Below are 57,671 nucleotides of genomic sequence, written 5' to 3' on the forward strand. Positions count from 1 at the left end.
GCTGTGGCATATGAAAGGCACCTCCTTTAATTGATACCTTTATAGTACCGGGAGGTGCTGCGTGTTTATATGCGTTATTTGAATACGGGCTTACGATATACAGGTAAAAACCCGTGTAAACGCCAGCGGCACGTACATTGCCCTTGGAAAGTGAAGTGTAAATATTCACCACGCGGGGAGCGATTATTATTGATTAAAGGCTTTTGGGACAGCCCCTTAAGGTTCTTCTGCGGAATAGAAAAAGCTGTACTATTAGATTCTTTACTTTTTTATCTAAAAAATTTGCGCAAAATAATGGCAAGAGCAGAGCCTAGCAGGGCAAAGATCGTATGTAAAATAGCGATAAACGTCGCACCAAGTAGCAATGTCCCAATATCGGATAAGGAAGTCTTTGCAATGTATAGTGGACTCATCACATTATCGACGATGGCCCAAACAAAGACAGGAATAAAGCTTATGATAAAAACAATCCAGCTATTTTTATAGAACAAATAAGTAAGACATCCAAAAAGTGCATAGGACACAACAAAGCCAAGATGATTTCCAAGAAGTGAAGAATTCAATGCAAACATAAAGGAAAGTACAATGAATATCACATGGAAGAAGGATAATGTCTGTTTAAAAGGGAGTATCGTAGGTTTTGGCAATGGCTGTGCATAAGTGAGCTGTTGACAATGCTCGCAGCAAGCGACATGTTGCTCAATAAAATTTACGGTATCTGCTTGTAGTGCTTGTTTTTTATACAAAGGTAATAAATCTTCTACAATTGAACATTCCTGTGACAAAAGCTTCCCTCCAATCGTTCACTTCTATTATACGACTTTTTTTAGAAAATAAAAAAAGCCTTCCGTGTGTCAATTCATTCGGAAAACTTGTACATGCACATTATTCGTTTGTGTTTAATACTTCATTTGTTAAAGCTTGGATATCGATATGTGTTTTTTCCTTCACCGCATCCTTTAAAATTTCAGTTCGGAAATATTGAACGGTTGCTTTTAGGGGGATAGCTAATAGTTTGGAGAGTGCCGTTTGATACATATAGACAAATTCTAAATCAGTGTTACCTCGTTTTAACTCAGCAAAGGCTTCGTAAAATTGATCTAATTTGTCAGCAAATTCGAGCAACCGTCCTTCTATTGTTTCATCCTTACCTTCCTTCATTCGCTCAGAAAAGATCGCCTGAAACTCTTGAGGAATCTCATTGATAATAAATTTTTCCATCATTTTTTCTTCAACATGTGCAAGCATTTGCTTAAGTTCTGGGCTTGCATGCTTTACCGGTGTCTTAATATCGCCGATAAATACTTCTGCGAAATCATGATTGATGGTTTTTTCATATAATGATTTCCAATTTACCGTAGCTCCATTCATCTCTTCAAGAGTTGCAAAGAACATAGCATATTGAGAAACCTTCCACGAATGGGCTGCCACATTATGTTCTTCAAATTTGAAGCGACCAGGGCAACGGATAATGCGCTCTAGGTCATTGAGACTTGTAAAAAATTGATGAATTCCTATAATAATCACTCCTTTTTGTTCTATAAGTGCATGTTACTATAACATGTTTCGGTATGTCTAGGGATACAACTTTACAAAGGGATTGCGGGCAATTTTTAGAATTGGTTCCCGAAAAAGTGCCCCAAACCTTGAACATTTTAGTAATGACAGTATTAGGTGTATCACCAAGTATTTTTGCAACTACTGTCACTGGTACACCTTGTGCACATAAGATTGTCGCGAATGAGTCTTAATCCATGAGGAATTATTCTTTTAAATATTGCTTTATTATTGTATGCAGTGTTTAAAATGCGGTTCACAAGGTTCCTACCTATACATTCAAGTGTTCTTAAATTGATAAAGACATGGTCGCTTTCTTTATGTTTTATGGCATTTCGTATTTATTGTTCAATGGAGGAAATCGAACAAAACGGTGGAGAAGATGCTTATATTCTTGTTGAAAATAATGTAGCTAATCACGAAAAATTGAATGCTGTAGGTGTACCAAATGAAGCAATTAATAAATATGGTGATGAAAAACATTCTATATTTTAGCTTTAGCATTCAGCGACTTACGGAAAAAATGGAGGCACTAACAGACAGGTAAGCCACCTGTTTTGTTGGTGCTTCTTTTTATATTTGATAAGCGAGAGCAAGGGAAGACGTGTAGGAGTAGTGAAAAAATAAAAGAACAGTAAGAGACATAATTAAAAAGCTAGATTTTATACATTTAAAAAGTATTTTCGAAGATAAGACTAACTATGGGAATAAATAGTAAATTATTATTGGAAATATTTATATGGTTTTGTTATACTTAATTAGATAATAAAGGGAATTAAAGAAAAGAAGTGTTGTAATATTATGTAATATATGGTTATAATATGTAAAGATGTTATGTGAATATGTGTTATAAATTTAAAAATAATGTTGAAATATATTTTTTTAAAAAAGTATTGTAATTTATTGGTTTTTCTTGTTATAATTGGTAACAACAAGTCGGATTAAGAGGTGAATTATGATTGATGATAATTTACGTTTTCTAAAACGTTTAGAGCCGTTACAAATAGGTGATTTTCTGAATAATGGTACTATCGATGCTATTAATGATGTGAAACTATATGATTACCTAGATGATTATTTACTAGTTTTCTTTTTTAGTACGGCATGTAATGGATGTTTACCAGTTATTGAAGAGCTTAAAGATTTTATCGATAAATATCCTAATGCAAACACCCTCGTTTTATTTGATAGTCCTACAGAAAATGTAGAGTTTTTGAAGGAGTATTATAGTAATAAAACTACTGTTTATCAAATGAAGCATAGAGACATGGAAAAAGGTTTTAATGTTTCTGCTACACCTAGTACTTTTTTATTAAATAGGGTAGGGCAAATATTGTTTACTGAAATGGGACATAATGGGAAGACCTTTTACCAGATAGAAAAATTATTAATGAGCATAGTATCTGAAATAGGGGTGTAATTATGAGTATTAAGAGTATAAAGCAAATGTTCATGAACCATAGAGATATACGCGAAGAAATGGACATATTAAAGATAGGTAATGTTTTCCCGCTATTCCTGGAGAATTATGAACTATCTAGAAATACAGTTGTTTGCTTTGCATCTCTATATTGTAAAATTTGTATTGATTTATTACCTGGAATAAGTAAATTTAATCAGGATTTTGTCTTAATAACAGACGGAACGCAATCAGATAATGAAGAAATAATTAAAGAATTTGAATATTCATTCCCGGTGATGTCACTTAATTACGATTCATTTCATGATTTAGTAGCTCTGACACCAAGTCTGATACTCATTGATAGTAATGGGATCATTCAAAAAATCAAAGAGATTGATGAAATCGGAGAGGTAAGTAGTTTTGTAGAAGAAAGTAGGTAATTAATATTGAATTACTTTTCTATGATTATAAGTTTGCTGATTTCAAGTACATTTTTTGCGTCATTTTATATGAAGGTAAAGTCATTTCCTAGTACAAAATGCGAAATTTATTCTTATAAAATTATAAAAAATCGCCAGCTTATTAATATCTCTAGTTATTTTCTTCTATTCACAGAATTATTAATAGCTATATGTTTTGCCTTTAATTTATTTGGTTCTATAAAGATTGTTTTCTGTGGTCTCTTATTAATATTCTTTTGTTTAATTCTTTTAAATAAGAGAAAAAAAGAGAATGATTTAAAAGGGAGAAGCTGCAGTTGCTTTGGAGATATGGAGTTTATGAATAAATATCCTTTATTTAGAAACTTTATTTTGATAGGGCTCTTATTACTTCAGCATTTTTTACCAACTTATCAGTTAGACTTTAAATTGGAAGTCACTTTATTTTTACTTATCGTAATAGTAATTATTTTTTATGATTTAATTTTACAAATTAAAAAGTTGAAGGCTAATTACATATGATTGATAATTTCATAATATTGCTAATATTATTGCTGATGTTATTTCTATTGTTGAGTTTAAAAGGTGTTTATTCTATCAATAAAAAAATACATTCCAACGATATAAAAATACTAAAAAACTTCCTAATAAAAAATAATTTAAAAATAGATGACTCAATTGAGTTCAAACTTGTATTTATCAATTATGAATCGCCAGATTTTAAAAGAATGGATGATTTTCTGAGTTCTAGTGAAGTGAAATGTCATGTATTCTTAAATTCTCCTACTTGGCTATTTAAGACAAAAATAGAGAAATGGAAAAATCATAATTTGATTCATACAGAAGAAATTTTGTTTGAACATAAGTATGAGTTAATAATCTATGATCCTATGAATAGTAGTTTCTCAAAACACTCAAATTTATTAAATACTTTCGAGTGTATAGAGGCTTTAGAAGTGAATAATGAAAACTTGAAGGGAAAGAAAGTATGGATATAAATTGTCAGATATTAGTGGCTGAAAATATTGAATTTGATCCAATTGTTAAACAACATACGATTTTTAATGTATTAAATAGAATGTCAGTTCCTACATTTCCAACAGTGGCTATAACAAATGTCTACTTTAAATACCTTTTTAATGAAGACATTGAATTAGATTCATGTGTCGGTAGTGTAAAGGTTTTAGACCCTTTAGATGAAATAGTATATGAAGCTATGTTACCTGAGTTAAAAAATTTTAGAATTAAAGAAATGTTTCCAGGAATTGATGGGATGGTTGAAATAAGATTTCCTGTTCATATTAGTGGAAATTATAAATATATCATTTATGCAAATAATGAAGAACTTTGCAGATATCCGCTATTTATAGACGAACAATAAACTATATATACCAAAGTCTTTAAAGGAGGTGATAACTATGGCATGTGATAAAAGTGGTATTTCTTATGAAGTAATAATCGGTGCTGCGTTCTGTTCAGGTGCATGTGGAACTAAGCGTTTGATGTGGCAAACAACGAAACACGTTTATACAAATGGTTCTGATTGTACAGATGATGTGTACAAAGGTTGTTGCTAATTTCAAAAAAATCTTCTCTAAATTATTTGGAGAAGATTTTTTTGTTTATGGAACTTTCAGATGAAATGGGAGGAAAGGTATGTTAAAGAAAGTAAAATACAATAGTAAGTTAATAACTTTTGTAACAATAAAGACTATTTCAACTATTTATAAAGTTTCTCCACTATACCTTTTAAGTACCTTATTTATAGTCGTATTAAAAGGAGTCTCACCTTTAATATATATATTTTTGACCGAAAGAACAATCAGTTCTTTGATTAGAGATCTTGAGAATGCATCTATTACTAGTACGCCATTTCTGTTCATTTTATTACAGTTTGGATACTTTGTTTTAATGGAATACATAAATTATATAAGTAAAATTATTGAATTTAGATTAAAACAAAAAATGGAGCATTTTTTTAATAACGAAATTTTCACAATGTGTGCAAGTATCCCGTTAATTTACTACGATGATTTAAATTACTATAATTCATTGCAAAGAGCTACTTTAGATGTTGGAAGGACATCATGTACATATTTAATGCAAGTACTTACCTGTATCCAATCAAGTATAACTTTCATAGGATTTGTTGTTACCCTTTATTTAATCCACTGGTCTATCGCACTTTTACTATTTTTTATAGTCATACTTTTAATTGGTATTCATGTGTATACATCAAAATCAGATTATGATCAATTTTTAAGTCAAATTTTAAAAAATAGAAATATTGAATATTTAGAGGAATTATTCAAATCTAAAGAGGTTGCTAAGGAATTCCGTATATTTAAGCATGCATCATATTTCATTAGAAAATGGAAGGAACTATATTGGATTGTTGGTGACGAACAATATAGTTTGGAGAAAAAAATTAATAAGAAATTGTTATATGTAAGTGTTTTGCAAATTACTTTAAATCTTCTCTTTTTAAGTTTACTAGCGTTCTATGTTTTAACAAAGAAAATTACAATCGCTAAATTTGTGGCGTTATCTCAAGTGCTTTCAAGTTCTTTAAATATTAGCTATCAACTTGCATCATCAACGGGAAGAATTTATAGGGATTCTCTTTCTATAAATGATTATTATGATTTCTTAAGAGAAGTTCCTATTGAGAAATCAAGTATTGAAAATGAAAACAATAATAATGAGTTTAGGAGTCTAAGCGTAGATAATATTTCTTTCTCTTATCCTAATCACGAACATCTTATTTTAAAAAATATCTCATTTGATATAACTCCTGGGAAGAAAGTGGCCATCGTCGGTAGAAATGGTTCCGGTAAAAGTACATTGGTGAAATGTTTAACAGGCCTATATACAACTAATAATGGTAAAGTTCTTTTAAATGGAGGACTTATTTGTAAAGAAGATAGAGAGATATATTTCAGTACTGTTTTCCAAGATTTTTTAAAATATGAGATGTCATTATTGGAGAATATAACGTTAAATAGTGAACTAAACGAAGATATTAAGGATAGATTTAACGAAGTTATTCAAAGGACTGGAACATCCGAATTATTAAGAAAATATGATTTAGGACTAACAGATAATGTTGGAGCCACTTTGCATGGGCGAGAGCTTTCAGGAGGAGAATGGCAAAAAATCGCATTAGGTAGGGCGTTGTTTAAAGATAGTCCAATTATTATACTAGATGAACCAACTGCAGCTTTAGATCCAGTTAGTGAGGCAAAGATTATTGAAGAATTTTTAGATATCTCGATAGGGAAAACTTCAATTTTTGTAACACATCGTTTGGGGAGCTGTATAAACGCTGACGTTATACTAGTAATGAAAGACGGCGAACTCGTTGAACAAGGCACTCATGATGAATTGATACTCCTTAATGGCGAATATAAAGAACTATTTAATATGCAAGCCAAATGGTACAAACAAAAAGAATATGAATTTAACTAATTAATTATGACTATCGAGATTAATACGAAAAATTATTATTGATTTTGATAAAATAATCAATTATACCGGAGGCACTAACAGACAGGTAAACTACCTTTTTGTTGGTGCTTCTTTTTAAAATAATGTGAACACAAGAGGTTCAAAGGTTTTTGAATAACCAGTTCTACAGTTTTCTTAGGTGGTTCAGTATACTATAAGCTATACCCTTTTTGCGCTCATTTCAAACAATTTAACAAAGGCTCACTTTGCGTTTACAAAGGATTCACAATTGTTATTAGAACGTGCTATACCGGATGCTATAATTAGGATGAGTCATTAAAGGGGGAGTATGCACCATGATAACGATTTATTCACTTCTTCTCTATATACATATTTTAAGTGCCATACTTTCGATTGGGCCATTGTTTGTTGTTTTAGCAATTGTCAAAAGAATGCGTAAAGCACAGCAGACAGAAATGCCACCGTATATTGAGACGTTTCAGGCTGCCATTACTATTGTCAAACATGCTGGACATGTGCTAGTTGCATCTGGCATTTTATTGATGTGGCGTGGGGGTTATCCGTGGACTACTTCATGGGTAGTACTTACATTTCTAGTGATGCTGGGTTCCATTGTCTTTTTGGCACGAGCATTTAAACCAACTATTAGAACATTTAATACACCAGCCTACAATCAGCAACAATTTGCTTCACTATTACATCGAAAGGCATGGATGTATATTGTATTATTACTTATTATGCTGTGGTTAATGGTCGCGAAGCCAATACTTTGGTAAAGGTTACGACAGTATAAAAAGAGCCATTATCAACTCATTTGAGAAGATAATGGCTCTTCTAGTTTCAGTAAGAAGTTAAAAAGCGCTGAATAATTAATAAGCTCTCGTTTTAATCAATTTTTTGGTATATGGAAAGTAATAGTCGTTCCTTCATTCGGTATACTTTTAATTTGCAATCTTTGACCATAGATCCTTTTAAGGCGTAGGTCAGTATTACGAAGTCCCACACCGGTACTCGTTGGATTGTTTCCAGATTGCAATTCAGCTAATGTACTTGGTTCAATACCAACACCATCGTCTATCACACTGATTGCTACGTAATCCGAAAAATCTTTAATATGGATGCACACAGTTCCACCACCTTGTTGTTTTAATATACCGTGGCAAATTGCATTTTCTACTAAAGTTTGTAAAGAAATAGGGGGGATTTCAATGTCAATATTCTCGTCAACGTCCCATTCGATTTTTAAAAGTCCCTCAAAGCGCTGTTGATTAATATAAAGATAGGAGCGGACAAGCTCTAGTTCATCTTGAAGTGGAACAACTCGCTGAAGGTTCCTGACATCGAAACTCGCACGGAGATATTCACCAAAGTGATGCATTAAGTCAATCATTCGATCTGTATCAATCGTACTTAGTGATGCAATTGTATTGAGTGTATTAAACAAAAAATGCGGCTGTATTTGGGCTTGAAGCCATGCTGTTTCTAAATGTAAGCGTTGATTAATACTATACTTTAAATTAATTAAAGCTCTTGCACGAACTTTTAATTCCAGTGAATTGATGGGCTTTGTCACATAATCATTTGCCCCATGAGCAAAGCCTGTATAAACATCTTCAGGATAATTCCGTGCTGTTAATAATAAAATGGGTAATTCAAGTACTGAATAATGCTCTCGGATGAACTCAATTAAGGCATAGCCTGATATATACGGTAGCATTGCATCAATAATAATCAAATCCCAATTATGCCGCTGTAGCAATTCCAACGCCTTGTCACTGCTTGTAACAGCAGTGATATCGTATTCTGTAGACTCAAATAAGCTTCGCATAATCCGCAAATTAATGGGATCATCATCGACCATTAAAATATTAAAGTGATTGACTGTAGAAGATACTTCTGGATGCATACTTTCAGATGTTAATGAATCAGCTGCTAGATTAACACACAGAGCCTCATCTGCAACAGTACTTTCTTCAGCAAGTGGTAATGTGAAAGTCACGTCCGATCCCTTGTTTGAGATTGATTGAATTTGTAATGTCCCACCATGCAACTCAATTAGTTGCTTACAGACGAATAAGCCGATACCAATACCCTCATCAGCCACGTTTCCTTGCTCGTAAGGAGAAAATAGACGATTTTGAAAATCACCATCAATGCCTAAACCAGTATCGCTAATAAGAATAACAGCCATATTTTTTTCTATGCGTGCACTAATTTCTATTGAGCCAGCACCCGTATATTTAATAGCATTATGTAAAAGGTTAAATAAAATTTGAATCAGACGGTTTTCATCAGCTACTATATGAGGGAAGGACCTGGAAATAGTCGAAGTCATCTGTATTTGTTTTCCCTCCGTAATAAATCGAAGCATATCAAATACCCCTGAAATGGCCCCTTGAATACTCACATTTTTTTTATGAAGATATAGGTTGCCTTCTTTTAACCGAGTAAAATCAAGAATGTCATTTAGTGTAAAGGACATGCTTCTTCCAATATCAATTAAATACTTCAAATTTTGTTTATCTTCACTAGCAAGGGTATTGTGTGGATTATCATAAATTGATTGTCCGAGAGTAATCATTTTATTCATCGGATTCCACAGTTTTTGTGCGTTACTAGCTAAAAATTCATCTTTTTGTTCATCATCTTTTTGTAAATCAGCGACAAGCTTGTTGATTTGCTGTGTATTTTCATAAAATCGTTTAAACCAATACCCCGTAAATCCAAGAACAATAAATAAATAATCGAACGGATAAAAGGGAATATCTAAAACGTAGGTTGTTTTTATAAGCCCCCATATAATTCCGTTGGTTGTACCAAGAGCTGTGAATGCAATAAAGGCGGAAGTCTTTTGGTTTTCAACGTACTCCCTTAAAGCAAGCACTACAACATATAAAAAAGAAACAATATAAAGAATAAAGAATAGAGAATTGGCGGCGTGCAACCATTGAATAGGTAACAAAATGATTAACAGTGTTCCTAGAGCATATAAAATAGAGAACCATCGGAAGCACTTAGCATGTTGATATTTGACAAGTAAAACACGCATAAATTGTACAAAGAAAAAGGAAGCGCCTAGGTAAACGATATTAGACAGTTTTAAAGACCATACATAATCGAGATTTAACCAATCAAGAATGGAACGATCATAAGTTATTAATTCATCAACTAATGGCAAAAGAAAGCCTACTGTGAACAGTAATACTATCTTTTTACGGTAAATAAATAGAAAAACAAGAATGCTAAAGAGTGCATACATAATGATTATCACCGAGATAGTAGCAAGAGATAGCTTAGTAATAGTTTGGTAATGTGTCATGGCAGATGCAGAAGTAAAGGAAATTCTTTTGTTAATAACAGTATTAACTGGTGTATCGAAATTGGATACCTGTAAAAGTATGTCGATTTCGGACTCCTTTTCCGTAAAGTAGACGGTATAAGGTGCGGCTTGCCCTTTATGTATGTTAGCGTCTGTGGCTACTGTTCCGGATTGCCCTACAAGTTTGCCATTGACGTATAGCTCTGAAGCAGTAGGAATTGCTGGTACCCGGATAGCATATTGATAGTCTGATGAATCATTATCGTCTAGTAAGATTTTTAAGCGGTATGTGCCAAATTGTTGTGTCACTGCTTCGCTATCACGCTGTGGAATAGTTAGGACGCTTTTATCTAATGGGAAAGTGGCCATGCTATGATTGCCATTGATTGTAGCTAATAATAATCCAGGATAATAGAGCCACTCGCCATTTAAATAGAAAACATTGTCGTCTGACAAAATTTGATTTTGCATATCCAAAATGCCACCTTTAGCAGATGGCTGATCATTAGAAGGTAAGAAATATGCTAGCCAAAGTATGCGGAGGGTAGAAAGGACAATAAAAATCAAAACAATAATAAGTAGGTGTCGTGTTGTTGTTTTTTTTAACATAAAAGCCTCCAGAGAATAATTAATAAAAAAGAAAATAAGCATTTTCTTAAAAAATACTCTAAAAATACTATTTTGGCTGATTTACTGTGAGACATTAGTTCTTTTCGATCTAGTTATAATTTGTCGAAAAGCGGTAAATCTATCACTTGTTAAGTTTTTTTTAAGAGCTATAGCGTATGATGTTGTATTGGATATATAAAATTATATATGAGTTGAAACAAGTATAAAGGGTTTCACAAAAAAATCATCTCAATGGGAGAATGGATCTATTGTGTGTAAATTCAAATTTAAATTATCTTTTTTGATCGTTAGTATTGTGATGGTTAGCATACTCGCTACAACTACTATAACTATTTGGAGCAGTTATCAAAGTTTTAATGAAATACTTATAGAAAATAATGGTGACTTGCAAGAGGCGTATAGAAAGGAAATTTCTAGCATAATCAATGATTATGGACAAATGACAATGCAAGATTCTAAGAATGGAATAGAATCAGAGGCGGTGTTTGAACAAGCAGCTAACCATGTACTCGAAGAAAAAGCTGTTCCATTTAATGCCCTTTTTAAAAAAATAATATTTCCTTTAGCGCTAACTTTATTAGTGTTATTTGTATTAACAGTATGGATCGCTGTAAAAATTATTCGACCTCTAAAAGGCCTTGCAACGGGTATAGAGGGAGGGGGGGGGATACAAAATTTAGAGGAAATTGATGGCTGGTATTTGGAAGCGTATCACTTGAAAAATGCTGTATTGAATACGTTAACAGAGTCGAGAAATAGGATAGCTGATTTAACTAAACAATTAAAGCTAGATTCATTAACAGGAATTCCGAATCGCAGGAGTATGGATCAAGTATTAAATGAATTATTTACAAATAAAGTACCACATGCAATTGTTCTGATAGATTTAGATAATTTTAAAAATGTAAACGATACATATGGTCATACAGCGGGTGATGAAGTATTAAAAGCTTTTGCAAAGATCATGCAAGAGAGCGTCAATCAACATGGAATTTGTTTTCGCTATGGTGGAGAAGAGTTTATGATTATTTTACCATCTACTACGATAGAGGAAGCGGTGGAGGTAGCAGAGAATTTACGTGTTAAACAAGCTTTGGCAGAGAATCTTTTTGGGCATCCAGTTACCTTGTCAGCGGGAATTACTGCATTTTCAACAGCCATAAAAACCCCTAAACAGTTGATTGCTATAGCTGATCAGGCTTTATATGAGGCTAAACAATCTGGGAGAAATTGTGTTTGTATAGTTGGGGAATTTTCAGGTACAACTTACTAATTGCAAACCGACAACATTAGAAATAGCTGTCTTTGACTAACGTCTGTTTAAAAGACAGCTACTTTATGTTTTTTACTCTGCCGAAATAGTATTGAATAGCTCGATGGTATCTTGATTAGGGAGGATGTCAAGGTCTGTTAACAAGTTATTTCTAAATGTATTGTATATTCTTATTGCATTTGCGCGATTATCGACTTCTATATAATGGTGAATAAGCTGTTGAATGATTTTATCTGAATAAGGACTATAATCTAAAGATAAAAGTAGGATAAGTTCTCGTCTTTTTAGTGCATGTGTAGCTGTATAATGTTCTACTAAAAAATTTAGTAAAATTGTAAATTGGTTGTTAAAGAAAATCGCTTTACCATTAATCCATGGATAATCTAATGTCGCCATATAATCACCGTGATAATTTTGTATAAATGTCTCTGCTTTTTCTACATCGAGCTCCTCGTTCTCTTCTTTATGTTTCAATAATTGCTCTAAGTCAAGCACATCACATTGAAAATCCTCTAACTGCAAGGTATAGCATCCATTTGCATAATGTAGCACGTTTACATAACCTAAAGCGGACAGAGTGGTCCGTAAATAGGAAACTGTTGTATGCAATTGTACCCGAGCCTTTTTATAATCTGTCTCTGCCCATAGTGCATCGATAATTATATCTCGAGGTACATGACTATAAAGATTAGAAAAAAGAAAGGCAAATAACTCCTTTGTTTTCACAGTTCGCCAGTGAACAATTTTATCATTAAAGGAGACATTAAACCCTCCAAAGCATTGTATTTTAAGTGATGGTTCATTGTGTTTTTGTGCGGGAGTTAATTTTTTTTCGTGCTGGGAGAGTTCTTGAATTCTATTTATTGTTGTCTCTAATCTCGATTTGGAGATGGGCTTTAATAAATAGTCGAGGGATTGAATATCAAATGCTTGAACAGCATAATCACGGTATGCTGTAACAAAAATGATATGAATATTCTTATGCCATTGTTTTAATAATTGGGCTATTTCTAAGCCGTTCATGCCAGGCATTTCAACATCTAAAAATGCTACTTGAATATCCAATGTGGGTCCCTCAGTAAGCAAATCATTTAAGGTTGAAAAGGATTTAACGATTTCAACGGAATCAAATTCTTTTAACCTTTTTTCCATGTTAATAAGAGCTAATGGCTCATCGTCCATTATTATTACTCTAATCACAGACGGGCACCAACTTTCAAATAATATGCATGTTATTACTAAATTTTCATTCAATAAACAGTATTGAAGAAATGGAATTACTTATTTAAAAAGGTAGCATTCATATTTTTCACAACATAGTGTTAAATAGAAACGTCAATAACTGCCCCTTTATAAGGATGTGCAGCAACTTGTGGCTGTGGCATATCTTTTAATAATTCGACAGCAACAGACGTATTTAAATTAAGGGCATTTTGCATAACACTCATTTGTAAGGTTTGTTGTAGCTCTAAAACCTGTGACCCCATCATAGCGTTAATATCCATTCCACATTCCTCCTTTTTCCTATTATCGGTTATAAACTACGAATTTCCAACTGTTAACATGATGATATGTATGGGCATCATGTTAAGATTTTTCCCGAAAATATGTTTAAATTGCTAAAAATATGATTGATATTGTATATTTTTCCGTTTTTATAGTAATAATTTGTAATATCAGGTCCATTGTCCTGTGTTGTTTAGTTGCAATCTGATTGGTTATTTGCATATATGAGCCTAACGCTAATGTGCTAGTAGGAGATTGCAGGAAATAAAAAAATGGAGGTATTACTTAATATGAAGAAACAAGCAATAGCTTTAGCTGTAGCCTTGACACTTAGCGTAAGTATGTTTGCAAGTCCCTCGTCTGCAGAGGGCGTATATAGTGTGAAAACGGGCGACACATTGTGGGGAATCTCGCGGGAATACAATTTGAGTCTAGCTGAGTTGCAACAGCTAGACGAAGTTGATTCGATTTGGATTCATCCGGATCAGGATTTGAATGCAGAGAAAGTCGAGAAAGAAGAAGAATCTACAAAAGATAACCATCTTATTGAATATGGCGATACATTATTTAACCTTGCATTTGTCTACGATGTAACAGTGGAAGAATTAAAAGAGTGGAATAATCTTTCATCAGATTGGATTTACGCAGGCGAATTATTAGCCATCAAAGCATCAGCGGCAAAGCCAAAAACGGCCGTGAGCACATATAAGAAACCTGCCGCGACTTCTGCTGCAACCTCAGCCACTAAACCGGCGAGCGCACCAGCAAATGCTTCAGGGCAAACTTATACAATGCGCGCGACCGCCTATACAGCATATTGTGAAGGATGTTCAGGCATAACAGCAAATGGGACAGATATACGATCAAACCCTGGGTTAAAAGTAATCGCCGTCGACCCACGTGTTATTCCTCTTGGTACGAAGGTTTGGGTAGAAGGTTATGGAGAGGCAGTCGCAGCTGATACTGGTGGAGCGATTAAAGGCAATAAAATTGATGTTTTCATTCCTTCAGATGGACAAGCTCGAAATTGGGGTGTCCGTACAGTAACTGTGAAAATTTTAGATTAATGATTGTGAAAGAGGTATCTCCTAAACAATAGGAGATACCTCAGACTGTAAACAAACTCGAAAATGTTCGAGAGTTTGTCTACAGTCTTTTTACTTTTACAAGAAATATGGATGAATTCGACTTATTGATTTTCACTAGGTAGTCAAGCGGACTGCTCGGGTAGTGAAGGGAATTGCTCGGGTAGTGAAGCGGGCCGCTCGGGAAGTGGAGAGAACCGCTCAGGTAGTGAGGAGAATCGCTCGGGTAATGAAGTGAACCGCTCGGGTAATGAAGAGGAGCGCTCGAGTAGTGAGGAGAACCGCTCGGGTAGAGAAGCGGCCCGCTCGGGTAGTGAAGAGGAGCGCTCGAGTAGTGAGGAGAACCGCTCGGGTAGAGAAGCGACCCGCTCAGGTAATGAAGGGCCCCCCTCGGGACAGAAAAAATCAAAAGTTTTAATAATCCTTAGCATTATGAGACCTTTCTGGCGAGAAAAAATGAGGCTTTTGCTTTGTATGCGCGACAAAATCACTATCTAAATTGCATAACTATATGTTGAGATGGGTACCATCAGAAATAGAGGAGGTATTTATATGAAAAAAATAACTATATTAATCATGTCGTTAACAGTATTTGTCGGTGGCTGTAATTTTTTTGATAAGAGTGAGAAAGAAGTAGCGGTAAATGCCAATTCGCAATCTAATTCGAACTCTAATTCACCATTAACGGCAACCGCAAAAGTCATCGGTTCGAATAATGAAAGCTATGGGAATGCATATTTTCAAGAAGAGGACAATGGTGTCATGATGACGCTAGCATTAACGGGGTTACCATCAGGAACGCACGGTATTCATATTCATACAGTAGGAAAATGTGAACCACCGACTTTTGAATCAGCTGGAGGGCATTTTAATCCAATGAAAAAAGAGCACGGCAAACTGAATCCGAAAGGCTATCATTTAGGTGACTTACCAAATCTTGAAATTGGGGAAGACGGTATCGTGGATTTAACATTTTTAGCTGAAGGCATAACTTTACAAAAAAATATGGAAAATTCATTGTTTGATGAAGACGGCAGTGCGCTTGTTATTCATGAAGCAGCCGACGACTATAAGACAGATCCTGCTGGCAATTCAGGGGCAAGAATTGCTTGTGGTGTAATCCAATAAAATTAAGTAAAGAAGCTGTATTAAAAGGGGCTACTCCTTTTTGATACAGCTATTTTTATTGACAGAAAGATTGACTGGAAAACTAAAAATCGAACTTATTTCATACCATAAAAATAGTAAAAAGGGAAAATTTAGTTTTTTAATATACATTTTTAATACACTTATGAAACTGGATTTTATTTCGTTGTGAAGAGATTAGTGTATTATCTCAGGTAAAAAAGGGATTTTATAGCATTCGATAAAATATGATATAAAGTTTTTTTAGTGGTACAGTATAATTATAAAAGTCAGAATTTACTATAAATATATTGACAATATTATACTAAATTTGATAATTTTAAATAGAATCCTAATTATAACCATAAGGGGGAAGGTTAATATGAAGAAAAAGCAATTCAGATTAATAATGCTATTGAGTGCATTTGCGCTTTTGATTTTAGCTGCATGTGGATCTGATAGTGGGTCAAAATCAAACGATACAGGGAAAGAAAATACAGATGGTGATGCGGCCACAACTGATAAACCAAAATCCGACATTAAGTTTTTGAGTTTATTAACAGGTGGTACACAAGGAACTTATTATGCACTTGGTGGTACATTTGCTGATCTGATAACAACTGACACTGGCATTAAAACAACAGCTGAGGTTTCTCAAGCATCTGCTGCTAATATGACTGCTTTACAAGACGGAAAAGGTGAAATCGCGTTTGTCCAAACAGATATCGCTTATTACGCAACAGAAGGTAAGTTAATGTTTGATGGCAAAAAAATCGATACTATCTCAGCTTTAGGTGCACTTTATCCAGAAACGGTTCAGTTAGTAACAACGGAAGCTTCTGGTATCAAAACGTATGCAGATTTAAAAGGTAAAAAAGTTTCTGTAGGTGCTCCGGGTTCTGGTACTTACGCAAATGCTGAGCAACTACTTGAAATCCATGGTTTAACAATGGATGACATTAAAGCACAAAACTTAGATTTTGGGGAGTCAACTGACGGTCTCCAATCAGGTCAAATAGATGCAGCATTCATTACAGCAGGTACACCAACAGGTGCTGTTGAAGCGTTAAATGCTACTACGAAAGTAAATATTATTGGTGTAGATGCTGGTAAAGCAGATGAGTTAATTGCGAAATATCCATACTATGCTAAAGATAATGTAGCCTCTGGTACTTACGGTATCGGAAGTGAGGTTGAAACGGTTTCGGTTCTTGCAATGCTAGCTGTGAAAAAGGATCTTCCAGAAGATGTCGTTTACTCGATGACAAAAGCAATCTACGACAATACCGATAAAATTTCTCATGACAAAGGCCGTCTTATCAAAGCTGAAACTGGGTTAGATGGTATTAGTATTGATGTTCACCCTGGTGCTCAAAAATACTTTGATGAGAAAAAATAATTGAACAAAGGTAAATGCATCGCGCAAGTCCATGTAGGATAAGCATGGCAAGGGATGCCTAGACATTGATAAGATTTATACTTCTTAAACATACAAAGGGGCTCGGATTGCGTAAAGCTTCGAGCCCCTTTTCTTGTCAGACGTAACGATTAAAAAGCGCATGGTTTTTAAAGTGGGGGAATGGATGTAATGCGACAGAGGAAAATACTAATAATTACAGTACTATTATGTGTAGGCGTTATCATAATGATTTTTCTTCCTCTTCAAAAGGTATTCGCATTCACTGAAACACGCACAGACCATCCAATGATGTTTTACATACCAATTGTTAAAGATGATACATTTCGTATTAGATATACACATTCAATTCATAAATCAGACGTGCTTGAACATTACAAATGCGTCGGAAAAAATCGTATACAGATGCTTGGAATGGAATATGAGGATTTAGCGATTGGTATGCCAGGCTACGCAGAGAAAAATCAAACATTAACACAACGCGATGGCAAATATTATTTGCAATTTGACAATGAAATAATAGAAAATTTCACGATTTACATTGGTGATTTAGATTTAGATTTAGTATTGGATTACGAAGATTATGAATATGATTTAAAAAAAGATTTACAAAGGGGAAAATCCTATTTATTTGAAGTGAAACAACTATCACTTTATGACCAATGGAAAGGAGTTAGAATGAAATGACGAAACAACATGAATCCAACAAAGAAGTAAAAGTAGAAGAATTTGAACAAATTTCTGCTGAAGAGCAACAAGCCATACTTGAAAAATATGATATCGAATCGAATGTACGTACAATAACTGGGATCATGAAGCATGTAATTTTCTTTGGATTGTTAGCATTTTCATTGTTTCAATTGTACACTGCGATCTTCGGACAATTTACAGCACCAATTCAACGTACTGTTCACTTAGGTTTCGGATTAGCACTGATTTTCTTGTTATTCCCAGCTCGAAGAAAGGCTCCAAAGCATAATATTGCATGGTTTGATTATATTTTAGCATTATTATCCGTAGTAGTAGGCTCTTATTGGACATTGAATTATGCAGAGCTTGTCAATCGTAATGGTACTATTACACAGTTAGATTTTTTCGTTGGCTTAATAGCTGTGGTACTGGTTCTTGAGGCGGCTCGAAGGGCAGTAGGTTTACCAATTACGATAATTGCGATAGGTTTCCTAATTTATGCTTATTTTGGACCATACTTCCCAGCGTTTATGGCGCATCGAGGACAGGATATGGAAAGTATTGTCAATCTTATGTACTTTACGACAGACGGTATTTTAGGTACACCAATTAGTGTGTCAGCGACATTCATCTTTGTGTTCCTATTATTTGGGGCTTTTCTTGTAAAAACCGGCGTGGGGCAATACTTCAACGATTTAGCAGTAGCATTTGCGGGGAAACTGATTGGTGGTCCGGCGAAAGTTGCTGTATTCTCAAGTGCCCTTCAGGGGATGATTTCAGGAAGCTCTGTGGCAAATGTTGTTACATCTGGTTCGTATACAATACCGATGATGAAAAAGCTTGGTTATCGAAAAGAATTTGCAGGTGCTGTTGAGGCAGCGGCTTCTACAGGTGGTCAGTTAATGCCGCCTATTATGGGGGCTGCAGCGTTCTTAATGGTAGAATTCATTGGTCGTGGAATTACTTACTGGGATATTGCAAAAGCAGCAGCAATCCCTGCATTGTTATACTTTACGGGAATTTGGATTATGACACACTTTGAGGCAAAACGTGTTGGCTTACGTGGTTTACGTGACGATCAAATGCCAGACCGTAAAGAAGTGTTTAAGAAAATTTACTTATTATTACCGATTATTGCTATTATCATTTTAATGTTAACGGGTACGCCTGTCATGCACGCGGCTCTATACGGAATCATTATTTCAATTGGAGTGGCGATGTTTAACAAAGATACGCGTTTAAAACCTAAGGATATTATTGATGCATTAGTAGAAGGTGCGCGTACAGCACTTGGCGTAGTAGCTGCTACAGCCTGTGCGGGTATTATCGTAGGGGTAGTTGTCAAAACAGGCTTAGGATTAAGTTTAGCTAATAGTTTAGTAGCTTTAGCTGGCGGTAGTATTATTTTAACACTTGTATTCGTGATGATCGCTTCTCTTATTCTTGGAATGGGTGCACCGACAACGGCAAACTATGTTATTACATCAACAATAGCAGCTCCAGCAATTGTGGCATTGTTATCACCGAATACACCACAAGAACTAGTGCCAGTTGTTGTCCTATTATCGGCACACTTTTTTGTATTTTATTTTGGCATTATCGCAGATATAACGCCTCCTGTAGCACTCGCGGCCTTTGCTGCATCTGGTATTTCTGGTGGAGATCCAATTAAAACGGGTGTTAACTCTGCAAAGCTTGCTATTGCAGCTTTTATCATTCCTTATATGATTGTGTTCTCACCTGCATTACTGATGATTGATACTACTATTCCGCAAATTTTATGGGTAGTATTCACGGCCGTAACGGGCATGGTGTCTATCGGTGCAGGGGTAATAGGCTTCTGGTATCGCAAAATGCTATGGATTGAACGTATTATTGCTATTGCTGCTGGTTTATTGCTCATATATCCAGAGAAATTCTCTGATTGGACCGGTTTAGGAATCTTTATTGTTCTGGTTGTTATCCAATATCTAACACAGCATAAATATGGAGGAAATGGTGAAGAAGCTTCAGAGAGTGTAACGGCATAAAAAGAAAAATAGGGCGTCTCAGAGATATTATCTGAGACGCTTTTATTTATCATCTTAAAATGAGATTGAATTTATATTTTTTATACATATAAAGCATTAATTGTTGATTTTCTCTGTAAAACTATTGTATAATTCTTTTATCAGAAAATTCGGTTAATAACGGAGGTGAAAAAATGACAAAGTTATTAAACTCAAAATTTGAAACGTACTTAATGGATCAGGAGCCTGTATTTCAAACAAAAGACGAAAAAAATGAGGAGCAAATCACACTAGTACATCATGAAGAATATCCAGAAGGTTTTTTTACAAGTTTATAAACGTCATTCTCGGGCTGTGATAAAAGTGGAAAAAACTTTTATCACAGCCCTTAATGTTGTATTAAGTCACGTTTTCCAATTTTACTACATAAAATATTATATAGCATACAATGAGTAAAATTTTTAAGGAGCTTACTGGTATATTTTTGAATTTATACAGTACTTATATCGTATTTACTTTTTTGAAAAGCTATCATGTATAATGGTGAAGAAAAAAGCTATTTGAGGTGTAGTTATGACAAGTGCAGCAACGCTAGAAGATACAATGTATCACTGGTTTGAACATTTTCATAGTAATCCAGAGGTAAGTTGGAAAGAGTTTGAAACAACTAAAAAAATTGCGTCTATACTAGATGAATTACAGGTAACTTATCGCTTATTAGGTGATGTGCCAGGACTACTTGCTGAAATTGGTACAGGAGAAGAGGTTGTCGCAGTCCGTGCAGATATTGATGCGTTGTGGCAAGAGGTGGATGGTAAATGGCAAGCCAATCATTCGTGTGGTCATGATGCAAATATTACGATGGTACTAGGGGCTTTGTTACTACTGAAAGATCGTCCGTTGAAGCATCGTGTGCGCTTTATTTTCCAGCCAGCAGAAGAGGTTGGAAATGGTGCTTGCGCAGCGTTTGAACGTGGAGCAGTTGATGGGGTGTCGCATTTATTTGGTGTTCATTTACGACCTATAGAGGAGCTTCCGTTAGGAAAAGTTTCGCCTGCAATACATCATGGTGCAGCTTATTTCCTGGATGGAACAATTCGTGGTACTGATGCACACGGTGCACGACCTCATCAAGGAAAAAATGCAATAGATGTCATTATGGCTATCCAACAAATGTTAAACAGTATTCATTTATCACCATTCGAACCGCACTCAGCAAAATTAACAAAGATTATTGCGGATGGTGGTAGTACAAATATCATTCCTGGGACTGCTAGTTTTTCAATGGATATACGCGCTCAACGAAATCATCAACTTGAGTTACTGCGGAATCGTATTGAGTTTGGTCTGAAATCGATAAAACAGCAATATGAAATCGATATGGATTGGAAGTGGATCGACTTTACACCGGGGGCAGAGGTTTCTTCAATTGCTGCCCAAATGGCGAAAGATGCTATTCTTGAAACACTAGGTGAAGAACATCTAGCTGAAGAAATTACAACGCCTGGTAGTGATGATTTCCATTTCTATACTGTTAAAAAGCCTGAATTGAAAGCGACAATGATTGGTATAGGTGCTAATTTGGGTCCAGGATTACATCATCCTAAAATGACCTTTGAACGTAGTGCATTAATGGATGCGTCAAAAGTGCTTGCTCGTGTGTTAGAAAAAAAGCCTAAATAAAAAAGTAGTTAGAAAGTAGCTGTATCAAAAGAATTTCTTTTGATACAGCTTTTTTATGACAAAATGCATAAATATACATACACTTGAATTGTTTACAAAAGCTATTTGAAAACGTTTTTTTTCGCTTTAATTGTCATAATTGCTAGAGAAGCATAAATTTTTTGCGTTGACTTTATATTTTTTGAATATTATGCTAAAAATCGTAAAAAAATATTTGCGTCTTTAAATTTGCAAAATGATTATTGGTGCAAAAAAGGGGATGGGATGATGAAAAAGGATATTAGTGCAGGATGGGCCCTTTTGACTTTTGCAGTTATGATTTTTACAATGATACTTACAGTTGTAGTATTAGAGCAAAGTCCACATGTGCCACTGATTGTAGGAACAATTACAGCTTCAATTGTTGCTATGAAACATGGATTCAAATGGCTTGAAATTGAGGAAATGATGTATAAAGGAATTCGCTTAGCTTTGCCTGCGATTGTCATCATTATTTTAGTAGGTTTGACAATTGGCGCATGGATTGGCGGTGGAGTTGTTGCCACTATGATTTTTTATGGCTTAAAATTAATTTCCCCTGCTTGGTTTTTAGTAACGATTCTGCTGTTATGTTCAATCGTTTCCCTTGCGATTGGTAGCTCTTGGTCAACAATGGCGACTATTGGGGTTGCCGGTATGGGCATCGGCTTAAGTATGGGAATTCCAGCTCCTATGATTGCAGGAGCAGTTATTTCAGGATCATATTTTGGTGATAAGATGTCCCCATTATCTGACACTACAAATTTAGCAGCAGGTTTAACAAATACAGATTTATTTGATCATATTAAGCACATGCTTTATACGACGATTCCAGCATTAATCATTACACTTATAGCTTTCGGCTTTATGGGTAGAAGCTTTGCGGATGTGTCGATGAATTCCGAAAAAATAATGACAACACTTGACGTGATGGAAAAAAGTTTTGTTATTTCACCATGGTTATTGCTAGTTCCTATCGGCGTTATTGTAATGGTGGCTAAAAAAGTGCCTGCAATTCCAGCGTTAGTTATCGGAATAATCTCAGGTTTCTTACTACAAATTTTCGTACAAGGTGGAACGCCGACTATGGCTGTTCATGCATTACAAGAAGGATTTGTAATATCTACTGGTAATGAAATGGTGGACGAGCTATTTAATCGTGGCGGTTTAGATTCTATGATGTATACGGTTTCAATGACAATTGTTGCCATGACTTTCGGTGGGGTGTTAGAATATTCCGGCATGTTAAAGGCGCTTATGGATGTGGTTGTGAGATTTGCGAAATCTACTGGCAGCCTTATTGCTTCAACGATTGCTGCATGTATCACAACGAATGCAACATGCTCTGAGCAGTATATTTCAATTGTTGTGCCATCACGGATGTTTGCTGAGGTATATGAAAAGCGTGGTTTGCATTCGAAAAATTTATCTCGTGCTTTAGAAGACGGCGGAACACTGACATCTGTATTCTTCCCGTGGAATACATGTGGAGTATTTATTCTCGCAACATTAGGTGTGGGCGCAATGGAATACGCACCTTATGCCATTCTAAACTTTATTGTTCCAATTATTTCAATTATTTACGGTTATCTCGGTTTTAAAATTGTTAAGCTGACACCAGAAGAAATAGAAGAGGCTAAGCAGCGCAAGAAAGAATCACAAGAAAGTGATATGAATAATATGGTGGTAGTGGAATAATTAAAAAATTTTCTGGAAAATTAGAGATTTCTAAAATAATCGCTACAGATCAAAAAAAAACCGTCTGACCTTTGCGGGATAGAGAAGTAGCACAAATTTATGCAGTTGCAAGGTTTACGAATACCCCAATAAGGGAGTTATAAAAATAAGAACTTAGTACTTAATCTAGTAAAAAAATAGATGGGGCTGTCCAAAAAGTTTAATAGTATGCAAAGCGTGAGTGAAACGTAGCAACATGAACACACGCCTTTTTGGACAGCCTTTCTTATATTTACAAGCTTTAATAGGTTGCGAAATTCAGTTCATAGATTGTACGAGGGCGACCTTGTTGGTGGGGCATTTCTTCCCCTACGGCTTTGGCGTAACCTTGGTCAACCAATTTTTTTATAATGCGTTCAGTTGTTCGGCGAGAAACTTGTAGATATTCAGAAAGATTATGGGATGTAAATTGAGAAGACTGTCTTTCTCGGCTGAAGTTTATCATTTTGGAAATATTTGCCGGACTTAAATTTGTTTGCTTTGCCATTTGTAAAATGTAAGGATCATTTGTTTTTAAGGATATTTTAGCTTCAGAATTTGGAAATGGACCTAATAGATTTTTATGTTCATCTAGTATATAGACTTCAAAGGGTTTGGCAAATTCTAATGCGTACTTTGCATTTTGAGCTGCTTCAAAAATCGAGTGACCATAACCAAATGCGAGCTTAAATGGTTTTTCTATTTGCTGTAGTAACTTTTGCATATTTTCCTTTTCGAACGCATTTTGTAAATGACCAGCAGTCGTATAAAGTTCGAAATGATGAGGGGTAATTTGCTTATAGGTTGAATGGGTCGCAGTTGTTATATGATGTAAAATTAAAGAGTTGAAATCATTATTTTCAGGTATGTCTAATAGTCCGACTGCTGCTTTGACAGATTCAAATTTTGTAAGTAGGGATTGTGATTTAGTTTCTTCTAAGCATTGTATAATCGAGCTTGTAGCGTCCAATACACGCATAGCTGGTATATTCAAAACTTGTAATTCATCAAACACAGTATGGATACTTGTTATAACAAAATCTATGCTCTTTGTTTGCCATAATTTTATATGTTTTTGCAAAATATCATTGGGTGCTTGTACAATGGAGATAGGGTAGACGTATGGTTTTGGCCCACTATATTCAATATCAGCGAGAACGTTATCCACAAATACAGGATTCATAACATCAATAGAAATTTTTTCTAAAGGAATTGCATGGTTGGCTATCAGTGATAATAATGTTGTGGAGATAGCAGTCTCATCTTGCTTTATATAATTCCAAGGAATCGGTAATGTTTCAAGTAATGATTGAGCATGTAGATAGGGGAGCGTTCCTCCTAATAAAAGTGCATCACAGGGTTTAATTTGTTTCAACATAGAAGGCGCATCAGCAGGTTGATTATATAGATAAAATTCTAATTGAATATCATCTATGTTTTGTGCGATACTAAGTATACGTTTTTTAAATGCTTTAGAGCATAGTACGGCTATTTTTGTAGACATAAGCATCATTCCTTTTCTATTATTTTTTTGATTAATTAACGACGTATTAGCGACAACTATAAATTATACAGGAGTTTGATAAAAATGAAAATCCAACAAGTAGAAATTTTTGCAATTCAATTACCTTTAATCGATCCATTCATCATTAGTTATGCTACATATGATACAATGCCTTCAATTATTTTAAAAATGACGACTGATACTGGCATTGTAGGGTATGGGGAAGCAGTACCTGATGAACATGTTACGGGTGAGTCATGGGAAAGTACTTATGCTGTATTAAAGCATCAACTAGTACCTGCTATTCTCGGAGAAAATCCAATGGCATTCGAAAAAATTCACCATAAAATGGACCGCATTATTAAGGATGTGCCAGCTGCAAAAGCGGCTATTGACATTGCTTGCTTTGATATTGCTGGTAAAACATTACAAGTTCCGGTTTATCAACTTTTAGGTGGCCGCTATCATGAAAAATTTCCAATTACGCATGTATTAAGCATTGGAACACCTGAGGAAATGGCTGATGAGGCAGCTAAACGTGTTGAAATGGGCTATGAATCTTTTAAAATGAAAGTGGGTACTGAGGTAAAACATGATGTTGCTCGCATAAAAGCAGTACGTGAACGTGTGGGTGAAGACATTGCTATTCGTGTAGATGTAAACCAGGGATGGGGAAATGCTTCTACAACGCTTCAAGGTTTACACGCTTTAAAGGATTTAAATCTAGATTGGTTAGAGCAACCCGTGGACAGTGAAGATATTGACGGAATGGTAGAAATTAAGTCAAAATCAGCTATTACGTTAATGATTGATGAAGGCCTTCGAGGCGTACGCGAGATGCGTGAAATTATTGCAAAACGTGCGGCAGATAAAGTGAATATCAAGTTAATGAAGTGTGGAGGCATTTATCCAGCTATGAAGCTAGCAGTAATGGCTGAAATGGCAGGTATTGAATGTCAAATAGGATCGATGGTTGAGTCATCTGTCGGCTCGGCAGCAGGTTTCCATGTAGCATTTTCTAAAAAAATAATGACAAGTGTTGAATTAACGGGTCCTCTAAAATTCTCTAAGGACATCGGAAATTTACACTATGATGTCCCATTCATCTGTTTAACAGAGAAACCTGGGTTAGGTGTAGACGTAGATGATGAGGTTATTAAAGAATTAAGTAAGTTCTCAACAATTGTAACGGCCTAAGGAGGCGGCGATATGGACAAGATTTATGAAGGAATGCTCGGGGATACGCCGTTTTTCGTGACACAATTACAAATACAGCATTTACAAGTTATAGAGCAATTACAGCATGAGGTTTATGAATCATTACACGATCGAAGTTTATTGCAGCCACTAAGTACTGAGGAATTCGAGTATATTTTGAACGGGCATGGCCTAATGATAGGCGCTTACGTGGAAGATGAATTAATTGCTTTTCGAGCGTTATTAAATCCACCTATTGATGAAGAGCATCTAGGTTATGATTGTGACATTGTTGAGGCTCACTTTCATCGAGTATTGTATCAGGAAATATCGAATGTTTCCCCGAAATATCAAGGTTTTGGCTTACAAAAAACGTTAGCAAAAGTTGTTATGAATCATATCGATTTAGCAAGTTATGACTATGTTTGTTCGACAGTTAAGCCTTATAATATAGCAAGTTTAAAGGATAAATTTTCGCAAGGACTAGTAATAAAGGGATTAAAGATTAAGTATGTTGATAAATTACGATATATCTTTTATAAAGATTTACAACATGAACAGCCCGCTTTCACAGAAAAAAAATCTGTATCGATGGGAGATACAGAGGGTCAGCAAATTCTATTGAAGCAGGGCTTCCTAGGAACATCCATGTATGAAAAACACCCTGATTGGTTCGTTGTATATGAAAAATAGCTTCTTTAAACGTCGAAAGTACAAGAGCCACGTTCACGTTGTTAGTGCTAAGGATAACTAAAAAAACCTTATCTTTCACGAAAGTGAGAGGTAAGGTTTTTTGTTATTTCTTTAGTGGGCAAAAACCACAAGCCATTAAGCCAGGAACGTCCTTTGAAAAGCAACAAGACTTACGTACAGGTATATTTACTAAATTTGTCGGACTTTGGCCACCGGTATACTCGGCCCACCATGATTTTTGTGAAAAGCGAGCCCATGTTTTAGGATTCTCTAATATTTCAATATCCTCCATTGCTTGATCGGCGAGACCAGGATTAGATAATAATATATGATAATGCCACAGTAGATAGCCAAAGAAATTCTCCCAAATTGTAAGCGGAGAAATGGATGTTACTTTACGTAGCTGTTGAACAATGACATGCCCATCATACAGAATCTTCTCAATGACCGACTGACGTTCATCTTCATCTACATAACGCCAATCATTTGAATTGACGAACATTGCGACAGTGAAACTATTGAATTCTTTTGTTGCATCAAAACGAATTTCGATTGGCTTACCATCCCAAACCTCATCGTAGGCTGCAAGCATGTAAAGCTGCATGGCGAAAAACATACCGTAACGCCGAGAGAAGTGGGAAATGGCAGCTGTTTCAGTCGCAGCATCCGTAATACCCATCATTAGATTTAAAAAATCAGGGTGGTAAAAGTCTTTATGTATATCAGCCAATGTAAATAATGCTCGTTTTGGTTCAGTTGTATAAATACTGTAGGAATTCAGTTGTCTTACTTGATCCATCGTTAAAGCTGGCATTGTCATCACCTTTTCTTTTTACTTTATTCTCTAAAAGTCGTCTTCGCTATGAGGTTTTTTATAGTGGCAATCAGTGGCTTGGTGAATAAATTTAAAGCCTCTGATCGCAATCATGATGATACGTAATTGATACTCATTATTCTTATTATAAATTATTCAATTTTGCTTCACAAATAGTATGAAGTATAGTAAAATACATTAAACATATCTGGAAGGTGGGTTTTAGAATGATACAGCCACACGCTATTCCAAGACCACTTGTTCGACTTAATCAGTGGACGATTCTTTTAAGTGTCATCCTGACTTGGATAACAGGAGTTGCTTGGATTTTAGCGATTCCTTTAGTAGCAAATTCACTTGGTGTTTTATGCAATTTTAATCCAATTATTCGATTTGGGAAGCAATTTTTGAAAAAGACTCCATCCGTATATATACCTGAGGATGCACAGCAACAAAAATTCAATTCTAGTATTGCTAGCCTTTGTTTAGCAGGTGGATTTCTAGGCTTCTTTTTTCATTGGCAGATCGTAGGCTATACTTTTACAGCAATGGTCGCGATTGCTTCATCAGTGGCAATTGCAGGCTTTTGTATCGGTTGTTTTTTACATTTCCAACTAAAGCAATGGAAGTATCGACGCTCACTTAAAAGGGTATTGTAATCATTTGAGAAAATACTCAAAAAATTTTAAGATAGTTGTTGACTTTTTAATTGATAATGATTATCATTATCGTATAAAGATTATTCCTCTTCTACAAAACGAGTGTAGAGAGGATGAACTTTAGCTACTTTTCTCCAGAAGTTTGCTAGTTCATGAAAACGCTCCTAAAACCCCCCTCATTTTTTGGGAACGTGAAAATCTCACAGCGACTTATGCCTATATGGATAAGTCGCTCTTTTTTTGATTGCCTTTAGATGGGGGAATTAGTTAATCAGTGGCTCATCACTATAACGTGGGGTTGATTTCCGTTCCGGCTGGGCGCTTTCCAGGGGGCGTCCGATGAGCCGCTTCGGGTCAACACGATGTTGGTCACAAAGGCGTGTGCTGCTGTCGCTTCGCTTTCGCGCAGATAAATTGTCACAGGATGTGACGCCTTTAGCCTTTGTTCCCCGGCAAGCCTCACTCCAGGGTCTTATCTGTGACGCTAACCCCCTAGGAGTCGCCTGGCCTCCACTACAATCAACAGCATTCCAAAATCAATACGCTCTGTAATCAAATGTCATCCCTAACTTGTGGTGATGAACCTAATCAGTAACAGGCTTGGTATAGTATAATAAAAAAATGGGAATTTAATTAGAAATAAGTGGAGGGAAAAAAATGAAGAAATATTTTCTCACATTCCTCGTCGTGGTCGCCTTTTTAGCAAACCCATCATCATCTAAAGCGGAAGTACAGTGGGACGGGGCACAAGTTGTCAAGGGGCAAACGGGAAAAATGACCTTTACAAAAGATGTAAAAGTATATAAGAAGAATGCAAACGGTACGTATAGTTCGATGACAGTTAAGCACAACAACTATTTCCGAGTTTATAATATTGAAAAGTATGACAATAAAACATTCTATTGGATGAGCTCGGGTTATCGTGTACAAGCAACGGATTTAGTTGTTTTTAAGAAAGTACCTTTGAATATCCGCGCTTCTTTTTATGATAATCCCGGCTATATCAACATCAGTCGTCAAGGTTATGACCATATCTATGGAAAACATTACTTCGATGGATCTGAATATATAGGCCCTGGTTATCATGTTTCTATTGATGAAAATCTACACTACGTTTATATGCGAACTGATGGACTTACTGAAGAGGGCTATATTGATGCTACAGATCTTCGCATTGTCGAAACAACAAAAAGAGATGAAGGACTCTATAAGCTAACAGCTGATGCACAGGGGTTAGGTGGTCCAATGGATGGAGGAAGCGCGGGGACAAAGTATTTAAAAGGAACTGTTTTCCAATCGTTAGGACTTGAAATAAATGGATATATTAGAGTGCAAGTGTTGGGAACGTGGGGAGAAGACTTTACTTTTAGATATATTCCTGTAACATTACTCCAACCTGTGCAAACTCAAGGGAAACGCTATATTCGATATGGGGTTATTGGTGAAGGTAACAGAAAGCAAAAAGAACTAAAGCGTTTTGATGAAGTGTCGTTATTGACAGAAAAAAATGCGACAGCTTGGATTGAGATAGAGGGGGAAACGTATCACGTACCGAAAAAAGCTCTTGCTACTATAAGACCGAACGAATCACCGATTATTACAACGTCTTTCTTGCCGAACGATACGCTTCAGCAGTTAGTGTATACGAATGGTGTATATAAGAAAACGGTTAATAATCGTTTTGAAGCGCAGAACGACAATCGATTCATTGACTATCATGAAACAGAGCAAACCTTTAATTATGAAAAGGATGGTATCAAATATATATTTGAAAAGCCAATTACAGAAGGCTCAAAAGTGATTAGAATATGGAGCGGAGTGAAAGATGAAGGGTTTGTTCGTGCCATTCATTACACATTCACAACAGGAGCAGGTGGAGCAGGCACGTTTAACAATGTTGTGGAAACGTCCCTTAATGAATTTTTTGCACCAGGCTATGGTTATATCAGTGGAAATAGCAGCGAACTAAGGTCTTATGAATAACAAATCCTTTACTTTTTTGATTGAAGGGTGAAAATCTTAATAATAGAAAAACAGGTGATGAAAAACGAATTGTTTTTCATCACCTGTTTAATTTTAGGGATTTATTAGACAGTTCTTTTAATCTATGAAGATAACGATTGCTCGGTGGTATTTCTTTTACCGAGCAGCATCGTATAGTAGCTATGCAATAGCATACCGACAATGATGACGCCGAGTCCAGCAAGTGCAATAGGGTCTGGGAAGGTAATACCTAACAATAGTACTTCACCGATAATCACAAAAATAATCTCTGTAGACTGTGTCGCTTCAACGGCGGCCAGTTTGCCTTGATGTTCGCGTACACGATCAGTTGCAATGAAAAATAGAATGGTAGCGATAACACCTGAGCTAATACCCACTAATAAGCATTGGAGAACTTGATTCATAGAAGGGAGTCCGACTGTCGCCATTGCATAAATAGCCATCACAATCCATGCAGGCATCGATGCAATCGTCATGCCAAGCACGCGTTGAAACGTATCAATGCGACCACCACAAACGTCCATCATTTTACGATTGCCTAGTGGATAAGCGAATGCTGCTACAGCGACTGGCAAAATGCCGAGCAGCAGGCTTTTTAGAGGAACCGACTGTGCTTGTGGCACTTGAATCAATAAAATGCCAACTAGAATAACACATGAAATAAGTAATGAGACGAGTGGTATTTTTTGGCGTACGGTTTTGTCTGCGATAACAGAAACAAAAAGGGGAGCGAGCAATACGCCTGCAACAATCGTAAACTGCCATGTACCCGAAACGAGCCAGCCTGGTCCAAATGCCGCAGCAAATGTTAATGGTGCATAGAAGAAGACGAAGCCTACAAAGCTCCACAATAGCCAAGAAATAGGCTGAGCCTTCATCTCTCCTGAAAGCTGTGTAAATCCTTTACGATAAAAGACTATAACAAGTAGAAATGGCAACATGAAAAAATAGCGTAATGAAGCACTCCATAACCAGCTACCACCTTGCATTTCCATCGCGTGATTTAAAATAAATGTCACGGCAAAAAATAAAGAAGCTAAAATACCTAATGCAATTTCCTTCATAACAATTTCACCTCTTTTTGATTAAGACACCCAAAAATCTCTTTATGTAATTTGAAAATTCAGTTATCGAAAGAGGGAAAGCTACAAAGAAAAGTGACCTTTTCCCCGTAGCAATTCTGCCAATTACTTACCTTGCTGTTCAAATAGCTCAACAATCTCAATAATCACTTGTGTAGCTTTCTCCATCGTTTCTCCAGATACATATTCGAACTTACCGTGCATATTTTCGCCACCTGCAAAAATATTCGGCGTAGGTAAGCCCATATAAGATAGTTGTGAGCCATCAGTACCCCCACGAATCGGTAATGTATTTGGTTCAATATCTAATTTTTCCATCGCAGTGCGTGCGATGTCAACGATTTCTTTTACAGGCTCAATTTTTTCACCCATATTATAGTATTGATCTTCAATAGTTATACTTAGCGCATCTTCACCATACTGCGCTTGAATTTTTGTAGCCGCATCCAGCATTAATTGTTTTTTCGTTTCAAATTTTTGGCGGTCATGATCACGTACGATGTATGAAAGCTCCGTATGTTCAATAGATCCTTTGAAGTTCATTAAGTGGATGAAGCCTTCGTAACCCTCTGTTTTTTCAGGTACTGCATCACTAGGCATTTCGTTTTGGAAGGCGATTGCCATTGTAATGGAATTAACCATTTTATTTTTTGCTGAACCTGGATGTACACTTGTGCCTTTTGTAATAACCTTTACACCTGCTGCATTAAAGCTTTCATATTGAAGCTCGCCAAGTGGTCCACCATCCATTGTATAAGCATAGTCTGCACCAAAAGTGGCAACATCAAATTTATGTGGTCCTCGACCAATCTCCTCATCAGGAGTGAAGGCTACACGTAGTTTTCCGTGTTTAATTGTAGGGTTATTTACTAAGTACTCCATTGCGGTCATAATTTCAGCGATGCCAGCCTTATCATCAGCGCCCAACAGCGTTGTTCCATCTGTTGTGATTAGTGTTTGCCCAACGTAGTTTTTTAGTTCAGGGAAATCCTCGGGAGACATGACTAGATTTTCATTTAAACGAATGTCACCACCGTCATAGTTGTCGATACGCTGAGGACTAACATTTGTACCCGTAAAATCAGTTGCTGTGTCCACGTGTGCTAAGAAGCCGATTGTCGGTACTTCTTTATCCGTATTGGCTTCCAACGTTGCAAATAAATAGCCGTTATCGTCTAGTGTAATATCCGTTAAACCGATTGTAGTAAGCTCATCTTTAAGTACATGTAATAAGTCAAACTGCTTTTGTGTGGAAGGCGTTGTTTCACTTGTAAAGTCTGATTGTGTATCGATTTTTGCGTAGCGAATTAAACGTTCAATTACTTGTTCTTTCATTGATATGGCCTCCAGGTGTATGATTTTTTTGTCGTACCTGGCACTCAAACAATTCAGAATTGTTTGAGTGCCAGGCACCTTATTGTATCACTTTACTTCGGATTTCGGAATATTGAAGGATACTCAATGCAATTAGTAATTGAGCACTATAATATGTCAGCATAATAATTTCGTGTGAAAATGGTAAGGGCATTACGAATTTATTTATAGCTAAATAAGAATCTGACGCAATAAATAGCATGGCACCGATCGTTGCAAAAGTTGAGCCAGTGCGAATTGCTGTCCAACCCATCATTAAAATAACAGAAATATAGGCGAGGACAGCAATGCTAAGTACCTTTTCGCCTGATGTAAAGACTGTACCAGCAATCCACACTGCCATACATACGCCGTACACAAGAAGCAAAGTTCTAGCCCATATCGGCACTTTTCGTTCGTTGGTGCTTGCAAACGCGAAAATATAAAAAATATGACCAATTAAAAAACTTGTTAAACCAAATAAAAACCACCGTAGTGTATAGTCACCAATCATACAAAAAATAAGTCCAGTTATAACGAGCATTTGATATTTTTTAATGTGTGGTACTTTTTGCGTAGCAGCCAAAAAAATAATTAAAATCATGGGGATGACCTTAAATATGAGTTTCAAACTCTCTGTAATATGGGAAAAGAAAAAAATATAATAAAGACCAAGCGCAATAATACAAGCAATTAATATCTTTTTAGCCATGTTTTCCACCTCCTTTTACTTGAAATTCTCTTTTTGTGGTAAAATTCCTTTGTTTCTATAATATTTTTATGATTGAAACTTTTACGTTATGTAATCGTAAATAAGTAAGACAGTAAGTGAAGAGAGGGTGAATGGAATGACTAAGCTCTTAATAGCTTCAGCAGTCATTGCACTAATTGCGAGTGTTTTACTAACACCGCTTATAACAAAAAAGCGAGAAGATGGGCAGTCGAAAAAGGTTATAGGATACTTTTTTATTGGCGCTTTTATTCTAGGGTTTTTAGCGACTGGTATTACGCTGTATGTAACAAAAATTGATGTAAACTGGCTTGTCTTTTGGCCAGCAATTATTTTACTAACATTAGGTGGTGCTCTCCTAGCGAGTGGCATCGAAAGGAAAATTAAAGGCTTACTATTTTTAGCAAGCCTAGTTGTTGCGGCATATGTGTTATCAGCTCCTTTATGGAATGCAAATGATAAGTTTAAGTCAGCAGAAATGAAGGAAGAAGTTGAAATTAAACCATTCGATGAAACACAAACACCAGCAAGTGTACCACCAAAGTTTGTCCGTAATAAAATGAAAAAGGCATTTGGGCAAGTGCCAAATACAAGTTATTATGAGTTGGGGCGCTTACAAATTCAAAAGGTAAACGGTGAGTATGTTTATATCGCTCCAGTTGAATTTTCTGGTTTCTTTAAATGGATGAATGGCGATACGACGCCTGGTTACTTTACAATGAGTGCTACTGATTCTGCAGATAATCCTAAATTTGTTGCACAGGAAATGAAATATATTCCTTCAGCTTATTTAAATGCTAATTTAGAGCGACATATGCGTTTACAACATCCATTCCTAATTTTTTATGGGGATGTACAGCTTGAGGTTGATGATGATGGTAAGCCGTACTATATTCGCTCTTATGGAGAATTCATTTCAGCGCGTAATGGTTTTGATGTGCAAGGGATTGTGTTGGTCGATGCATTATCAGGGAAATCTGAGATTGTGAAGCTAGCAGACATCCCAGAATTTATAGATGGGGCAGTATCACCTGAAACAGTAAGTCTACAAAATAGTTATTTCGGGAAATATGTACATGGTTATTGGAATAGTATGTTTGGGAAAAAAGATGTAAAGCTACCTTCAGATGAAGGGACAGAGTCGAATGTCAGCCCAATTTTCGATGAAGCCGGAGACATGTATTACTTCACTGATTTTACAAGTCCAAAAGAGGGCGTAGATTCGATGCTAGGTTACTCGTTAACGAACGCGAGAACGGGTGAAGCTACTTATTACACAGGTAATCAAGATGCATCATATATGGATTCTCAAGGGGCATTGCAAATTATTGAAAAGAAATTTATAGAAAAGAAATGGACAGGTGAAATGCCAGTATTGTATAACTTCTACGGTGAAGCAAGCTGGCTAACAGCGGTACTTGATGCAAATGGGTTCCTACAAAACTATTTCATCGTATCGGCAGCAAATCCTGAAATTTCAGCCTTTGCAACGACGCCAAAAGAAGCGTTGAAATTATATAAAACGGCGCTAGGCCGTGGCGGTAGCACTGTCGAAGGTAGTTCAAATGCCGAAGAAAAAGATGCAATTGGTAAAGTGCTGCGCGTTTACAAAGAACGTTTAGGCGACTTTACTTTAGTATCGTTTTTACTGGATAATGGGGAAAACTATTTAGTGAGTGCAGAAACAGAACCTCTTGCGATTTATTTACAAACAGGTGATGAAGTAATTCTGACATATGGAGATACGGGCGAGCAATTCTTACCAGTTCGCACACTAATTATTAAGGGGCTTCAATAATTAAAAAGACGATCAGCGCAATGAAGTTAGTTGCAATGATCGTCTTTTTTATACAGTTTGAGAATGAATGTAATGAAGCATCTTTTCATTGTGGTTGGTAAAAAGTGTTGAGGCGTGATCATTCAATGCTAAAATTTCTTGAATACAGCCTTGAAGCAATTGTTTTTCGTAGTCAAAAGTATGAGCTGTTTCGTTTTGTAAAATATGTTCTAATAAGAGGGCATGTAATACAACAACCTCTAGATTTTGTGTATTCGTGATGAATTTCAAATTGACAATGGATGTATGAGACACGAATTGATCGACATAAGCAACGGCATCATTATAAGTAGAGATGTCAATATGGGGTTCAAGTCGCTTTCTTAATAGCGTACATTCATTATTTAAGTCTTGAATTTTTATAAATAAACCTTTTACACTTCTCTTATGCTGTTGTTCTAAGGTACGAGCAAGGTGTTTATTGACATAGGACATTTGAACAAACTCCTTTCGATATAGAGCTCCTTCTATTAATAGTAATGGAATTGTTGGGAAAGAAAAGAGTCTTTTTGTTTAATCTGAACCATCATTAAACAAATCTAACAAGATAAATGTACTATTTTCGACAGTGACTTTTTTAATAATATAAAAAGGTAAGGTTAATATCATACAATAGTAACCCTACCTAGTTGAATTGTTATTTCCAAGTAAAACCTTTTTTTGCAAGGAAATCATTAATGAATGGGCGACGTTGTTCAATTAAGAAGTCAGCCATCTGCTTAGTCCAATTATCAATTTTACGATTTGAGGATCGACTATTATAATAAGCTTCCAATGTTTCGTTATAAGCTGGTAAAAGTTCTGCATATTTTTCTGAATTATATTCATTTTCATGAAGTACTGCTGCCACTGGTAAACGGGGTTTTACTTCATTGCGGCGAGCAGGAACACCAATCGTTAAGCCAAACAGTGGGAAAACGAAATCTGGCAGATTAAATAGTTCGCTTATTTCCTCGGGCTTATTACGTACCCCACCAATATAGCAAATGCCATATCCCATAGATTCTGCTGCAATAACGAAATTTTGTGCGAATAAGGATACATCTGCTACGCCAACAAGCACGTTTTCGGCTGAATCCGCGACGATTTCAACATCTTCTAATTTACCCGCCGTTTGTAGACGTTTGAAATCTACGCAAAAGACAAAGGCACCACCGGATGTTTCGTATTGGCGTGGATTACCGGACAGTAAACCTAATTTACCCTTTTTCTCTTCATCTGTTATCCAAATAACACTATATGCTTGTACAAAATGTGATGTTGCAGCCATTTGAGCTGTAGCAATTAAATCTTCAACAATTTCTTTTGATATAGGATTCCCATCGTAAATGCGAACTGAAGAATGATTACGTAATAATTGTTTAACCATCATAATTTCTCCTTTTTTCCTTTATGTATATACTAAAAGCATATCACGCTTTTCTTGTAAAATCGAATAAATTCCATATAGGCAATCACTTAAAATGCATAAGAAACTATCTTTAAATAATTTGTTTTTTGACTAAAAAATCTCTTAAAGTAAAATATTTTGTTAGATATAGCTTAAATATTCTGCTTAGTGTAAAATTATGTATGCGACAGATTATTCGATTTATGCCTGAAGAAATTGGTGGGGTGTACCAAAAAAACTGGGGGCAAATAATCTAGTTGAAGTAAATACGAGTGGGATGGAGGAATAGAAAATGGAAGAAAAGTTAGCGAAAAAACTTCGTAATGAACAGTTGCGCAGTAAAGTTGTAACAGCAGAAGAAGCAGCCTCTTGGATTAAGGATGGTATGGTACTTGGAATGAGTGGATTTACACGTGCTGGTGACGTAAAAGTGGTACCGCTTGCACTAGTAGAGAAAGCAAAAACAGAGAGCTTCAAGGTAGATGTATACACAGGTGCATCACTTGGACCAGAAGTTGACCAATACTTAGCAGAAGCTGGGGTTATTCGCAAGCGTGGTCCTTTCCAATCAGATTCTGGTATTCGTAATAAAATCAACAGCGGTGACATCACATATGTCGACGCACATTTGTCACATAATGCTGAATTAGTACGCCAAGGCATCATTGGTCCAATCGATTTTGCCATTATCGAAGCGGCTGCTATTACAGAAGACGGCTTACTAATTCCAACAACTTCAGTTGGTAACTCTCCAATTTTTGTGCAAGAAGCTGACCAAGTAATCATTGAGTTAAACGTAGCACAGCTTGATGCATTAGAAGGTATCCATGATATTTACGTACCAGGTCCACAAGGTAAACGTTCACCGATTGCTTTGCAAAATGCATCGGATCGCCTTGGTACCATTGGTATTCCACTAGATTTAGATAAAGTTAAAGGTATTGTTATTTCAGATATTTTAGATGCACCATCGACAATTGTCCCGGCCGATGAGGAAACAGATACTATGGCAAATCATCTATTGAATTTCCTTCGCGAAGAAATTAAAGTAGGTCGTTTAACAACGAGTTTACGCCCATTACAATCTGGAGTCGGTTCAGTAGCGAATGCTGTATTACTAGGATTCAAAGATTCAGAATTTGAAAACTTAGAAGTGTATTCAGAAGTACTACAGGATGCAGTATTTGACTTAATGGATGCAGGTAAAATAAGTTTTGCATCTGCTACTTCTATTACCCTATCCGCAGAAGTAGGAAACCGTGTATATGATAATTTTGAAAAATATGCAGACAAATTAGTATTACGTCCGCAGGAAATTTCAAATCAGCCTGAGATTATTCGTCGACTCGGGTTAATATCTGTTAATACAGCACTTGAATTAGATATTTATGGAAATGTAAACTCTACACATGTATCCGGTACAAAAATGATGAACGGTATTGGTGGTTCAGGTGATTTTGCACGTAATGCACGTTTGGGTATTTTTGTGACGAAATCGTACGCTAAAGGCGGTAAAATTTCAAGTATCGTGCCAATGGTGTCGCATGTTGACCATACGGAGCACGATGTTGATGTTATCGTAACAGAACAAGGTGTAGCAGATTTACGTGGTCTTGCACCAAAAGAGCGCGTTGGGCGCATTATTGATAACTGTGCTCACCCTGAATACCGTGAACAATTATGGGCGTACTTCAATGCAGCGATTGAAGCAACAGGCAGTCACCATACACCACATGATTTAGAAAAAGCATTATCTTGGCACGTGAACTTGGCAAAGAACGGCACGATGAAAGATCCATCATTTGCTAAATAAAAATATAGGCAAAAAGCCTTGAGGAAGACGAAATTGTCTCTCAAGGCTTTTCTTTTTGTTATAACAATCCAATCCATTTCCAATATGTTGCTGTGAATAAAAGGACTAGGAGGTACCCGATAATCGTTAAGGGAATACCCGATTTTAAGAAATCTTTAGTTGTAAAGGCTCCGGTACCATAGGCAAGCATGTTTTGGGGTGCGCTAATCGGTAATAAGAATCCGAAGCTAATGACAAACTGTTGGACTAATACGAAACCGACTTGATCAACATTTACTGTTAATGTTGAAGCTAATACAATGAACACCGGAATCAGTGCGGAAGCTAGGCTTGTAGCACTGGCAAAGCCCAGATGAATAAGGATATTGAAAAGGGTAACAATCGCGATTGTTGCTAGAATTGGCATAGAATCAAGACCTAGTGATCCGAAGACAGTATCTGATAACCACGTCGCACCTTCTGTATTTAGTAGTACTGTCCCCAACATAATCCCAACGGCAAAGACGATAATTGTCCCCCAAGGAATATGCGGCTCAACTTCTTTCCACGTATAAACACCGATCTTTGGCATTAATAGAATCGCTATCGCAACAATTGTGACAGTTGTCGTATCGAATGGGTGAAGTTTGTCCTCAGTTGCCCAGAAAAATAAAAGTACTATCGATGTTATGATTAAACGAATTTCAGGTGCTTTTAATGGACCCAAATCTGCAAGTTGCTTTTTAATTACATCTTTACCGCCCGCTATATTGCTTGTCTCAGGTTTAATTAAAGTAATCATGATGAAGAATAGAGCCACCGACATGATGATTGAGAATGGTGCGGCGTATAGTAACCAAGCTCCCCAAGAAATATCTACACCAAACTGTTCTTTGATAAAGTTTAAAGCAACCATATTTTGTGCAGCTGCTGTTTTAATACCGATATTCCAAATCGAAACTGCTTGGACAGATGTGATAACGAGTAAAGCAGCTAGACGACTATCACGTGGTAAGCCAAATGCGGCAACCATGCCAAGTAGAATTGGTACAACTGCACCAGCACGTGCTGTAGCAGAGGGTACGAAGAAAGCTAGTACTATGGATACTAAAATAGCACCGAAGACAATCGCTTTCGTTTTTGTGCCAACTAGCGATAAAATCCATAAAGCAAGCCGTTTATGTAAATTTGTGATTTGCATGGCTGCTGCTAAGAAAAGTGCTGCGGCTACTAGTGCAACCGCAGAGTTACTAAATCCACTTAATGCCATTTTTAGCGCGCCTGATGTACCTAAATCTGTTGTGGGATCCTCCATTGAGGGGGCCAGACCTAGCATAACTGTCACAAGTGCGATAATCATGGCAGAACTGACAGGATACGATACGGCCTCGGTTACCCAAAGGATGACAGCAAAAGCTAAAATCGCTAGAGCGCGTTGGCCAGCTACAGGTAGGTCTCCACTACTTGGTAAAAATGTAATAATAATTAGTGCCGCGAAAGCTAGGCCAATCCATAATGGTTTTAAATTGCGTTTAGGTGCTGTTTTCTCGAGAGAAGACATATTAATTCATCCTTTCTAACGATAAATATGACGATAGTTTCCTATAACATCGGTAAGTAAAATGTTTTTTTAAGAAAGTAATTTTGTCTATTTATTGTAAAAAGTAAAAGAATGTAAAAAAATCTCTGTTTACAGCAATATTAAGTTATAACGAGAGAATGGATGGTCACAAAAAATACAATAATATCCAAAATCATATTATTTCTTTTTCTTAAAAGCAGAAGTTACTTTAGGTTCGGTACCTTGGAGTAATCGTTTAATATTTTCAATATGTAAGACAAGTGCTATGCCAAAAAGTAGAAGTGCAATTATTGTTGGACCTATTCCTGGAATCCATAAGTAAGTAGCTGTACAAAATACTACATAAAATTCAAGGACACCGACGATTAAATAGTTAGTGGCAAATGATAAAATGACAAATAATATGAGTGCAACTAGTCCGATTTTCCAATCGACAGCAAGCAAAATTCCTATAATCGAAGCGGTTCCTTTACCTCCATTGAAGCCCATATGAAAGGGGAAATTATGCCCTAAAATTACACCAGCAGCAATTGTATACGTTAAGAGCCAAATTTGTACGTCCGTTAAATGCGAAGTATTAGCTAAATATAGATGTACACCAATAATGGCGGCAACGCCTTTACCAATATCAATTAGTGCCACTAATATACCGTATTTCCAACCGAGCGAAAGAGTTGCATTTGAGGCACCTGGATTGCCATGCCCAGCCTTTTTTAAATCTACCCCCGATAAAAATTGCGCTACTTTTGAGCCGTGAAAACAGCCAATTAGATAGCCAACGATAAGACAAATTATCAAGGCTTTTACCATAAAAATACTCCTCTCAATAAATATATTTTAAAGTATTGTATGCGTTCATATTACGTAAAGGAGCAGACAGAAGTTTCAGAAAAAATGAAATTTTAGTGTTGACAGAAAAAAAGTCTATGTTTATACTGTGTAACAACGATGGAAATTGAATCACATACTCTTATCAAGAGCGGCGGAGGGATAGGCCCTATGATGCCCGGCAACCAGCAAGTAACTTACTTGCTAAGGTGCTAATTCCTACAGATTCTTACTTGGATCTGGCAGATAAGGGGAGGAAAACTTGCAACCGCAACCCTCTTCTTAACTGAAGAGGGTTTTTGTTTTCTACAGAAAATCCTCCTCATCTCCGGTACCATCGTAAAAAAATAACCATTTTAGGAGGAACAATAATGACTAATTTTAGACCAGAGACATTACTATTACACGGAGGCCAAGAGCCCGATCCAGTCACAGGCTCTCGTACAGTGCCAGTATACCGTTCAACAGCTTTCGTATTTAAAGACACTGCTCATGCGCAACGTCTTTTCGCTCTAGAAGAAGCGGGCAATATTTATACACGTATTACCAACCCAACTGTAGACGTTTTTGAAAAACGCGTTGCTTTATTAGAAGGTGGGACAGCAGCAGTAGCACTTTCATCAGGTGCAGCGGCTATCGCATTTTCAATTTTAAATCTTGCGGGTGCAGGCGATGAAATCGTAGCAGCAAGTTCTTTATACGGAGGCACATATAACTTACTAGCAAATACATTACCAAACTACGGTATTAAAACTATTTTTGTAGATGAGACGAACCCAGAGAATTTCCGTTCAGCCATTAACGAAAAAACAAAAGCCATATTTGCTGAAGGTTACGGCAATCCAAGTTTAAAAGTACTAGATGTAGAAACAGTAGCTAACATCGCACATGAAAATGGCTTACCACTAATTATCGATAGTACATTTGCTTCTCCATATGGCTCTACTCCAATTGATTTTGGTGCAGATATTGTCGTTCACTCAGCAACAAAATGGATCGGCGGTCACGGAACGACTTTAGGTGGTGTTGTTGTAGATGCAGGGAAATTTGACTGGACACAAGGAAGATTCCCTGGCTTTACAGAGCCGGATGCTTCCTACCACGGTATACGTTACGGTATCGATACAGCAGCAGCAGCGTTTGCCACAAAACTGCGTGTGCAATTATTGCGGGATTTCGGACCAACTTTAAGTGCTGATGCAGCATTTAACTTATTACAAGGTTTAGAAACGCTTCATTTGCGTATCCCTAAACACAACGAAAATGCATTAGCTGTGGCTGAATATTTACGTAACCACCCATCTGTGGAATATGTAAATTACAATGGTTTAGAGGATTTCGCTACCCATGAGTTAGCCAAAAAATACTTGAAAAATGGCTTTGGTTCTGTGCTTACATTTGGCATTAAAGGTGGACGTGAAGCAGGTCGTAAACTAATTGACAGTGTGAAATTATTCTCACACGTAGCAAACGTAGGGGATGCTAAATCATTAATTATTCATCCAGCATCTACTACACACCAGCAGTTATCTGCTGAAGAATTAATACAGACTGGAGTAACCGAGTCGCTCGTTCGCTTATCTATTGGCTTAGAAGCAGTAGAAGACATCATCACCGATTTAGAACAAGCGATTGCACAAGTAACTGCAGCTCAACAAGAAGTAGAAGCGTAATCCTTAGTAAAAATAATCGTTCAGATAAAGATGCTTGCGTGTTGTAATGTTTACGTATTTTCTCATTTGAAAAGCCTCATTTGGCAATACGTGAAACGTTGCTACATGAAGTAAAAACCCCATTCGGTTGTTTGTCTGAATTTTTCAATAAATAATACCTAGTAATTTTATAAGCATTATTGACATACTTAAAGCCATGTTGTATACTAGGGATTAAGTTAAAGGTTCGAAGGCTACCAACCAAGAACGACAGTGAATTCATTTACAATAACATCTGATCTCATTCGATAGTTGTTCATTGTTAGAGCGTATAGGTCATAGGCTCTGCAAGAAACACACATCCTATTGATTTTAAAGGTAGTCGATGCAGTGATGGAAAATGAAAAAATAAAATTGTTTTCATAAGTGCTCCCCCACTTTTGAATATATAGCAAGATAAGAGAGTAGTCGCATAGCCAGCTGCTACTCTCATCCAAAAAAAATCGAAAAAGGAGTGTTTGAAATGGGAAATGTTTATAGTGCACATAACGTCGCGTCTTATTTTATTTACGAATTAAATGAAAGTCATGAGTTTGTGAACAATATCTCCATTCAAAGCTTACTGTCGATAGTTGAAAAAAAATGGCATCAAACTTTTGGGCATACTGCTTTTAAGGAAATTGTGAGTACTGAAGAGAAAAGCTATGCAGTGAAAGAGGTTTTTGAGACCTATCAAGCATATGGTACAAGTCATATTTCACTACCAGCAACAGAGTATTATTTGAAATATGGTACATTTCAATTAGTTGAACGTACATATTCTGTACCAAACTTTACACAAGAGGAAGAGATTCTTGTGCAAGTAGCTTTAGCTCATTACCGCTATCTATTATTAACAAAAGCAAGCTAAATCTCCCTTATATAATATCAGCTCATTCTCTACTGCTATAGGGAATGAGCTTTTTTGTTAATCACATTAAAACAGAAGTGAATTTGATTTAACTATAATTTGTGTAGATAGACAGGAAAAAGAAATTTTGTGAGATACTTTAATTTGTATACAGTCTCGTATGTAAAGAAAAATATTTTTGTTACTATCTTCAAAAGAACAATTCTATAATACGCCTTTACATACATATATATAATAGAAGAAAGACGTAATTTTTTTATAAAGGAATCGTCAATTTTTGTTCAAAAATTATAGAATAACCGAAAAAGCGTATAATAAAGGGAATGAAACCGATTTCTTTTGCACATCTAGAGAAAACAAATGTCCATCCTAGAAAGATTTTTCTTGTGCAAAGCATTTATTTACGTTACAATTTTCTATAAGTTGAATTTTGAATTATTTGAATTTGTGTGAGGCACAGATTTTTATCTTCATTAAAACCGCGGAAGTGTACGTTGGAGGGAATAACAGGAATGGCAACTATAAAGGCAGCGATCTTAGGATTTGGAACAGTAGGTCAAGGTATTTATCATATTTTAAACGAAAAGCGGGAAGAGCTTAAAAATAAATTAGGTATTGAGTTAGAAGTAGCGAAAATTTTAGTTACAGATACTAGCCGTGAACGCGTACCCGGTACTGCGCATTTGATGACAACAAGTATGGATGAAGTTTTAGCAGAGCCAGGTATGCAGGTTGTTTTTGAAGCAATCGTCAATGAAGAACCGGCTTTTGGCTATTTGAAGCGTGCTGTTGAACATAAATGTCATGTGATTACCGCTAATAAAGTGATGTTTGCAAAGCGTGGTTTAGCGCTACAGGAACTTGCTAAAGCAAATGGTGTCTTTGTTGGATTCGAGGCAACAACAGCTGGTGGTGTGCCTGTCATTAAAACGATGAAAAACATTTTACTTGTGAATGATGTAAGTCGTATCCAAGGCGTTTTAAATGGTACATGTAACTATATTTTAACGAAAATGCGTGCAGAGGGTTGGTCCTTCGACAATGCTCTAATAGAGGCACAAAAATTAGGCTATGCCGAAGCTGATCCATATAATGATGTCTCAGGTCAGGATGCCTTCAAAAAATTAATGATTTTAAGTGCATTAGCATTTGGCGAACAACCAGACTGGGCTGATGTTGAAGTAATTGGTATTGATAGTATTTCGGCTGAGCAAGTAAAAGATGCATGTGAAAAAGGCTTGCGTTATCGCCACGTGGCAGAGGTTGAAAAGCTTGCTGATGGTCGTGTAGTGGCAAAGGTTGGTCCACAACTAGTGGATAAAGAACACCCACTTTACCCAGTTGACGACGTGAATAATGCAGTAGCGTTGGACACAAATTACATTGGTACATTAACGCTTGTTGGACCAGGGGCAGGTATGTATCCAACTGCAAGTGTTATGGTTGAAGATTACGCAGAGATTATTGGCAAACGAGCAGGTTTTGTCGTAACGATATAAAAAAGTGCCAGGCACCCAAACAATTCTGAATTGTTTGGGTGCCTGGCACTTTTAGTCTTCATCTTTGATATCGATATCTTCAGGGATGGGTGTATTACGCCAAATTTCAATTTCCTCTTTAATGCGCTCTAATTGTTCAAAGTAAGTGCTAAATTGCCCGCTATTAATAAGTACTTGCGTGCCATCATAGACAGAACGGATACGTCCTTCGTAAACAAGACGTAGTACCTGATGTTCTAGCATACCAAGGTCAATAGCTGTTTCTTCAATTGTTTTGTACATATTGCTCGCTCCTTTTGTTGTTATTATTATAACTTTTCTTTAACGGAAAGCCTAATAACGAACGAAAGAGAAGAGGGAAAATAGTAATTGTCTATTTTTGGATAAATCTGTATAGTTAATGATTAGGATGGTATAGATTGGAGGAGCCAAATGATACTATATCCGTTTTTTGTACTGCTAGCGTTTGTGCTGGAATAACCTTTGCATTTTACGCAAATTTTAGTAAAAAGCTAATGGCACAGGAAGAGGCATTGCCAGCAGTGGCAATGACATTTTCGATTTGCGCATTATTGTTAGCACCGTTTTCGATGAACGGCGGTTACAGCTGGTTATTGGAAGTACATAACTTATGGACAATGCTCTTTATGGGGGTCATGTGTACAAGCGTAGCCTATTTATTATTTTTAAGTGGTCTTCAGAAGATGAGTTCTTCTTCGGCCGTAACATTATCACTAGCGGAGCCTTTAACTGCAGCGATGCTTGGCGTATTCCTTATTGGCGAATACTTAAGTGTGACGTCCTGATTCGGGGTAGCGATGCTGCTTGGTGGTATTGTTGTCCTAACAATTGGGGGAAGAAAAGTGTAATTCTGTTATATAGATGAGCAAAAGCTTAAGAATTTCTTCATTTTTATGCTAGCTGGTTTTTAAGATTTGAAAGGTACACTATTATTTGAGAGCGAGGTGTATATCATGACGAAGTTAACAGTTCTTGTAACAGATGACGATCAAGATATTCGTGATGGTATTGAAATTTACTTAAAAAATGAAGGCTACAATGTAATGAAGGCTGCAGATGGTGTAGAGGCAATAGAGAAGCTTCAGAACAATGAAGTCCATTTAATTATTTTAGATATTATGATGCCGAATATGGATGGCATTACGGCAACTTTTAAAATCCGTGCAGAGCGCAATATTCCAATTATTATGCTGAGTGCGAAGGCGGAGGACGGCGATAAAATTCATGGCTTATCCGTTGGGGCCGATGATTATGTCACGAAGCCATTCCATCCATTAGAGCTTTTGGCACGTGTGAAATCACAGCTACGACGTTATGTACAACTTGGGACGTACAATGATGGAACAGCAAAGGTCGAAATTGACGGGCTTGTACTAGATGAGGATGCCAAAGAAGTTATTTTGGAAGGTGAACCCGTTCGACTAACGCCAATTGAATATAAAATTACAGAACTACTAATGAAAAATGCAGGGCGTGTTTTTTCGATTCGAGAGATTTATGAGCGTGTTTGGAATGAAGAAGCTTACAATGCTGAAAATATTGTAGCTGTACACATCCGTAAAATACGTGAAAAAATTGAGGCAGATCCGAAGAATCCGCGCTATTTAAAGGTGGTATGGGGCGTTGGCTATAAAATGGAGAAATAAAATAGAACATTATCTAACAATAGCAGGTTTTGTGGCTGGGGTTATCGGCCTTATCTATTTTGGCGTTTATGCCTATCAGATGGTAAATACCCGTTCGTCTGAAATGCTACAATTGCTGGAAAGAATTTTTTAGAGGGGAGTCATTTTAATGATAAAAAACTGGAAATCTCTTCTCACACTTGTTTGTTTAATTTGGTTTATTTTTGGGGTCTTTACATTTTCCCAGATAGGCTATCAGTATATAGGGAAGTCATATTTTCAATCTGAAAATTTTCAGCATGAGCTTGATAATTTTCAATCCGAGTTGGGACCGTTGGTATTGAATAGACCAAATGCTGATGAATTAAAGAGCAAGATAGAAGTCACAGCGAATGAAATTGAAGAACATCGTAATTACTATGGTTCACTAAGTGACCAGGTAGCAAGTATTAAAGCGCAATATGAGGATCGCATTCAAGAAGCGGCTGATGTCAACGCGACTGAATTGCAGACCAAGCTTGAAAACGAGCGGGATGAAAAAATTAAAGACATTACTACTAATTTTCAAGATGATGAATATGTTCGTAAGAAAATTAAAGCTGAAAAGGAAGCGCTTGTTGATCAATATATAAAATCTGCGCAAGAGGAAGCTAAAAATTTCGCTAAAAACTATAATTATTGGTCTTATGAATTAACAAATACTGAAACCGGAAAAACGTTTCGCTCAGGTAATATTTCTGATAGTAGTGCATACAAAGTAAAGTATGAACAACAACACCCATTAAGTACTTGGAATATAAGTGATAATTTGAACCATATTTTTTATAGAACGGAAGTCTATTTAGATTCAGATCCATTCAGGGAATCCACCGATTACACAGGTACTATGACAATTTCTAAGGCAGCAGCACAGTCAGCGGAAGTAATGGAGGGTTATGACCGTTTTACACGTAATCAATATATGTTTTTTATCATTTGGATCACAAGTATCATAGCGGCAATCTTTACATGGAAAGGACGTAAAGAAGTGCTTGGAGCGGTGCAAGGCTTTAAAGAGAAAAATAAAATTGCAAAGCTACGCATTGATATACAAGTCGCTATATTATTTATTACTGGCTGTACGTATTGGTTTACATCGCATAGTGCCTTCGAATCAATTGAATATGCTTACCAATCCAATTATGTACATTTTTTAATTGATTTTCTATTAACATTTTTAGTTTTAATCATTATCGGTATTGCATTTTTCGTACAACTTATTTGGCTGTATGATCGAGTAAATACGGCAGAAAAACTAGGGGATAATCTGAAAAACAGTTATTTGTGGGGATTAGGAGATTCGTTAACTGATCTATTTTTAAATCGTTCCATCGCATTACATTCCATTGTCATGGTCGCAGCTGCCTTTTTTGGTGGCGGTAGTTTTGTTGCTAGTGTTACGGTAAGTGGCGGGTTCCCGGTATTCGTATTTGGGGTGTGCGCTATTGTAGGTGTACCGGCAATGGTTGTTTTTCTATCCAGAATGGGTTATTTAAACCGTATTATGAAGGACACGAAGGACATGGCGGATGGACGTCTGAACCGAGATGTAAAGATAAAGGGAAAATCACCACTTGCCAAGCATGCTGAAAATCTTAATCACTTGCGTGAAGGTGTTCGTACGTCAATGCATGAGCAGGCAAAAAGTGAGCGTCTGAAAACAGAGCTCATTACGAATGTTAGCCATGATTTACGTACGCCGTTAACATCCATTATTACTTATACAGATTTACTGAAAAAATCAGATATTACAGACGAAGAGCGCAAGCAGTATATTCATATTCTAGATAAAAAATCCGAGCGTTTAAAAGTACTGATTGAGGATCTCTTTGAAGTATCAAAAATGGCGAGTGGAAATATTGAGCTTCATCGAAGTCGTGTTGATTTAACACAGCTTGTGCAGCAGGCAGTAGGTGAGCATGAGGAGGACTTAGCACAAGGACATTTAGATTTACGAATGGCGATGCCACACGAACCGCTTTATGCCTATGTTGATGGTCAAAAATGGTGGAGACTCATCGATAATTTAATCGTCAATGTATTAAAATATGCATTAGAAGGTACGCGTGTCTATGTTACGTTAAAACGTACAGCAAATGGTGAGGCAGAATTCACAGTAAAGAACGTCGCAAAATATGAAATCAGTGAAAATGCCGATGAATTGTTTGAGCGTTTTAAACGTGCAGATGCTTCTCGTCATACTGAGGGCTCAGGGCTAGGCTTAGCGATTGCACAATCAATCGTGGATTTACATGGAGCACGAATGAGCATTGATGTTGATGGAGATTTATTTAAAGTGATTGTTCGTATACCAGGAGTGTAAAAGGGACAGCGGCAGAAATCGCCGCTGTCTCAGACTATAGACAAACTCAAAATATTGAGTTTGTTTACAGTCTTTTTTTTATCTATAGGAACCCATTGATTTCCGCTACGGCGGACGTTTTTTGCGGGCCTGGCTTCAGTTTCCTCGTCGCTACGCTCCTGCGGGGCCTTTTCGCTCATGCTATTCCCGCAGAAAGCTTTGCTCTGTAGCAAAAGGCGAATGCCGTCAGCCACACTCGCCTCCTGCGCTTCAATCAACTAGTGTACGTCTATAAATGATTGAGGTGATGGATGTACGCAAAGTCAAAGCTATCAAAAGCTCATTCAGCGACATATTTGGGAAGATTGTGTAGAAGAAGTCGAACATCTTCGTCAAATTTATACGATTAGACAAATCCATGCACGTCGAAAAGAAATGATTGAACGGGTCTTTGCCGATGCAAAAGAAAAGCATGGTGTGCGTTGGACAACCTTACGAGGTCTCAAAAAATTGTCCATGCAAGCGATGCTTACTTTTACTGCCATGAATGTAAGACGGTGCGATATACAAAGAATATATCACTTTCTTATAATCCTAAATTCTTTGCTATAATCATTTTCATCACTTCATTTGTACCGGCGTAAATAGACATTACAGGAATATCACGATAACGTCTTGCAATTTTATATTCTTCCATATAGCCGTAACCACCGTGTAACTGCATACACTGGGCGGATAGCTCTCGCGCATTTTCTGTAATCCAGTATTTCGCCATTGAAACTTTCGTGACAACGTTCTTGCCAGCGATATGGTCTTCTATTAAAGATTCTAAAAAAGTTTTGCCAAGTTCTATTTTTGTAGCCATTTCGGCAATTTTAAATTGTGTATTTTGAAAGTCACTAATGGCTTTTCCAAAAGCATGACGTGATGTTACATATTCTATTGTTAAAGCCAGCATATCCTCTGCAGCTGTTTGGGCAGCAATCGCTACTGCTAAACGCTCTTGTTGCAGCTTTTCCATCATATAGGTGAAGCCTTTTCCCTCTTCACCAAGCAGGTTTTCTACTGGAACACGACAATCTTCAAAATATAATTCGGCCGTATCCTGTGCATGCATACCAACTTTTTCAAGCTTCCGTCCTTTGGTGAATCCAGGTGTGCCTTCTTCTATCACGAGAAGGCTTATGCCGTGATGTTTTTTCACCGCGGATGGATTCGTTTTCACCGCGATCACTGCTAAATTTGTATGAATACCGTTTGTGATAAATGTTTTTTGTCCGTTCACTATATAATGATTTCCATCGCGTAAAGCAGTTGTTTGGATATTCGCTAAATCAGAGCCTGTACCTGGTTCTGTCATGGCAATAGCCGTAATATATTCCCCTGTTATACATTTCGGTAGCCAGCGAGATTTTTGGCTTTCTGTCCCATAAGCCTCGATATACGGGACAACAATATCATTATGCAGACCAATTCCAATAAGGCCTGAACCAATGCGCTCTAGCTCTTCTTGAATAATAACACTAAAGCTAAAATCTAAATTTAGGCCACCATATTGTTCTTCTACTTGTGGGCATAGGTAGCCCATTTCTCCACACTTCCGCCAAAACTCAAGTGGCACAAGATGATCTTTCTCCCATTGTGCATAATGTGCTTCAGCCTCTTCTGCTAAAAACTTACGTAAGGTTTTACGGAATAACTCATGCTCTGTTGATTCAAATTTATATCTTACCATTCGAATACACCCCTTTTTGCTTGTTTATACGTAAATATTCTCTTACATATATCATGTTACAGAAAGTAAAGAAAAAATAAAAGGGCTTTGAAAATACGATTTTAAATTGTAATGCTATAATCAACTATGAATATATGAAAGTAGAGGGCTTTTATATGGCGAAAGTGATACTAGGAATAGGTGTAGTTGGTATATATAGCGCGTTAACCTTCTACCTAGGGTGGAGCGTAAAGCAGTGGCTTGTTGCGATGAGATGGTTCAACTACCCGTTTTTTTATTGGTTGGGACTGTATATCATTGCCTTTAGCATTGTCATTGGACGGGTACATGAATCTCTAAGAGTGTTTTCGGTTATTAGTAATTATTGGATGTTTGTGTTTGAATATGGGTTGATGCTTTGCTTGGCAGCGCAATTTTTAATTTGGTTAACGCCATTTAAAAATGTACAAATAATAGGAAGTATAGCAATTGCCATATTGGTTTTCTTATGTATAGTTGGCTCGTATTTAGCGTATTCTCCAGTTGTACGTAATTTAGAAATAACGATGGATAAAAAGGATAGTGAACTGTCTTCGATGCGTATTGTAGTTGCTTCGGATTTTCATCTAGGTGTGCTATCCAATAAAAAGCATTTACAACGCTTTGTCCATCTATCTAATGAAGCAAAACCAGATATTATTTTTTTAGCAGGAGACATTGTCGATGACGATCCTAAATGGTTTGTGAAAGAGGGAATGGCAGAGGTGATGAAATCGCTAACTGCTACTTACGGTGTCTATGGTGTACTTGGTAATCATGAATATTACGGCAAGAAAATTCCTGAATTTGTAGAAGAAATGGAAAACGCCGGTGTGAAGATTTTAAGAGATGAAACAATTCGAGTTGGGAATGCGTTTATAGTAACGGGACAAGAAGATATTACAAATAAAGAGCGACAGCAATTAAATGTATTGCGACTCCGTGATAATTTGCCGTGGTTTGTCATGAATCATACGCCGAATGATCTTGTAACTCCGTCGCAAGAGGGTGTAGATTTTCATATGTCAGGTCATACGCATAAGGGGCAAATGTGGCCAAATCAGTATATTACGGCACGAGTATTTGAGCTTGATTATGGTTATAAGATGAAGGAGCAAATGCATACACTTGTTTCATCGGGATTTGGATTCTGGGGTCCTCCGATGCGAATAGGCAGTCGTTCTGAGCTTTGGGTAGTGGATATTACTTTTCGTTAGAAAGCTATAGTATATGAAAAAAGAGTATCTTATAATTAGTTGGTGTTTGAAAAATCAATAGCGCTTGGCGTAAAGTGGTCGTCGTATCACTTTCATCACAAAAAATTGCTGAATAATGGTAAAAGGTAAGGTGACAATGTGGATATCATAGAGTTATTAAAGGCACTTATTTTAGGCTTTGTTGAGGGGATGACAGAGTTTGCACCCGTATCGTCCACTGGACATATGATTATCGTGGATGATATGTGGTTAAAAACAGAAGGATTTTTAGGGAAGTATCCTGCTAATACATTTAAAATTGTCGTACAGCTTGGTTCAATTTTAGCGGTAATCGTCGTTATGTGGAAGCGCATGTTAAGCTTAGTTGGTTTATACAATATTGATGGTCAATCTAGATCTATGAAAGGGCGATTCAACTTAATGCATGTGATTGTTGGTATGTTGCCAGCGGTAGTGTTAGGTTTCGCATTTAAAGATTTTATCGACGATCATTTATTTAAAGTTGAGCATGTCATATATGCGTTAGTGGCTGGGGCAATTTTAATGATTGTTGCCGATAAGTTTGCACCGAGAAAGCCGAAAGTTGATTCGTTAGATAATATTTCATATGGCTTAGCATTTAAAGTTGGCTTAGTGCAGTGTTTGTCTTTATGGCCAGGTTTCTCTCGTTCTGGTGCAACAATTTCAGGTGGGGTACTATTTGGTATCAGTCACCGTGTAGCAGCTGATTTCACATTTATAATGGCCGTTCCAATCATGGCAGGGGCAAGTCTTGTATCAGTACTGAAAAATTGGGATACGCTTTCAATGGATTACTTTGGTTTTTACGCAGTCGGTTTTATTAGTTCATTTATATTTGCCTTACTATCTATTAAATTCTTCTTAGCACTAATCTCAAAAGTTAAACTGATGCCATTCGCGATTTATCGTTTGGTATTGGCGGCAATATTGAGTATTATAATTTTTATGTAAATGAAAAGTCACTCATCTGTCACAAGGATGGGTGTTTTTTTTGTAACTGTAGTTTTTATATAAAATAATTTCGTGTAATTATACAAAATTTATTGCTTTATTGATTGTTTTTCATTGTATTTATAGTTGTTAAGAATTATAAAGGAGATAATATAAGTTGTGTTTATTGATATGATAGATATTTTTTACTGAACTATTGTATCTATAAAATTACACATTATAATTAATTGTGTATAAGTTCTTAATACTTGTTAACGTTCGATTATCTTTAGTAGAATAGGCATAGAATGGCATACTATATTATTTATGGGGTGGAAAAATGTTTCAATTTGGGAACAGACCTAAGCAAAATACAATTGTGATTAGTGATGTGTCAAATACAGGGGTTATTATTCAAGATCAGGAACGTTTGCTACAGCTAAATCTCGTCAGTCTTACAGAACAGGATTTACAATTAATTAGAAGTTTGAAGCCTTATATTGAACAAAATGTTGTAGAAGTTGTAGCAACTTTTTATAAAGCAGTTGAAAGTGTGCCGACTTTACGTGAAGTTATTCAAAAGCACAGTTCGAGTGAGCGTTTACGCCAAACATTGCGCCATCACATTATTGAAATGTTTGAAGGGCGAATTGACGAAGCATTCTTAGAAAAGCGGCGACGCGTAGGAAAGATGCACGTAAAGATTAATTTGTATCCAAAGTGGTATTTAGCCGCTTTTCAAAATCTTGAAAAGTCCCTGCGAAAGATTGTCTATGAGTTGCATTTATCAAAAGGTGAAGAAGAAAAGTATTGTGATGCCATCAGTAAGATTTGCAATTTTGAGCAACAAATCGTTTTAGAAGAGTACGATAATTACGCTAATACGTTATTAGAGGAGCAACGAAATCATGTTCGTGCACATGTAAAGGGAATTGTTGGTGGAATTTCTACACAGTTAGAAACCCAGTCTCATGATACTAATGAGGCAGTGACAGAACTTATTTCTAGTACGAAACAAGTTAATGCATACTTGAAAGAAAGTATCGATGAAGCGAAAACAATGCAACATGTATCCACTGAAGGTTATTCGAAAATAGTATTAATAAATGAACAAACTGGGAAAATAAATGATAAAACTGTCGAAATGGCGAAGATGGTGGAACAATTAAATCGCTCATCATCAAAAATTAATGTTGTTGTTGAAATGGTTAAAAATATTTCAGGACAAACAAATTTACTTGCACTAAATTCCGCAATAGAAGCTGCTCGTGCAGGTGAACATGGAAAAGGTTTTGCAGTCGTTGCCGATGAGGTACGTAAACTAGCAGATCAAACTAAAAATTCGGTGCAACAAATAGCAGATTTAATTGGTATGTCCAATGGTATTACAAATCAGGTAGTACAAGCGATTCAGGAAATTCAAGAGCTTGTGAATAACAGTATCGAACAAAATGTAGAATCTTTGAAAGCATTTGATGCCATATCAGGCTCAGTTGACGGTTCTATCGTAAACTTTCAAAATGTTGGAAGTCAAATAACGGAGTTGGCGAATATCATTGAATCCATTGGTGAGTCCTCAGAGGAATTGGAGAGAGTTGCAAGTCGCCTCGATACAACAATAAAGGAATTTTAATATATAGATGGAAGGCTATGCACTGAAAAGGGTGCATAGTTTTTTTAGGTGAAATTGTCGGTTAAACGGATAGAATGGCTAAAGTGACGGATAGAATCTTCAAAGTGCTGGATAGAAACAAAAAGTTGCTAGAAGTTGGTAATTCTCTTCGCTGTAATAGCAATCATCGAACGTAAATGGATGCTTGAGCACTTGGCTTATTAGTGATACGCTAAAGGCGAAAAGGGGAACGAATAGAGGGGTGTTGGGAACATGAAAAAGAAATTATTTATTACACGTAAATTTCCGGCGCATATTGTCGAGCCGCTAGAGGGATTTTATGATATTGAGCAGTGGTCGGAGGAAGAAATCGTTATCCCACGAGACAAACTTTTAGCAGCTGTTGCGGCCTGTGAGGTATTATGGGTAACAATTGCTGATCAGGTTGATGAGGAATTACTTTCACATGCACCCAATTTAAAACTTGTGACAAATTTAGCAGTTGGTTTCAATAATATTGATGTGCTAGCATTACGCAAACGAGGCATCATGGCAACAAATACCCCTGGTGTCTTAACAAATACGACTGCGGATTTAGTATTTGGCTTATTACTTGCAACTGCACGAAGAATCCCGGAAAGTGAGCGTTATTTGCGTGATGGTAAATGGCAAAGCTGGTACCCGATGCAGTTAGTCGGTAAGGATGTGTCAGGTGCAACTATAGGGATTATCGGAATGGGGCGAATCGGTCAGGCGGTCGCAAGACGAGCAAAAGGCTTTGACATGAAGGTCATATATCATAATCGTAGACGTCGCCACGAGGCAGAAGAAATGTACGGTTTTCGATATGCACCTCTTGAAGATCTATTAAAGCAATCAGATTTTGTTGTCATTATGACACCATATAACAGTGATACAGTCGGATTAATCGGTGCGAAAGAACTTGCTATGATGCAGGAAGATGCGGTGCTGATTAATGCTTCTCGTGGGGGCATTATAGATGAGACTGCACTTTATGACACCTTGAAAAATGGCAAGCTTTGGGCAGCGGGACTAGACGTTTTTGAATATGAGCCAATTTCGATGGCTCATCCGTTATTGACGCTTCCTAATGTTGTGGCACTTCCCCATATCGGCAGTGCTTCGTTGAAAACAAGAACAGCGATGCTTACGCTCAATGTTAATGCACTTAGTGCATATGGGCAGGGTAAGGCAGTATCCAATCGAATAGACTAAAAAACGGAGCACATTTCTAGCAGGATGTGCTCCGTTTTATCCCGCATTAACGGTCAGTAAGCCGCCCACCACAAGTGGAAAGATGAGAACGAGTTAACTAGGTGGCCGATCAACTGACCGTAAAAGTCCGATTGGTTCAACTAACAATCCGTGGGGATGAGGAATCCTCCCAAGGATAGAAGTTTCACTTTATGGTTGTTTAAGAATTTGCTAATGATTAAAAGAGGGATTGCAGTTATTTGTTGAATAAGTCAAATAAACCGCCAATACCGCCTTCACCTTTAGACTGACCGCCACCGCCTTGTGAAATTGGTGCTGCAGCGAAGACGCGGCTTGCTAAACGGCTAAATGGTAATGATTGAACCCATACTGTACCAGGGCCACGTAAAGTTGCGAAGAAGATACCTTCACCGCCAAATAATGCAGTTTTTACGCCTCCAACCATTTCGATATTGTAATCTACATCGGCTGTCATAGCAACTAAACATCCTGTATCAACACGTAAAACTTCTCCTGGTTGTAAAGTTTTTTGATGAATAGCACCACCAGCATGTACGAAGGCCATACCATCACCTTCAAGTTTTTGCATAATGAAACCTTCACCACCGAAGAAGCCTACACCGATTTTTTTCTGGAATTCGACCCCGACCGAAACGCCCTTAGCAGCAGCTAAAAAAGCATCCTTTTGACAAATAATTTTTCCATTCAATTGACTCAAATCCATAGGAATGATTTTACCAGGATATGGAGAAGCGAAGTACACATGACGTTTCCCTGTACCGGCGTTTGTAAATGTTGTCATAAATAAGCTTTCACCTGTGATTACGCGTTTCCCTGCACCGAGTAATTTCCCCATAAAGCCACTTTGAGCATTTCCTTTAGAGCCATCGCCAAAAATAGTCTCCATCTCAATTGCTTGGTCCATCATCATTAAAGCTCCTGCTTCCGCAACCACCGTTTCCTGTGGATCTAGTTCAACCTGCACGTATTGCATGTCATTACCAAATATTTTGTAGTCAATTTCATGGTTATTCATTTTGCAATTCCTCCAATAGTAATTTTGTTGTTACTGTATACGATTATAAGACACAATAGTTTCACTGCATAATTAATTATTTTAGAAAAAAAGGGAATAAGCTAGCGAATGTCGAATATAAAAAACTAGAATGTGTATTATTTATTTTTGTTCAGCGAAAGAACTTTGTGGAGATTGTACACTGAACGTGGGGTCAATCCTTACTTCGGTGGATGCTCAAATGACAGCTGAATGACGATAAAGCCTCTGCAGATGTCAATATTTTGAAGGGGATCATACTGGAAGTTAGCCTAAACATGTGGCATCCATACAAAAATCTTATCTTCAAGAAAGCAGTAGACGTTTTTTATTGCCAGTGTTTCGTCATATGGATAGCAGCTAAACTAGTCTGCATCTCGCAGGCCCTAGTATACTTCATAAATTGGTGTAATTCCGCTGAGGCATAATTGAAATCTTTCAGGGGGTGTTTGTAATGGATATTAAAAACTATATTGGCGGTGAATGGTTATCACATTCGCATTTACAAAGTATAGCAGTGACGAACCCTGCAAATGGTGAGCATTTAGCAACTATACCGCGCTCAACGGCTAGTGAAGTAGCTGAGGCGGTAGCGGTAGCAAAGCAAGCACAAAAAGAGTGGGCACTTGTGCCAGCACCAAAACGTGCAGAGTATTTATATGCCATCGGTCAAAAGATGAGAGAAAAGAAAGAATACCTAGCTACTGTTCTAACAAAAGAAATGGGAAAAGTGATTGAAGAGGCAAGAGGCGAAGTACAGGAAGGGATTGATATGGCTTATTATATGGCGGGGGAAGGGCGACGATTGTTTGGGGAGACAACGCCATCTGAGCTTACCAATAAATTTGCCATGAGTGTACGCGCCCCTATTGGCGTTGTGGGCTTAATAACACCTTGGAATTTCCCAGTCGCCATTGCTACATGGAAGTCATTTCCCGCAATTGTGGCAGGAAATACATTCATTTGGAAGCCATCCAATGAAACGCCAATGATGGCA

The 57,671-nt window shown here is 36.8% G+C and carries 54 protein-coding genes, 1 pseudogene and 1 riboswitch (1 of these 56 running past the window's edge); of the genes and pseudogenes, 37 read left to right on the top strand and 18 right to left on the bottom strand.

Features of this window, described 5'->3' with window-relative positions; all coding sequences use genetic code 11:
- Positions 1–269: 269 nt before the first annotated feature.
- Both ACQKII_RS06555 and ACQKII_RS06560 read right to left on the bottom strand, forming a co-directional pair.
- Positions 270–785, bottom strand: coding sequence for a zf-HC2 domain-containing protein (locus ACQKII_RS06555; protein WP_427457487.1), 516 nt, complete (start codon positions 783–785; stop codon positions 270–272).
- A 100-nt stretch (positions 786–885) separates the two neighbouring features.
- Positions 886–1,527: a YfbR-like 5'-deoxynucleotidase gene (locus tag ACQKII_RS06560; RefSeq protein ID WP_427457489.1), complete on the bottom strand. Its 642-nt coding sequence runs from the start codon at positions 1,525–1,527 to the stop codon at positions 886–888.
- Positions 1,528–1,851: 324 nt separating this feature from the next.
- Between ACQKII_RS06560 and ACQKII_RS06565 the strand changes: the two genes are divergently transcribed.
- The 9 genes from ACQKII_RS06565 (at position 1,852) to ACQKII_RS06605 (ending at position 7,643) form a co-directional block, all read left to right on the top strand.
- Entirely contained in the window at positions 1,852–2,052 is a 201-nt protein-coding gene (locus ACQKII_RS06565; RefSeq protein ID WP_427457491.1) for a hypothetical protein, read from the top strand.
- 460 nt (positions 2,053–2,512) lie between these two features.
- A complete protein-coding gene (locus ACQKII_RS06570; RefSeq protein ID WP_427457493.1) occupies positions 2,513–2,977 on the top strand; it encodes a TlpA family protein disulfide reductase in 465 nt (154 codons plus the stop codon).
- Positions 2,978–2,979: 2 nt separating this feature from the next.
- Complete coding sequence (locus ACQKII_RS06575; RefSeq protein WP_427457494.1) at positions 2,980–3,399, top strand: hypothetical protein; 420 nt, start codon at positions 2,980–2,982, stop codon at positions 3,397–3,399.
- 21 nt (positions 3,400–3,420) lie between these two features.
- The gene (locus ACQKII_RS06580; protein ID WP_427457950.1) at positions 3,421–3,921 is read left to right on the top strand and encodes a MauE/DoxX family redox-associated membrane protein; all 501 of its coding nucleotides are present in this window, start codon (positions 3,421–3,423) and stop codon (positions 3,919–3,921) included.
- Positions 3,918–4,397, top strand: a complete 480-nt coding sequence (locus ACQKII_RS06585) for a hypothetical protein (RefSeq protein ID WP_427457496.1) — start codon at positions 3,918–3,920, stop codon at positions 4,395–4,397. Before ACQKII_RS06580 ends, ACQKII_RS06585 begins: the two co-directional genes overlap by 4 nt.
- Positions 4,388–4,780, top strand: coding sequence for a hypothetical protein (locus tag ACQKII_RS06590; protein ID WP_427457497.1), 393 nt, complete (start codon positions 4,388–4,390; stop codon positions 4,778–4,780). Before ACQKII_RS06585 ends, ACQKII_RS06590 begins: the two co-directional genes overlap by 10 nt.
- Positions 4,781–4,817: 37 nt before the next feature.
- Positions 4,818–4,976, top strand: a complete 159-nt coding sequence (locus tag ACQKII_RS06595) for a hypothetical protein (RefSeq protein WP_427457499.1) — start codon at positions 4,818–4,820, stop codon at positions 4,974–4,976.
- Positions 4,977–5,055: 79 nt separating this feature from the next.
- Positions 5,056–6,867, top strand: coding sequence for an ABC transporter ATP-binding protein (locus ACQKII_RS06600; RefSeq protein ID WP_427457501.1), 1,812 nt, complete (start codon positions 5,056–5,058; stop codon positions 6,865–6,867).
- A gap of 335 nt (positions 6,868–7,202) precedes the next feature.
- The gene (locus ACQKII_RS06605; protein WP_427457503.1) at positions 7,203–7,643 is read left to right on the top strand and encodes a hypothetical protein; all 441 of its coding nucleotides are present in this window, start codon (positions 7,203–7,205) and stop codon (positions 7,641–7,643) included.
- 113 nt (positions 7,644–7,756) lie between these two features.
- On the opposite strand, the gene ACQKII_RS06610 is transcribed toward ACQKII_RS06605, so the two are convergent.
- Positions 7,757–10,795 (bottom strand): hybrid sensor histidine kinase/response regulator, encoded by a 3,039-nt coding sequence (locus ACQKII_RS06610; protein WP_427457505.1) that lies wholly within the window; start codon positions 10,793–10,795, stop codon positions 7,757–7,759.
- A gap of 271 nt (positions 10,796–11,066) precedes the next feature.
- Between ACQKII_RS06610 and ACQKII_RS06615 the strand changes: the two genes are divergently transcribed.
- Entirely contained in the window at positions 11,067–12,089 is a 1,023-nt protein-coding gene (locus tag ACQKII_RS06615; protein WP_427457507.1) for a GGDEF domain-containing protein, read from the top strand.
- A gap of 72 nt (positions 12,090–12,161) precedes the next feature.
- On the opposite strand, the gene ACQKII_RS06620 is transcribed toward ACQKII_RS06615, so the two are convergent.
- Both ACQKII_RS06620 and ACQKII_RS06625 read right to left on the bottom strand, forming a co-directional pair.
- The gene (locus ACQKII_RS06620; RefSeq protein ID WP_427457509.1) at positions 12,162–13,271 is read right to left on the bottom strand and encodes a response regulator; all 1,110 of its coding nucleotides are present in this window, start codon (positions 13,269–13,271) and stop codon (positions 12,162–12,164) included.
- 140 nt (positions 13,272–13,411) lie between these two features.
- On the bottom strand, positions 13,412–13,594 hold the full coding sequence (locus ACQKII_RS06625; protein ID WP_427457511.1) for a putative motility protein: 183 nt from the start codon (positions 13,592–13,594) through the stop codon (positions 13,412–13,414).
- 291 nt (positions 13,595–13,885) lie between these two features.
- On the opposite strand from ACQKII_RS06625, the gene ACQKII_RS06630 reads away from it, so the two are divergent.
- The 8 genes from ACQKII_RS06630 (at position 13,886) to nhaC (ending at position 23,320) form a co-directional block, all read left to right on the top strand.
- Positions 13,886–14,662 (top strand): 3D domain-containing protein, encoded by a 777-nt coding sequence (locus ACQKII_RS06630; protein WP_427457513.1) that lies wholly within the window; start codon positions 13,886–13,888, stop codon positions 14,660–14,662.
- 570 nt (positions 14,663–15,232) lie between these two features.
- Positions 15,233–15,808 (top strand): superoxide dismutase family protein, encoded by a 576-nt coding sequence (locus tag ACQKII_RS06635; RefSeq protein ID WP_427457515.1) that lies wholly within the window; start codon positions 15,233–15,235, stop codon positions 15,806–15,808.
- A gap of 379 nt (positions 15,809–16,187) precedes the next feature.
- Positions 16,188–17,204, top strand: a complete 1,017-nt coding sequence (locus tag ACQKII_RS06640; protein ID WP_427457517.1) for a TAXI family TRAP transporter solute-binding subunit — start codon at positions 16,188–16,190, stop codon at positions 17,202–17,204.
- A gap of 189 nt (positions 17,205–17,393) precedes the next feature.
- On the top strand, positions 17,394–17,909 hold the full coding sequence (locus tag ACQKII_RS06645) for a DUF1850 domain-containing protein (RefSeq protein ID WP_427457519.1): 516 nt from the start codon (positions 17,394–17,396) through the stop codon (positions 17,907–17,909).
- A complete protein-coding gene (locus ACQKII_RS06650) occupies positions 17,906–19,942 on the top strand; it encodes a TRAP transporter permease (protein ID WP_427457521.1) in 2,037 nt (678 codons plus the stop codon). The genes ACQKII_RS06645 and ACQKII_RS06650 overlap by 4 nt, the downstream gene beginning before the upstream one ends.
- A 173-nt stretch (positions 19,943–20,115) precedes the next feature.
- A complete protein-coding gene (locus ACQKII_RS06655; protein WP_427457523.1) occupies positions 20,116–20,259 on the top strand; it encodes a hypothetical protein in 144 nt (47 codons plus the stop codon).
- A gap of 235 nt (positions 20,260–20,494) precedes the next feature.
- Positions 20,495–21,604 carry an amidohydrolase gene (locus tag ACQKII_RS06660; RefSeq protein WP_427457525.1) on the top strand — a complete coding sequence of 370 codons (1,110 nt, stop codon included), beginning with the start codon at positions 20,495–20,497 and terminating at the stop codon, positions 21,602–21,604.
- Between the two features lie 267 nt (positions 21,605–21,871).
- Positions 21,872–23,320: a Na+/H+ antiporter NhaC gene (nhaC, locus tag ACQKII_RS06665; protein ID WP_427457527.1), complete on the top strand. Its 1,449-nt coding sequence runs from the start codon at positions 21,872–21,874 to the stop codon at positions 23,318–23,320.
- A 280-nt stretch (positions 23,321–23,600) separates the two neighbouring features.
- On the opposite strand, the gene ACQKII_RS06670 is transcribed toward nhaC, so the two are convergent.
- A complete protein-coding gene (locus ACQKII_RS06670; RefSeq protein ID WP_427457529.1) occupies positions 23,601–24,842 on the bottom strand; it encodes a hypothetical protein in 1,242 nt (413 codons plus the stop codon).
- 84 nt (positions 24,843–24,926) lie between these two features.
- Between ACQKII_RS06670 and ACQKII_RS06675 the strand changes: the two genes are divergently transcribed.
- On the top strand, positions 24,927–26,039 hold the full coding sequence (locus ACQKII_RS06675; protein WP_427457531.1) for a mandelate racemase/muconate lactonizing enzyme family protein: 1,113 nt from the start codon (positions 24,927–24,929) through the stop codon (positions 26,037–26,039).
- A gap of 12 nt (positions 26,040–26,051) precedes the next feature.
- Positions 26,052–26,732: a GNAT family N-acetyltransferase gene (locus ACQKII_RS06680; RefSeq protein WP_427457533.1), complete on the top strand. Its 681-nt coding sequence runs from the start codon at positions 26,052–26,054 to the stop codon at positions 26,730–26,732.
- 103 nt (positions 26,733–26,835) lie between these two features.
- On the opposite strand, the gene ACQKII_RS06685 is transcribed toward ACQKII_RS06680, so the two are convergent.
- Positions 26,836–27,546: a Fe-S oxidoreductase gene (locus tag ACQKII_RS06685; protein ID WP_427457535.1), complete on the bottom strand. Its 711-nt coding sequence runs from the start codon at positions 27,544–27,546 to the stop codon at positions 26,836–26,838.
- 227 nt (positions 27,547–27,773) lie between these two features.
- On the opposite strand from ACQKII_RS06685, the gene ACQKII_RS06690 reads away from it, so the two are divergent.
- Both ACQKII_RS06690 and ACQKII_RS06695 read left to right on the top strand, forming a co-directional pair.
- Positions 27,774–28,205, top strand: coding sequence for a DUF4395 domain-containing protein (locus tag ACQKII_RS06690; protein WP_427457536.1), 432 nt, complete (start codon positions 27,774–27,776; stop codon positions 28,203–28,205).
- Positions 28,206–28,862: 657 nt separating this feature from the next.
- A complete protein-coding gene (locus ACQKII_RS06695) occupies positions 28,863–30,188 on the top strand; it encodes a hypothetical protein (protein WP_427457538.1) in 1,326 nt (441 codons plus the stop codon).
- A 122-nt stretch (positions 30,189–30,310) separates the two neighbouring features.
- On the opposite strand, the gene ACQKII_RS06700 is transcribed toward ACQKII_RS06695, so the two are convergent.
- The 3 genes from ACQKII_RS06700 to ACQKII_RS06710 all read right to left on the bottom strand — a co-directional run bounded on the left by ACQKII_RS06700 (position 30,311) and on the right by ACQKII_RS06710 (position 33,356).
- Positions 30,311–31,273: a DMT family transporter gene (locus ACQKII_RS06700; protein ID WP_427457540.1), complete on the bottom strand. Its 963-nt coding sequence runs from the start codon at positions 31,271–31,273 to the stop codon at positions 30,311–30,313.
- 123 nt (positions 31,274–31,396) lie between these two features.
- Positions 31,397–32,626, bottom strand: a complete 1,230-nt coding sequence (gene pepT / locus ACQKII_RS06705) for a peptidase T (protein ID WP_427457542.1) — start codon at positions 32,624–32,626, stop codon at positions 31,397–31,399.
- 79 nt (positions 32,627–32,705) lie between these two features.
- Positions 32,706–33,356, bottom strand: coding sequence for a lysoplasmalogenase (locus ACQKII_RS06710; RefSeq protein ID WP_427457544.1), 651 nt, complete (start codon positions 33,354–33,356; stop codon positions 32,706–32,708).
- A gap of 136 nt (positions 33,357–33,492) precedes the next feature.
- On the opposite strand from ACQKII_RS06710, the gene ACQKII_RS06715 reads away from it, so the two are divergent.
- Positions 33,493–35,172: a hypothetical protein gene (locus ACQKII_RS06715; RefSeq protein ID WP_427457546.1), complete on the top strand. Its 1,680-nt coding sequence runs from the start codon at positions 33,493–33,495 to the stop codon at positions 35,170–35,172.
- A gap of 48 nt (positions 35,173–35,220) precedes the next feature.
- Here the strand turns inward: ACQKII_RS06715 and ACQKII_RS06720 are convergent, their stop codons facing one another.
- Positions 35,221–35,646, bottom strand: coding sequence for a hypothetical protein (locus tag ACQKII_RS06720; RefSeq protein WP_427457548.1), 426 nt, complete (start codon positions 35,644–35,646; stop codon positions 35,221–35,223).
- Between the two features lie 202 nt (positions 35,647–35,848).
- A complete protein-coding gene (gene chrR / locus ACQKII_RS06725; RefSeq protein ID WP_427457549.1) occupies positions 35,849–36,580 on the bottom strand; it encodes a class II chromate reductase ChrR in 732 nt (243 codons plus the stop codon).
- 313 nt (positions 36,581–36,893) lie between these two features.
- Between chrR and ACQKII_RS06730 the strand changes: the two genes are divergently transcribed.
- The gene (locus ACQKII_RS06730) at positions 36,894–38,414 is read left to right on the top strand and encodes a succinate CoA transferase (RefSeq protein ID WP_427457551.1); all 1,521 of its coding nucleotides are present in this window, start codon (positions 36,894–36,896) and stop codon (positions 38,412–38,414) included.
- Positions 38,415–38,472: 58 nt separating this feature from the next.
- Here ACQKII_RS06730 and ACQKII_RS06735 read toward each other — a convergent pair whose 3' ends face one another.
- Both ACQKII_RS06735 and ACQKII_RS06740 read right to left on the bottom strand, forming a co-directional pair.
- Complete coding sequence (locus tag ACQKII_RS06735; RefSeq protein ID WP_427457553.1) at positions 38,473–39,954, bottom strand: DASS family sodium-coupled anion symporter; 1,482 nt, start codon at positions 39,952–39,954, stop codon at positions 38,473–38,475.
- A gap of 198 nt (positions 39,955–40,152) precedes the next feature.
- Positions 40,153–40,785 (bottom strand): glycerol-3-phosphate acyltransferase, encoded by a 633-nt coding sequence (locus ACQKII_RS06740; RefSeq protein WP_427457555.1) that lies wholly within the window; start codon positions 40,783–40,785, stop codon positions 40,153–40,155.
- 157 nt (positions 40,786–40,942) lie between these two features.
- A riboswitch (SAM riboswitch) is annotated at positions 40,943–41,056 on the top strand.
- Between the two features lie 118 nt (positions 41,057–41,174).
- Between ACQKII_RS06740 and ACQKII_RS06745 the strand changes: the two genes are divergently transcribed.
- The 3 genes from ACQKII_RS06745 to ACQKII_RS06755 all read left to right on the top strand — a co-directional run bounded on the left by ACQKII_RS06745 (position 41,175) and on the right by ACQKII_RS06755 (position 44,864).
- A complete protein-coding gene (locus ACQKII_RS06745; RefSeq protein ID WP_427457557.1) occupies positions 41,175–42,476 on the top strand; it encodes an O-acetylhomoserine aminocarboxypropyltransferase/cysteine synthase family protein in 1,302 nt (433 codons plus the stop codon).
- 502 nt (positions 42,477–42,978) lie between these two features.
- Positions 42,979–43,365, top strand: coding sequence for a hypothetical protein (locus ACQKII_RS06750; protein ID WP_427457559.1), 387 nt, complete (start codon positions 42,979–42,981; stop codon positions 43,363–43,365).
- Positions 43,366–43,877: 512 nt separating this feature from the next.
- The gene (locus ACQKII_RS06755) at positions 43,878–44,864 is read left to right on the top strand and encodes a homoserine dehydrogenase (protein WP_427457561.1); all 987 of its coding nucleotides are present in this window, start codon (positions 43,878–43,880) and stop codon (positions 44,862–44,864) included.
- Positions 44,865–44,915: 51 nt separating this feature from the next.
- On the opposite strand, the gene ACQKII_RS06760 is transcribed toward ACQKII_RS06755, so the two are convergent.
- The gene (locus ACQKII_RS06760; RefSeq protein ID WP_427457563.1) at positions 44,916–45,146 is read right to left on the bottom strand and encodes a DNA-binding protein; all 231 of its coding nucleotides are present in this window, start codon (positions 45,144–45,146) and stop codon (positions 44,916–44,918) included.
- Between the two features lie 137 nt (positions 45,147–45,283).
- On the opposite strand from ACQKII_RS06760, the gene ACQKII_RS06765 reads away from it, so the two are divergent.
- The 4 genes from ACQKII_RS06765 (at position 45,284) to ACQKII_RS06780 (ending at position 48,872) form a co-directional block, all read left to right on the top strand.
- On the top strand, positions 45,284–45,670 hold the full coding sequence (locus ACQKII_RS06765) for an EamA family transporter (protein WP_427457565.1): 387 nt from the start codon (positions 45,284–45,286) through the stop codon (positions 45,668–45,670).
- 168 nt (positions 45,671–45,838) lie between these two features.
- Positions 45,839–46,531, top strand: coding sequence for a response regulator transcription factor (locus ACQKII_RS06770; RefSeq protein WP_427457567.1), 693 nt, complete (start codon positions 45,839–45,841; stop codon positions 46,529–46,531).
- Entirely contained in the window at positions 46,509–46,664 is a 156-nt protein-coding gene (locus ACQKII_RS06775; RefSeq protein ID WP_427457569.1) for a hypothetical protein, read from the top strand. The genes ACQKII_RS06770 and ACQKII_RS06775 overlap by 23 nt, the downstream gene beginning before the upstream one ends.
- Positions 46,665–46,679: 15 nt before the next feature.
- Positions 46,680–48,872: a histidine kinase dimerization/phospho-acceptor domain-containing protein gene (locus ACQKII_RS06780; protein WP_427457571.1), complete on the top strand. Its 2,193-nt coding sequence runs from the start codon at positions 46,680–46,682 to the stop codon at positions 48,870–48,872.
- Between the two features lie 29 nt (positions 48,873–48,901).
- On the opposite strand, the gene ACQKII_RS06785 is transcribed toward ACQKII_RS06780, so the two are convergent.
- Positions 48,902–49,105: a hypothetical protein gene (locus ACQKII_RS06785; RefSeq protein ID WP_427457573.1), complete on the bottom strand. Its 204-nt coding sequence runs from the start codon at positions 49,103–49,105 to the stop codon at positions 48,902–48,904.
- Between the two features lie 58 nt (positions 49,106–49,163).
- On the opposite strand from ACQKII_RS06785, the pseudogene ACQKII_RS06790 reads away from it, so the two are divergent.
- A pseudogene (locus ACQKII_RS06790) lies at positions 49,164–49,463 on the top strand (transposase); the annotation flags it as partial.
- On the opposite strand, the gene ACQKII_RS06795 reads toward ACQKII_RS06790, so the two are convergent.
- Positions 49,438–50,586 carry an acyl-CoA dehydrogenase family protein gene (locus ACQKII_RS06795; RefSeq protein WP_427457575.1) on the bottom strand — a complete coding sequence of 383 codons (1,149 nt, stop codon included), beginning with the start codon at positions 50,584–50,586 and terminating at the stop codon, positions 49,438–49,440. The pseudogene ACQKII_RS06790 and the gene ACQKII_RS06795 overlap by 26 nt on opposite strands.
- A 155-nt stretch (positions 50,587–50,741) precedes the next feature.
- Between ACQKII_RS06795 and ACQKII_RS06800 the strand changes: the two genes are divergently transcribed.
- The 4 genes from ACQKII_RS06800 to ACQKII_RS06815 all read left to right on the top strand — a co-directional run bounded on the left by ACQKII_RS06800 (position 50,742) and on the right by ACQKII_RS06815 (position 55,620).
- Entirely contained in the window at positions 50,742–51,821 is a 1,080-nt protein-coding gene (locus ACQKII_RS06800; protein ID WP_427457577.1) for a metallophosphoesterase, read from the top strand.
- Between the two features lie 138 nt (positions 51,822–51,959).
- Complete coding sequence (locus ACQKII_RS06805) at positions 51,960–52,793, top strand: undecaprenyl-diphosphate phosphatase (RefSeq protein ID WP_427457579.1); 834 nt, start codon at positions 51,960–51,962, stop codon at positions 52,791–52,793.
- Positions 52,794–53,112: 319 nt separating this feature from the next.
- Positions 53,113–54,405 (top strand): protoglobin domain-containing protein, encoded by a 1,293-nt coding sequence (locus ACQKII_RS06810; RefSeq protein WP_427457581.1) that lies wholly within the window; start codon positions 53,113–53,115, stop codon positions 54,403–54,405.
- 252 nt (positions 54,406–54,657) lie between these two features.
- A complete protein-coding gene (locus ACQKII_RS06815; protein WP_427457583.1) occupies positions 54,658–55,620 on the top strand; it encodes a 2-hydroxyacid dehydrogenase in 963 nt (320 codons plus the stop codon).
- A 235-nt stretch (positions 55,621–55,855) separates the two neighbouring features.
- Here ACQKII_RS06815 and ACQKII_RS06820 read toward each other — a convergent pair whose 3' ends face one another.
- A complete protein-coding gene (locus ACQKII_RS06820; RefSeq protein WP_427457585.1) occupies positions 55,856–56,656 on the bottom strand; it encodes a TIGR00266 family protein in 801 nt (266 codons plus the stop codon).
- Between the two features lie 472 nt (positions 56,657–57,128).
- On the opposite strand from ACQKII_RS06820, the gene ACQKII_RS06825 reads away from it, so the two are divergent.
- Positions 57,129–57,671 carry the beginning of an aldehyde dehydrogenase family protein gene (locus ACQKII_RS06825; RefSeq protein ID WP_427457587.1) on the top strand. 936 nt of this gene lie beyond the right edge of the window, so only the first 543 of its 1,479 coding nucleotides appear in the window; the start codon lies at positions 57,129–57,131; the stop codon falls past the right edge of the window.

The sequence above is a fragment of the Lysinibacillus sp. NPDC048646 genome (genome assembly GCF_050272295.1).
Taxonomy (GTDB): domain Bacteria; phylum Bacillota; class Bacilli; order Bacillales_A; family Planococcaceae; genus Lysinibacillus.

What these genes read in the sequence shown, in the direction of transcription:
- ACQKII_RS06700 (WP_427457540.1), bottom strand. Translation starts at nt 31,273, where the DNA reads ATGAAGGAAATTGCATTAGGTATTTTAGCTTCTTTATTTTTTGCCGTG.
- ACQKII_RS06650 (WP_427457521.1), top strand. Translation starts at nt 17,906, where the DNA reads ATGACGAAACAACATGAATCCAACAAAGAAGTAAAAGTAGAAGAATTT.
- ACQKII_RS06750 (WP_427457559.1), top strand. Translation starts at nt 42,979, where the DNA reads ATGGGAAATGTTTATAGTGCACATAACGTCGCGTCTTATTTTATTTAC.
- ACQKII_RS06745 (WP_427457557.1), top strand. Translation starts at nt 41,175, where the DNA reads ATGACTAATTTTAGACCAGAGACATTACTATTACACGGAGGCCAAGAG.
- ACQKII_RS06635 (WP_427457515.1), top strand. Translation starts at nt 15,233, where the DNA reads ATGAAAAAAATAACTATATTAATCATGTCGTTAACAGTATTTGTCGGT.
- ACQKII_RS06590 (WP_427457497.1), top strand. Translation starts at nt 4,388, where the DNA reads ATGGATATAAATTGTCAGATATTAGTGGCTGAAAATATTGAATTTGAT.
- ACQKII_RS06640 (WP_427457517.1), top strand. Translation starts at nt 16,188, where the DNA reads ATGAAGAAAAAGCAATTCAGATTAATAATGCTATTGAGTGCATTTGCG.
- ACQKII_RS06595 (WP_427457499.1), top strand. Translation starts at nt 4,818, where the DNA reads ATGGCATGTGATAAAAGTGGTATTTCTTATGAAGTAATAATCGGTGCT.
- chrR (WP_427457549.1), bottom strand. Translation starts at nt 36,580, where the DNA reads ATGGTTAAACAATTATTACGTAATCATTCTTCAGTTCGCATTTACGAT.
- ACQKII_RS06695 (WP_427457538.1), top strand. Translation starts at nt 28,863, where the DNA reads ATGAAGAAATATTTTCTCACATTCCTCGTCGTGGTCGCCTTTTTAGCA.
- ACQKII_RS06570 (WP_427457493.1), top strand. Translation starts at nt 2,513, where the DNA reads ATGATTGATGATAATTTACGTTTTCTAAAACGTTTAGAGCCGTTACAA.
- ACQKII_RS06655 (WP_427457523.1), top strand. Translation starts at nt 20,116, where the DNA reads ATGACAAAGTTATTAAACTCAAAATTTGAAACGTACTTAATGGATCAG.
- nhaC (WP_427457527.1), top strand. Translation starts at nt 21,872, where the DNA reads ATGAAAAAGGATATTAGTGCAGGATGGGCCCTTTTGACTTTTGCAGTT.
- ACQKII_RS06735 (WP_427457553.1), bottom strand. Translation starts at nt 39,954, where the DNA reads ATGTCTTCTCTCGAGAAAACAGCACCTAAACGCAATTTAAAACCATTA.
- ACQKII_RS06715 (WP_427457546.1), top strand. Translation starts at nt 33,493, where the DNA reads ATGACTAAGCTCTTAATAGCTTCAGCAGTCATTGCACTAATTGCGAGT.
- ACQKII_RS06630 (WP_427457513.1), top strand. Translation starts at nt 13,886, where the DNA reads ATGAAGAAACAAGCAATAGCTTTAGCTGTAGCCTTGACACTTAGCGTA.
- pepT (WP_427457542.1), bottom strand. Translation starts at nt 32,626, where the DNA reads ATGAAAGAACAAGTAATTGAACGTTTAATTCGCTACGCAAAAATCGAT.
- ACQKII_RS06690 (WP_427457536.1), top strand. Translation starts at nt 27,774, where the DNA reads ATGATACAGCCACACGCTATTCCAAGACCACTTGTTCGACTTAATCAG.
- ACQKII_RS06780 (WP_427457571.1), top strand. Translation starts at nt 46,680, where the DNA reads ATGATAAAAAACTGGAAATCTCTTCTCACACTTGTTTGTTTAATTTGG.
- ACQKII_RS06810 (WP_427457581.1), top strand. Translation starts at nt 53,113, where the DNA reads ATGTTTCAATTTGGGAACAGACCTAAGCAAAATACAATTGTGATTAGT.
- ACQKII_RS06620 (WP_427457509.1), bottom strand. Translation starts at nt 13,271, where the DNA reads ATGGACGATGAGCCATTAGCTCTTATTAACATGGAAAAAAGGTTAAAA.
- ACQKII_RS06610 (WP_427457505.1), bottom strand. Translation starts at nt 10,795, where the DNA reads ATGTTAAAAAAAACAACAACACGACACCTACTTATTATTGTTTTGATT.
- ACQKII_RS06585 (WP_427457496.1), top strand. Translation starts at nt 3,918, where the DNA reads ATGATTGATAATTTCATAATATTGCTAATATTATTGCTGATGTTATTT.
- ACQKII_RS06580 (WP_427457950.1), top strand. Translation starts at nt 3,421, where the DNA reads ATGATTATAAGTTTGCTGATTTCAAGTACATTTTTTGCGTCATTTTAT.
- ACQKII_RS06605 (WP_427457503.1), top strand. Translation starts at nt 7,203, where the DNA reads ATGATAACGATTTATTCACTTCTTCTCTATATACATATTTTAAGTGCC.
- ACQKII_RS06670 (WP_427457529.1), bottom strand. Translation starts at nt 24,842, where the DNA reads ATGTCTACAAAAATAGCCGTACTATGCTCTAAAGCATTTAAAAAACGT.
- ACQKII_RS06680 (WP_427457533.1), top strand. Translation starts at nt 26,052, where the DNA reads ATGGACAAGATTTATGAAGGAATGCTCGGGGATACGCCGTTTTTCGTG.
- ACQKII_RS06740 (WP_427457555.1), bottom strand. Translation starts at nt 40,785, where the DNA reads ATGGTAAAAGCCTTGATAATTTGTCTTATCGTTGGCTATCTAATTGGC.
- ACQKII_RS06625 (WP_427457511.1), bottom strand. Translation starts at nt 13,594, where the DNA reads ATGGATATTAACGCTATGATGGGGTCACAGGTTTTAGAGCTACAACAA.
- ACQKII_RS06820 (WP_427457585.1), bottom strand. Translation starts at nt 56,656, where the DNA reads ATGAATAACCATGAAATTGACTACAAAATATTTGGTAATGACATGCAA.
- ACQKII_RS06575 (WP_427457494.1), top strand. Translation starts at nt 2,980, where the DNA reads ATGAGTATTAAGAGTATAAAGCAAATGTTCATGAACCATAGAGATATA.
- ACQKII_RS06815 (WP_427457583.1), top strand. Translation starts at nt 54,658, where the DNA reads ATGAAAAAGAAATTATTTATTACACGTAAATTTCCGGCGCATATTGTC.
- ACQKII_RS06645 (WP_427457519.1), top strand. Translation starts at nt 17,394, where the DNA reads ATGCGACAGAGGAAAATACTAATAATTACAGTACTATTATGTGTAGGC.
- ACQKII_RS06795 (WP_427457575.1), bottom strand. Translation starts at nt 50,586, where the DNA reads ATGGTAAGATATAAATTTGAATCAACAGAGCATGAGTTATTCCGTAAA.
- ACQKII_RS06600 (WP_427457501.1), top strand. Translation starts at nt 5,056, where the DNA reads ATGTTAAAGAAAGTAAAATACAATAGTAAGTTAATAACTTTTGTAACA.
- ACQKII_RS06720 (WP_427457548.1), bottom strand. Translation starts at nt 35,646, where the DNA reads ATGTCCTATGTCAATAAACACCTTGCTCGTACCTTAGAACAACAGCAT.
- ACQKII_RS06685 (WP_427457535.1), bottom strand. Translation starts at nt 27,546, where the DNA reads ATGCCAGCTTTAACGATGGATCAAGTAAGACAACTGAATTCCTACAGT.
- ACQKII_RS06710 (WP_427457544.1), bottom strand. Translation starts at nt 33,356, where the DNA reads ATGGCTAAAAAGATATTAATTGCTTGTATTATTGCGCTTGGTCTTTAT.
- ACQKII_RS06800 (WP_427457577.1), top strand. Translation starts at nt 50,742, where the DNA reads ATGGCGAAAGTGATACTAGGAATAGGTGTAGTTGGTATATATAGCGCG.
- ACQKII_RS06760 (WP_427457563.1), bottom strand. Translation starts at nt 45,146, where the DNA reads ATGTACAAAACAATTGAAGAAACAGCTATTGACCTTGGTATGCTAGAA.
- ACQKII_RS06770 (WP_427457567.1), top strand. Translation starts at nt 45,839, where the DNA reads ATGACGAAGTTAACAGTTCTTGTAACAGATGACGATCAAGATATTCGT.
- ACQKII_RS06755 (WP_427457561.1), top strand. Translation starts at nt 43,878, where the DNA reads ATGGCAACTATAAAGGCAGCGATCTTAGGATTTGGAACAGTAGGTCAA.
- ACQKII_RS06675 (WP_427457531.1), top strand. Translation starts at nt 24,927, where the DNA reads ATGAAAATCCAACAAGTAGAAATTTTTGCAATTCAATTACCTTTAATC.
- ACQKII_RS06660 (WP_427457525.1), top strand. Translation starts at nt 20,495, where the DNA reads ATGACAAGTGCAGCAACGCTAGAAGATACAATGTATCACTGGTTTGAA.
- ACQKII_RS06730 (WP_427457551.1), top strand. Translation starts at nt 36,894, where the DNA reads ATGGAAGAAAAGTTAGCGAAAAAACTTCGTAATGAACAGTTGCGCAGT.